A 55,403-nucleotide genomic window follows, 5' to 3' on the forward strand; every position below is an offset into this window, starting at 1 on the left:
GGGCAATCTCAAGTGGTCGTTGCAACACAGCTCCTGACCTGAGGAGATGTCGAGCAGATGCCACGACGTGTTGTCCCGAATCGCGCAGAAGTAGTCGCTAAGTTCCATGCCATGCGAGATTCGGGTGCTTCAGTGATCCACGCGTCGGCCGCTGCCGGCGTCAGCCGCACCACCGGCAAGCGGTGGATAGATCAGAAGGCAGGAATCGTCCGCGGGGCCAAACGGGTCCGGCCCGAACCCAGCGGACGATTCCTCTCGCAAGCCGAACGAGAGGAAATCGCGATCGGCACCGCGATGGGACTAACCCAGACCGATATCGCCGACCTGATCGGACGTCACAAGTCCGTCGTCTCCCGCGAACTCAAACGCAACACCAACCTTGGCGGCACCTACCGATCAGTGTCCGCACACCAGCGAGCGGACACACGCGCCCGCCGACCCAAGGCCGCGAAACTCGCCGACCGCAACAGTGAGCTCCGCACAGAAGTCGTCCGCAGACTCCGCAAAAAGTGGTCACCACAACAGATCTCGGCGACACTGAAGATCGACTACCCCGATCGACCGGAGATGCACGTGTCGCACGAAACGATCTACAACGCCATCTACGTCCAAGCCAAAGGCGAACTCAAAGCCGAAGTCGCCGATGCACTACGGACCGGGCGGGCGCATCGCCGCAAACACGGCCGGGTACCCAGCAACGCTCATCACATCCCCGACAAAACGCTGATCTCCGAACGACCCGACGACGTCGAAGACCGCACAGTACCCGGGCACTGGGAAGGCGACCTGATCCTCGGTGCCGGCAACAAATCGGCGATCGGCACCCTCGTCGAGCGCACGTCACGGTTCACCATGCTGCTCCACCTGCCGCACTCGCACAATCTCGACGCCGTCCGAGACGCGATGATCGAGGCAATCCGGTCGATGCCTGCGGTACTCAAACAGTCGGTGACCTGGGATCAAGGTCTCGAAATGCGTCGGCATGCAGAAATCACTATGGCCACCGACATGGCAATCTACTTCTGCGACCCCCACAGTCCCTGGCAGCGCGGAACGAACGAAAACACCAACGGACTCCTGCGGCAATACTTCAAAAAAGGCACCGACCTGTCCGTGCACACCGCCGAACGACTCCAAGCGGTCGCCGCTGAACTCAACGACCGCCCCCGGAAAACACTAGGCTGGAAATCACCAGCAAAAGTGATCAACGAGTTAGTCGTTGCAACAACCACTTGAAACCGCCCTGATCGTATGAATGGTTCATTCAAGCGATGGGTGCGGCACCGTCAGACCTCGCCACCCAACTGGGCGAGCGCCTTTCTCTGGCGATCGGAAGACTCCGGCACCTCGACGGCGGACCCCCTCGTCGGGGATCGAATGTCGGAATGCGTAGGAGACGGAGAACGCGGACCTGCACCGATATGAAGAAAGCCCCTGCAACCAACCGGTTGCAGGGGCTTCTCTGCGGAGGATAGGGGATTTGAACCCCTGAGGGCGTTAACCCAACCCGCGTTCCAGGCGAGCGCCATAGGCCACTAGGCGAATCCTCCGTGTGGAAGCGTACCGGATAACCCCCTCCAGATCCCAAACGGGCCCCGATGAGGGCCACCGAACCGGCGTGGCCGCCAGTGTGGTTACACTCTTCAATGGATCCCGCGCGGCGCGCATCCTGTGAACTCCCCCAGGGCCGGAAGGCAGCAAGGGTCAATGGGCTCTGCCGGGTGCGCGGGGTCCCCTTTACTTTCAAGGGACCAGATTTCGAGCCCCGACACCGAGAGGGAAGCTCCACATGCCAGCGCAAACCCAAATGGGGTTGATGAGCCATGAGGAGCTCGTCTCCGAGAACGAGCGTCAGTCTGCCAAGTACCAGCAGCTCGCAGATGAGAACCTCGCACTCGACCTCACCAGAGGGAAGCCGTCGCCCGAGCAGCTCGATCTTGCTGCCGGTCTGCTGACGCTTCCCGGTGAGGATTACCGCGATGGCAACGGAACCGACTGCCGCAACTACGGCGGACTCGCAGGTCTTCCCGAGTTGCGAGCAATCTTCGGTGAAATCCTCGGCATTCCGGTGAAGAATCTTCTGGCCGGCAACAATGCGAGCCTCGAAATCATGCACGACCTGGTTGTGTGGGCCCTGCTGCACGGTCTTCCCGATTCGCCGCGGCCTTGGTCGGCCGAGCCCAATATTCGCTTCTTGTGCCCGGCACCCGGGTACGACCGGCACTTCGCAATCGCCGAGAGCTTCGGCATCGACATGATCGCAGTCTCGATGCTTCCCGATGGTCCCGACATCAACGAGATCACCCGTCTCGTCTCGTCGGATCCGCAGATCAAGGGCATGTGGGCGGTTCCGAATTACTCGAACCCCACGGGGGCGGTGTACTCCGAGGAAGTAGTGCGAGCGTTGGCATCCATGCCGACTGCCGCCCCAGACTTCCGACTGTTCTGGGACAACGCTTACGCCGTGCATCCGCTGGTGGAAGAATTCGCCCCGTCCCACGACATTCTCGGGTGGGCGGCCGAAGCCGGACATCCGAACCGTCCGTTCGTATTGGCGTCGACGTCGAAGATCACGTTCGCCGGTGCGGGCGTCAGTTTTTTCGGCAGCTCGGACGAGAATCTCGCTTGGTACCAAAAGCATTTGGGTAAGAAGAGCATCGGTCCGGACAAACTGAATCAGCTTCGGCACCTGCGGTTCTTCGGCGACGCCGACGGTGTCCGTGTCCACATGGCAAAGCACCGGGACATCCTTGCACCGAAGTTCGCGCTTGTCGGTCAGATCCTCGAAGATCGGCTCGGGGCGTCGAAGATCGCGTCCTGGACGGAGCCGAAGGGTGGATACTTCATCTCCCTCGACGTGCTCGAAGGTACCGCGGCCCGCTCGATCGCCTTGGCGAAGAACGCCGGTATCGCGTTGACGGGAGCGGGTTCGGCATTCCCGTACGGAAACGATCCCGAGGACCGAAACATCCGGCTCGCTCCGAGCTTCCCGTCTTTGGATGATCTCGAGAAGTCGATGGATGGGGTCGCGACCTGCGTTTTGCTTGCAGCGACCGAAAAGCTCCTCGACAGGTAAATGGAATACGCCCTGGTGGACGTATTCCATTTACCTGCGACGAAGTCTCTCAGTGGCCGATCACTACCGCGCCTTCGGGCGCTTCGGCGAGTAGGCCCGGTCGCAACAGGAACCCCGTGATGACCGCGCCCAGCGCGAAGATTCCACTCGCCCACCAGAACGTCGTTGTGTAGCTGGCGAGTTCGGCGTTGGCCTGTAGTGCTGCCGCACTCGATGCCGTGGCCGCGTTGTCTGTCACATACGTGGCTGCGGCGCTCGCTGCGATGGTACTGAGTAGTGCCGTACCAATCGAGCCGCCGATCTGCTGCATGGTGTTGACCGTGGCAGAGGCGACACCGGAGTCGTCGAGGTCTACCCCGGAGATCGCACTCTGAAAGGCCGGAGCCATGGAGGCGCCGAGCCCAAGGCCCATGATGATCAGGCCGGGCAGAATATGAGTCGTGTAGGTGCTGTCCAACGAAATCTGAGTCAGTAGACCCATTCCGACCGAGGCAACCAGCAGGCCAGTTGTCATCAGGACCCGGGGGCCGAACCGCGGCAGGATCACTCCCGTCGACACGGTTGCAGTCAGGATCAACGCTCCGATCATCGGCATGAATGCGAATCCGGTGGTGATCGGTGTGTAGCCGAGTGTGCTCTGCATGTAATACGTGAGGAAGAGGAATACCGCGAACATGCCTGCACCGGTGACGAAAACTGCGAGGAACGACCCGGCGCGTGTCCGGTCGAGGATGATGCGCAGTGGCAGCAGCGGATGCTCGACGCGTTGCTGCAGAACGACGAACACTCCGAGCAGTGCTGTGCCGATGATGAGGAACGCGAGGGTGACCGTGTTGCCCCAACCGTCGGATTCTGCGTGTGCAAAACCGTAGACGATTGCGAACAGCGCGGCCGAGACGGTGACAGTTCCCGGAATGTCGAGCTTGGGCCTTGTGGTGACCGCATGCTTGGCCAAAAGGATGAATCCGGCGACGAACGCCACCCCGGCGAAGATCAGGTTGACGTAGAGGCTCCAACGCCAGGTCGCCCACTCGGTCAATATGCCTCCGAGCAGCAGGCCTAGCGCGCCACCGCCACCGGCGATGGCACCGAAGATGCCGAATGCCTTTGCGCGTTCCTTCGGGTTCGTGAACGTGGTTGCCAGCAGCGACAGTGCCGCCGGTGCGAGTAGTGCACCGAATACGCCCTGGCCTGCGCGAGCTGCGACGAGCATTCCGAAGTTCACCGATGCGCCCCCGACCGCGGACATCAGTGCGAACCCGACGAGTCCGATGAGAAAGGTGTTGCGACGACCGAACAAATCGCTGAGTCGTCCGCCGAGGAGCAGGAGGCTTCCGAAGGCCAGCGCGTATGCGGTGATGATCCAGGAGCGGTTGCTGTTGTCGAAGCCGAGGTCGAGCTGGGCCGCGGGTAGCGCGATGTTCACGATGGTTGCGTCCAGAACGACCATGAGCTGAGCTAGGCCGAGGGTGGCGAGAACCAGCCAGCGAACGCGATGCGATTTGGCTTCAGCGGTTTCTGCCGAGGGCGGTGACGTCGATGCCTCGACGCTGTCCGAAGACAATGCGGTCATGATCGTCCTTCTGTCGATTATGCGGAGGTGTACTCTCCGGTTATCGACCAAAGGTAGCAGCTAAGCGGAGGGTAGTCCTCCGCTTATCGGGTGAAACGGACATTCAATGAGTGTGAAAGCCGACACAGGGGCAAAGAAGCCGCTTCGGGCTGACGCGGAACGAAACCGTAAGCGCATCGTCGAGGCAGCTCGGGAGCTGTTCGCATTGCGTGGCATCGACATCACTCTCGACGATGTAGCCGATCATGCGAAGGTGGGCGTCGGTACCGTCTATCGGCGCTTCTCGTGCAAAGAAGAGCTCATCGATGGTGTCTTCGAGCAACGGCTCGAGGAAATGGTCGTGCTTGCCGAGGAGGCCTTGACCGCATCCGACCCGTGGGAGGGCCTTGTCGCGTTCCTCGATCAATTGTGTGAAGGGATGACCGCGGACCGGGGTCTCGGTGAGGTCGTACTCGGCACAGACGAGGGCTGTGAGGGGATCGCGCAGGTGCGCGAACGGCTCGAGCCCTTCGTCGAAAAGATCGTCCTCCGTGCGAAGGCGTCGGGTCAGCTCCGCGCCGACGTCGAGGTCAACGATATTTTTCCACTGATCGGCATGGTCTCCACAGGTGCCGAATTCACCTCGGCGGTGGACGCCGGAAATTGGCGCCGCTATTTCACCGTGGTTCTCGACGGGCTCCGATCCAAACCCGGTGCGGCGACCGCTCTACCTGGCCGTGCACTCACCGGAGTCGAGCTCGACTCGGCCAAAGCTGCAATGCATCGCCGTCGCCGCTGATTCGTCGTTGTGAATGTTCACAGGATTCTCGCAAGAGGACGGTGGGCTCAACCACCAGTCTTCCACCTGTGCTGTGCATCACGTATGGTCCGTCACAAGTGTTGCTACTGCCTAGTAATGAACGGCGGCAACAGTGGACCTATGGGGGTAATGCATGCAAGCGTCACGGGTAGTCGGGCCGGCCGTCGGAGCCGTTCTGTTGGCAGCAACAGCGATGACGCCCTTGGCGTCGGCTCAGCCGCCATCGGGTTCATCGACCGGATCGACAGTGGAGTCCGACTTCTACACGCCTCCGAGCCCGCTGCCCGACGGTGATGCAGGGGAAGTACTTCGCTCCGAGCCCTCGCATTTGGCGATTTCGGTGCCCACGATCGGTGGGGCGCTCCCCGGCGAGGCGACTCGAATCATGTACCGCAGCAAGGACTCCAACGATAATCCGATTGCAGTGACGGGTACCTACATCGATCCGTCGGCAGACTGGACCGGCCCAGGTCCGCGACCGCTCGTGAGTCTCGCACCCGGTACGCAGGGGCAGGGCGACCAGTGTGCGCCATCGAAGATGTTGAACAACCTCATCACTTACACGCCACCGTTCGACGCCATGGTGGAGTACGAGGTGCTCGCCGCGTACGTGTTGCTCTCTCAGGGGTATGGCGTCGTCATCACCGACTACGAGGGACTCGGCACCCCGGGTGCGCATACTTACGTCAACCGCGCTGCCGAAGGGCATGCGGTTCTCGATGCGGCTCGGGCAGCGCAAAGTCTCTCCGGCACAAAGATTTCCACAGATGGACCCGTCGGGCTGTACGGCTACTCGCAGGGTGGAGGCGCGGCGGCGTCCGGCGCAGAACTGGCATCCGAGTACGCGCCGGAACTGAACATCGTCGGAGCGTATGCGGGTGCTCCGCCTGCTGATCTGAAGTCGACACTCGAACAGGTGGACGGCACCATTCTCACCGGCGTTATCGGGTACACGCTCAACGGTTTGCTCGAATCCGACCCCGATCTGCGTCAGATCCTCGACGAGAACATCAACGGGGCGGGCCAGGCGATGTTGACTGAGGTCGCGGATCAGTGTGTCGGCGATACGATTCTGACGGTCGGGCTCCATCGCACAGAGGAGTACACCAACACCGGCGAACCGATGTCGGTTGTTCTCGACAGGCTACCCAGGGCCCAGGAGATATTGGCGGCCAACAAGATCGGCGAACGCACGCTCGACGCACCCGTGCTCATCCAATCCGGCACTTCCGACGACATCGTCCCGCACGGCCAGGCTGTACAGCTGGCCGCCGACTGGTGCAGTCAGGGTGCAACCGTTCAGCTCAGCAGTGCGCAGGTTCCGGCCATCGTGCCGGGATCGGGTGCAGGACACTTGATCCCGGATCTACTCGGACTCGGCGAAGCGCAGACTTGGATGAAAGATCGTTTCCATGGGGTCTCAGCGCCGTCGAATTGCTGAGGTGATCTCGTACGGTCCGTGCGCTGTCAGCGCGGACCGTACATGATCACGGCGACGCCGAGAAGGCAGAGTGCTGCTCCCGTCACGTCCCACTTGTCCGGCTCGAAGCCGTCGGCAATCATTCCCCAGGCGAGCGATCCCGCGACGAAGACACCGCCCTATGCGGCGAGGATGCGGCCGAAGTTGGCTTCAAGCTGCAGCGTCGCGACAAATCCGTACGCACCGAGCGCAATGACGCCTGCGCCGATCCAGATCCATCCGCGGTGCTCTCTGACTCCCTGCCACACCAGCCATGCCCCGCCGATCTCCAGCACCGCGGCGACGCCGAACAACAGGATGGATTTGAAGTGCAATATGTTTGCCGAAGTGCAATATGTTTTCCGAAGTGTAGGAGTATCCACGCTCGGGTAAAGGGGTGAAGGATATGTTCACAGCGAGGGGCGGCGGCAAATGATCATGACCGATCGAGGTCAATCGAGTAAGCCCAACGGAGGTAAGTGACCCATGCGTGAGCAGTACAACGTCACCCTGGGTACCCTCGCAGCCGATCTTGCATCGATGTGCGGACTTGCCGATGCTGCGATGGAGTCGGCCACCAGGGCCTTGCTGACCGCGGATCTCGCCGTCGCGGAACACACCATCTCCGGCAGGGAAGCAATCGACAGAGCTGCAGCAGACTGGGAGCACCAAGCCTTCGGTGTCCTCGCGTTGCAGTCGCCTGTCGCACTGGACCTGCGAATCATGGTCAGTGGACTTCACATCGTCGCCGATCTCCAGCGCATGGGGGAACTGGCCATCCATATCGCCGAGCTCGCTCGACGCAGGCACCCTGCACACGTACTGCCGGTCGAGGTGGAGAGTGTGTTCGCCGAGATGGGGCGCGTCGCCGTCGAACAGGCAGATTCGACGCGCAAAGTTCTGCTTTCCCGTGACGCCGAACTGGCTACCGAGCTGCAGACCAAGGACGAAGCGATGGACGAACTCCACCGGAGCTTGTTCACGTTGACGTCGGCACCGGGTTGGCCGCACGGGATCCCCGCTGCCGTCGACATCACGTTGCTCGGCCGATTCTACGAACGGTTCTCCGACCACACTGTCGAGGTTGCCAAGCGGGTGATCTTCCTCGTCACCGGTGAATTTCGATCCGACGAGACCTAGCCGACCACTGCCGGTGGACGCCGACACCGCACTGGACTCGATAACGTGATTTCTTCCCGCGTGGCAGGATCGGAGTCATGTCTCCTACTCTGAACCTGGTCGGCGACCCAGAAGCCGATGCGCTGCTCGCCGAGGACCCTTTCGCGTTGTTGATCGGAATGCTTCTCGATCAGCAGGTTCCGATGGAGTCGGCGTTCGCCGGTCCCAAGAAACTCGTCGACCGGCTGGGGGATCTGAAGGTCGAGACGATCGCGACGGCCGACCCGGAGGAGTTTGCGGCCGTGTGCGCTACAACGCCTGCGGTACATCGCTTTCCGGCTTCGATGGCCAAACGTATTCAAGGACTCGCGGAATACCTCGTCGAGAACTACGACGGTACGCCGGATCAGATCTGGCGCCGTGACAGTCCTGACGGCCCCGAAGTACTGAAGCGGCTGAAGGCTTTGCCGGGGTACGGAGATCAGAAGGCCCGTATCTTTCTCGCGTTGCTGGGCAAGCAGATGGGAGTGACGCCCGACGGGTGGCGCAAGGCTGCAGGCGCGTATGGGGACGAGGGATCGCGGCGGTCGATCGCCGATGTCGTCGATGAGAAGTCGCTCCTCGAAGTCCGCGAATTCAAGAGGGCAGCCAAGGCAGCAGCAAAGAACAAGTGACGTACGAGCACTGGCTCGAGAGTATCGACGAGGCGTCGCTGGCCCGTCTTCTCGAGATGCGTCCCGACGTGGCGCTCGATCCGCCACCGCGCACGTATGCCGCACTTGCCCACCTTCTGCGGCGTGATCGATCGTTGGATGCTGCCATGCGTGAACTCGACGTGGGTGCCCTGTCACTGCTCGTGATTCTCGCTGGAAGCGAATCGATCTCGCGTTCGGACCTCGGCATCGCGGTCGCGGAGGGGATCGATTGCACGACGGCCGATGTAGATCGCGCGGTGGGATCGCTGATCGATCTCGGGCTTTGCTCGCCGGTCGGTGAGGGTTACGCGTGCATTGTCGACGACGTCGAGCGCCTGAATCTGCATGCGCTCCTCGACGCATCGCGGCCCGTCATGGTCGAGCGAGGTGCCGCGAATGTGCGATCACAGGAACTTGCGGTGGCAGGTTTCTGCGACCTCGTCGAAGCAGTGCTCGTGGAAGTCGATGCAGGCGCTGTGAAAGCGGCCAGAGCGGGGGGAGTGGGGAGCCGCGAGGTTCGGGCACTTGCCAAAGGCGTCGGCGCTGATGTCGACGACGTCGAACTGGTTCTCGGTCTCGTAGGCGAATTGCGTCTCGTCGAAGCTCGCACCTCTCTACTGCGATGCACGACCGAGTACGGCGAATGGCAATCGATGGACCGGGCAACGAAATACACGAAAATCGTGGAAGCGTGGTGGTGGTCGGAGGGTGCCGCGACGAATTCCTTCCAAGCGAACGGTACGCGTGCCCAGATACTCGGTCGGATTGCCCCGAATCCGTCGACGGCCGTGCTTCGTCGACGCATGATCGACTCGATCCCGGACGGTGGTTTTCTCGACGTCGACTCGGCTGTGAACTACACAGTGTGGAACCTGCCCCGGTTCGCGGCCGAGGCGAACCCCGGTGATGCTGCGGCGGTGTGGCGCGAGGCATCCGCACTCGGGATCATCGTCGACGGTGCTCCGACGGACTTGTCACGACTGCTCGGAAGCATGGGAGCTACCGTCGATGGGACGGTAGTTGCACCCGCCGTGCACCAGCTCGTCCACCGAGCAGAATCAGTAGTGCGGTTGTTGCCCGATCTCACTGCCGTGGTGTCCGGACCTGTGAGCGAACGTGTTTCACTGCTCCTCACGGGATCGGCCACCCGCGAATCGCGCGGCGCTGCGTCGGCCTGGCGGTTCAGCGACCGGTCCATCCGCGGTTGGCTCGATCGAGGTGGTTCCGGCGAAGAACTGCTCGTATCCCTGGCTGCAACCGCATCGACCGAAGTGCCACAGTCGCTCGAATACCTGATCCGTGACGTCGTGCGCAGGCACGGGGCAATCACCGTCGACGGGGTGTCCGGGCGTATCGAGTCTCGAGATACCGCGCTCATCGCCGAGATTCACGCGCGTGCACTTTTCGAGGCCGAAAGGTGCACGGACACTATCCTGGCCCCGTCGATACCGACGAACGGTGTGCTCGACGCGTTGCGGTCTGCGGGCTACGCCCCAGTGCTCACCGGCGACTTCGCACCGACCGAGGTGGCCCGGGTGGCACCTCGACCACTACAGCCCCGCATCATTCCGATTTCGCCGCAGCGCACCGATGTCGGTGTGTTGGCGCGCGCTCTGGTGACAGGTGATCCGGTCGAGGTCGATGTAGCCCGATTGGCCGCGCGTGTGAAGACCGTTCATCACCTCCCGACCAGAGATGCCGACGCCCTCGCCGGAGCTATCGCGCTCGGCACCGAGGTGACGGTCGATGTACTTACTGCGGGCATGGGCATCGTCAAGGACACGATCGGTGACATCCTCCTCGATTCCGGTACGTTGCATGCCTGGTCGGAACGGTTGCAGACCAGGCGGAGTATCGAGATCTCGAATGTCCGGATGGTCGTCGCGCCGCTGTTGTGAACTCGAGACTGGGCCATCGACGCCGATGTCGGCGTTCGCCGGTACCCTTTCGGCGTGGCTCTCTACCGGAAGTACCGTCCTGCGACGTTCGCTGAGGTTGTCGGGCAGGAGCACGTCACCGAGCCCTTGAGTGTGGCGCTCAACTCCAACCGAATCAACCACGCCTACCTCTTCTCCGGCCCACGTGGCTGCGGCAAGACGTCGTCGGCGCGCATCCTCGCGCGTTCGCTGAACTGCGCCGAGGGCCCTACCTCCACACCGTGTGGGGTGTGTAATTCCTGTGTCGCGCTCGCGCCGGGTGGACCAGGCAACTTCGACGTCGTAGAGATGGACGCAGCGAGTCACGGCGGCGTCGACGATGCCCGTGATCTTCGGGACAAAGCGGTGTATGCACCCGCCGAGTCTCGTTACGTCATCTTCATCATCGATGAGGCTCACATGGTGACCACGGCGGGCTTCAACGCGCTCCTCAAGGTGGTCGAGGAGCCGCCGGAGCATCTGGTCTTCATCTTCGCCACCACCGAGCCGGAGAAGGTGCTGCCGACCATTCGCTCACGCACGCACCATTACCCGTTCCGGTTGCTGCCCCCGTCGACCATGCGCGGACTGCTCGAAAAGATCTGTGCGCAGGAGAACGCGATCGTCGCGGATCCGGTGTTTCCGCTCGTCATCCGTGCAGGAGGTGGATCGCCGCGTGATTCGCTGAGCGTGTTGGATCAGCTCCTCGCGGGCGCAGGTCCGGAGGGTGTGACGTACCCCCGGGCGCTGTCCTTGCTCGGAGTCACCGATGTCGCGCTGATCGACGAAGCGGTCGATGCTCTCGCTGCAGGCGACGGTGGGTCCCTGTTCGGCACCATCGACAAGGTCGTCGATGCCGGTCACGATCCACGCAGGTTCGCCACCGACCTCCTCGAGCGGCTGCGCGACCTCATCCTGATGCGCGCCGTGCCCGACGCCGGAGAACGCGGTCTGATCGACGTCCCGGGCGACGTGCTCGAACGACTCCGCGAAGAGTCCACGCGCATCGGATCGGCAACCTTGGCGCGATACGCGGAAATCGTGCACTCCGGATTGGGGGAGATGCGTGGGGCCACTGCACCGCGACTTCTCCTGGAGGTGATGTGTGCACGCATGCTTCTGCCCTCCGCTTCCGATGCCGAATCTGCTGTACTGCAACGTCTCGAGCGACTGGAACGACGTCTCGACGTGACCCTTCCTGCTGGTGAACAAGCCGCGGTCGATCGGGCTGCGGGCGTCGAAGATGCAGCTCCGAGGCGGGTCGAGACGTCGGCACCAGCGGTGCCGGTGGAGGACACTCCGTCGAAGTTCGTTCGCCCATCACAACGGCCTGTGGCAGAGGCACCTACGCCAGCCGTGCCTGCGGACGCTGCTGCACCTACCCCGTCCCCGCCTTCGGTGACCGTGCCTGCGCCGAAGCCCATCGTGACGCCGGATCCGGAACCACAGCCGGAGCCGGAATCACAGTCGGAGCCCGAACCGGTCCACGTGCTGGACCCAGCGCCCGAGCCGAGTGCGGAGCCTGTGCTCGCCACCAGCCACGAGTCGCCTTCACCGCCCGAGCCGGTTCTGGTACCGCAGCCGGAGCAAGAGCACAAGGCTGAATCGAAGCTCGAGCCGTCAGCTGTCAGCGAGCCCGTTGTCAGTGAGCCCGAGCCCGAGTCGGAGCCCGAGCCGACTCCCGCCGCGTCGAACAAGCCCGACGCGGCGGCGGTACGTGCCGTGTGGTCCGAGGTCAGGACCAAGGTTCGTGAGCGCAGCCGTACGGTCGAGGTCATGCTGTCCGGAGCGTCGGTGCGCGCCGTCGACATGGATTCGATCACTCTCGGCCACGACTCGGCCCCGCTGGCCAAGCGGCTGGGGGAACCGCGAAACGCCGACGTCATACGAGACGCACTGCGTGATGTGTTCGGTGTCGACTGGACGGTTACCTGCGTGGTGGGTGCGACCGCACCCGTCGAAGAGTCCGCGGTATCGAAGGACGGTCCCGACACGCCGAAAGCCCCGTCGATGAAATTTTCACGACCGAGCCAGAGCAACAAGGTGCCGCGAACGACCGATGATGCCTTCGGATCGGCGGGAGACGGCTCGGTGTACGACGATATTCCGCCACCTGAAGCGCCGGACTACCCTGACGACCCCGAGCCGGCCGGTCCGCCACCACCGGAAACCGCTGAGGACGAGGAAGAGCTAATGAAGGCGGCCGCAGAGCCCGCGGACCCATCGATCAGGCGTGATCCGGATACGGTCGCGCTGGAGTTGATTCAAACGCAGCTGGGCGGGACTCCTCTGAAGGAGTGAGTTGCTCGGTGTGGATGTTGTCGAGTGCATTCCTAGCCACTCGACAACAAGGGGCTAGGCCGGTTCGATATCTTCCGGATCCACGAACACCAATCGCCCGTCGTCGAGTGCGACAGCATACCGACGAGCGAGGGCCCATTCACGGTCGGAGACCGACGCTTGCTGGTCGCCGAAGTCTTCTTTGACCACACCGGACTCTTTTGGCCAATGCTCACGCGATAGCTCGGCATCGGAGCTGTAGCGAACCTTCACATGTGCGCCGACAGCAACGGGCTGCTGGGTGTCCATGGACATCAACTCCTGATCTTCCACAAATATCCCCCCGCTATGTCGATTGTAGGTCTACCCAGCACCTTCGAAACCCAAACTGCCCATTCGGTCACAGACAATGCTCGTTTAGGTCCTGTCGCCTCAGTGGTAACACGTTCTAGTCTGTACACAGCCGAGGTGTATGCCTCGTGTCCTGCAGTGCCCTGACCGGCGCTGCCACCGAAATCAGTACGTGGAAGGAACTGCACGCTGTGACTACAGAGGCGTTCATTTACGAAGCCATCAGAACCCCGCGCGGTAAAGGGAAGAACGGCTCGCTGCACTCCGTCAAGCCAATCTCGCTGGTTACCGGGCTGATCGACGAACTTCGTCGTCGATTTCCGGATCTGGACGAGAGCCGCATCTCGGACCTGATCCTGGGTGTCGTGTCGCCGGTAGGCGATCAGGGCGCGGACATCGCACGTACCGCCGTTCTCGCCGCGAAGATGCCGGACACCGTGGGCGGATTCCAGCTCAATCGGTTCTGCGCTTCCGGTCTGGAAGCAATCAACATTGCCGCCCAGAAAGTGCGCTCCGGATGGGACGAGCTCGTCATCGCCGGTGGCGTCGAGTCGATGTCTCGCGTCCCGATGGGTAGCGATGGTGGACCTTGGGCAATGGACCCGGCCACCAACTACGACACCTACTTCGCACCCCAGGGCATCGGCGCTGACCTCATCGCGACGATCGAGGGATTCACCCGCGAGGACGTCGACGCGTACGCAGTCCAGAGCCAGGAACGCTCGGCAGCGTCATGGTCGGGCGGATACTTCGCCAAGTCGGTCGTACCGGTCACTGATCAGAACGGCCTGCTGATCCTCGATCAGGACGAGCACATGCGTCCGGGCAGCACCGTCGAATCGCTCGGCAAGCTCAATCCCGCGTTCACCGGTATCGCCGCAATGGGCGGGTTCGACGACGTCGCGCTCCAGAAGTACCACTGGATCGAGAAGATCAATCACGTCCACACCGGCGGCAACAGCTCCGGAATCGTCGACGGTGCAGCCCTCGTTCTCGTCGGCAGTGAGCAGGCAGGCAAGGACCTCAACATGGTTCCCCGTGCCCGCATCGTCGCTACCGCAACCAGCGGCGCCGACACCACCATCATGCTCACCGGTCCCACCCCGGCAGCGAAGAAGGTACTCGCGACGGCAGGACTGACGGTCGATGACATCGATCTCTTCGAGCTGAACGAGGCATTCGCTTCTGTTGTCCTGCGCTTCCAGAAGGATCTTCAGATCCCGAACGAGAAGCTCAACGTCAACGGCGGCGCCATCGCGATGGGCCACCCGCTGGGCGCCACTGGTGCCATGATCACCGGCACCGTGCTCGACGAGCTCGAGCGTCGCGGCGGTCGGTACGCACTCATCACCCTGTGCATCGGCGGCGGCATGGGCGTAGCCACCATCATCGAGCGAGTCTGAGGAACATAATGTCTGACAACATGATCAAGTGGGACCAGGACGCCGACGGCATCGTGGTGCTCACCATGGACGACCCCAACCAGGGCGCCAACACGATGAACCAGCTGTACAAGGACTCGATGGGAGCCACCATCGACCGGCTCGAATCCGAGAAGGACTCGATCACGGGCGTCGTCATCACGTCCGCGAAGAAGACCTTCTTCGCCGGCGGCGACCTGAAGAACATGATGAAGATCGGCCCCGACGACGCACAGCAGGTCTTCGACGAGGTCCAGATCGTCAAAGCGCAGCTTCGCCGCATAGAGAAGCTCGGCAAGCCCGTCGTAGCAGCCATCAACGGTGCGGCACTCGGCGGTGGATTCGAAATCGCACTCGCAACTCATCACCGTATTGCGGCGAACGTGTCCGGAGTTCAGCTCGGCCTCCCCGAGGTTTCCCTCGGCCTGCTCCCCGGTGGCGGTGGCGTCACGCGCATCACCCGCCTCCTCGGCATCCAGACCGGCTTCATGACGGTGCTCGCCCAGGGCACCCGATTCCGTCCCGACAAGGCGCTCGAGATCGGTCTCGTCCACGAACTCGTCGACAGCATCGACGCGCTCGTACCGGCCGCCAAGGCCTGGATCAAGGCCAACCCAGAGGGCGGCGTCGCTCCCTGGGACGTCAAGGGCTACAAGATTCCCGGTGGGACACCGTCGAGTCCGGCTATGGCCGCTGTTCTGCCTGCTTTCCCCTCGAACCTGCGTAAGCAGCTCAAGGGTGCACCGATGCCCGCGCCGCGTGCAATCCTCGCCGCTGCAGTAGAAGGGGCCCAGGTCGACTTCGACAACGCGTCGACGATCGAGTCGCGGTACTTCACCGAGTTGGTCACCGGGCAGATCTCGAAGAACATGATTCAGGCGTTCTTCTTCGACATTCAGGCGATCAACGCAGGCAAGTCGCGTCCGGACGGCATCGAGAAGACGAAGTTCAACAAGGTCGCAGTCCTCGGTGCAGGCATGATGGGTGCCGGAATCGCCTACGTGTGCGCCAAGGCCGGCATCGACGTCGTGCTCAAGGATGTGGCTATCGAGTCCGCACAGAAGGGCAAGGCGTACTCCGAGGCCATCGAAGCCAAGGCACTCTCGCGTGGGAAGACCACCCAGGAGAAGTCCGACGCACTGCTTGCTCGGATTCACCCGACCGCCGATGCCAAGGACGTCGAAGGCGCGGATCTCGTCATCGAGGCAGTCTTCGAGTCCGAGGAGCTCAAGCAGAAGGTGTTCCAGGAGATAGAGGACCTCGTCGATCCGACGGCGTTGCTCGGCTCGAACACCTCGACGCTGCCGATCACGAGCCTGGCGAAGGGAATCAAGCGCCAGGAAGACTTCATCGGGATCCACTTCTTCAGCCCCGTGGACAAGATGCCGCTCGTGGAGATCATTCGCGGCGAGAAGACGTCGGACGCTGCTCTGGCAAAGGCATTCGACCTGGTCCAGCTCATCAAGAAGACCCCGATCGTCGTCAACGACAGCCGTGGGTTCTTCACCTCCCGCGTCATCGGCACGTTCATCAACGAGGCGATCGCGATGCTCGGCGAGGGTGTCGAACCGGCATCCATCGAGCAGGCAGGTCTGCAAGCGGGCTACCCCGCAGCGCCGCTGCAGCTCTCGGACGAGCTGACGCTGACGCTGATGCAGAAGATCCGCAAGGAAACCGCCGACTCGGTGATCGCCGCCGGCGGCACTCCTGTCGAGGATCTGGCCGGTGCGGTCATCAACAAGATGGTCGACGAGTTCGAGCGTCCCAGCAAGCTCAAGGGCGCAGGCTTCTACGAGTACACCGACGGCAAGCGCACCGGCCTATGGCCCGGACTGCGTGATGCGTTCAAGTCGGGTACCTCGGAAGCTCCGTTCGAAGATCTCATCGAGCGCATGCTCTTCATCGAGGCTCTCGAGACTCAGAAGTGCTTCGACGAAGGGGTGTTGACCTCGACGGCCGACGCCAACATCGGATCGATCTTCGGCATCGGCTACCCAGCGTGGACCGGCGGCGTGCACCAGTACATCGTCGGCTACAAGGGTGGTCAGGCGGGCTTCGTCGCACGCGCCGACGAGCTGGCAGCGAAGTACGGCGAGCGGTTCACTGCGCCGGACTCGCTCCGCTCCTAGCAGCCATGTGAGTGGGGATAAGTCCCACGGGACGTATCCCCACTCACATGTCGCGGTACGCGACCAAACGCTCGGCGCCGTCGGTGAACTGCTTGCGCATCAAAGTGCAGGCTGCATCGACGTCGCCGACGTCCAGGGCTTTGATCAACTGCTCGTGATTGCTCACCGCCGCGCGGCCCCATTCAGGGTCCGACGCATACAGGCGGGTGGGGGTGTAGCGGGTCGCGTTGTTGAGAAACCACGCCAACTTGCTCGCCTCGGCCAGTCGGTTGATCAATCGGTGGAACTCGAACTCGCTGACTTCCACTTCCTCGGCCCGGCCGTTCGCCACGGCAGCGGCCAAAGATGCATTGAACTTTCTCAGCTCGGCGATCTCCGGTTCGCCGATTTTCGGTGCTGCACGCCGAACCAACTCGACGGCAATCCGACCCTGCAGCCAAAAGATGTCCACGATATCGGCCGGAGTGGTGCCGAGACCACGTATCCCCGATGCGGGACGAGTTCGACCATTCCCTCGCCCCGAAGTGTCAGTAGAGCTTCGCGGACCGGCGTGACACTGACACCGAGCTCGGCTGCGGTCTCGTCCAATCGGATGTAGCTACCGGGGCGAACTTCTCCGGACATGACGAGGTGTCGCACATGGTTGGCGACGTCCTCGGACAGCTGGGGACGTCGAGTAAGCGCTGTCGTTGCGGAAAGTCGTGCGCGCTCTGCCTGCCATGACGATCAGCCAATCACAGTGTGCAGGTCCGCACTCAACTCCGGGGCCGGATCAAAGACTTCGTAAGGGGCTCGACCACGCGTGCAGCGACCGGTCCGAGTACCGCCATCAGCAGCACGTACGCGGTCGCAAGAGCAGCCAGCTCGCCGTCGACAGCGCCCGCGGCGACAGCGAGTCCCGCGATGACAATCGAGAACTCTCCGCGCGCGACCAAAGCTGCACCCGCGCGCAGCTGGCCAGGCCTACCGATGCCTTGCCGACCCGCGGCCCAGGCGCCCGTCATGACTTTGGTGATTGTGGTTGCCACGGCCAGGACGACGGCCCAACCGAGGACAGGCGGGATGGTCGAGGGGTCCGTATTCAGGCCGAACACGACGAAGAACATGGCGGCGAAGAGATCACGTAGTGGTTCGAGGATGCGGGTTGCGTTGTCTGCGGTCGAACCGGAGATGGCGATGCCGAGAAGAAAGGCGCCGACTGCTGCCGATACTTGCAACTCGGAGGCGATGCCGGCCACCACCAACGCTGATCCGAGAACCGTGAGCAGAACTACCTCGCGGTCGGGGCTGTCTACTACGGCAGAGACGAATCGTCCGTATCTGAGCGCGACCACCAGCACCACGGTGATGACGAGCAGCGAGATTCCGACCGCGACGAAGCCACCCAGAATGCCCACTCCGGCCAGGATTGTTGTCAGTATCGGCAGGTAGATCGCCATCGCGAGATCCTCGAATACGAGGATCGAAAGCACGACAGGGGTTTCCCGGTTGCCGAGACGACCCAGATCGGTGAGAACTTTGGCAATGATGCCCGAGGAGGAGATGTAGGTGACGCCGCCGAGAACGAAGGCGCCGACGCCACCCCAGCCGAGCATGAGCGCGACGACGGCTCCCGGCGCGAAGTTGAGGACGATATCGACGACACCGGCCATCCACGACCTGCGTAGGCCGGTGACGAGCTCGGTGGCGGTGTACTCCAGCCCGAGCAGCAAGAGTAGAAGTATGACGCCGATCTCGCTGGCCAGTTCGCTGAACTCGTCGATGCCGTCGAGCGTGATGAAGCCGCCGTTGCCAAAGCACAGCCCGCCGAGGAGATAGAAGGGGATAGGGGAGACGCCGATGCGTCCGGCGAGCCTGGCGAGGAGGCCGAGTGCAAAGAACACTGCCCCGAGTTCGGTCAGCGCGAGGGCGCTTTCGGCCATGGAAAGTCAGCCCTGTTTCTTCTTAGACCAGCCCTGTTTCTTCTTAAACATTGCCGAGCAGCTTTGTCGCTGCATCCAATCCCTCTGCCGTGCCGACCGCAACGAGCAGATCGCCGGAGACGATCAGGAAGTCAGGGTTCGGTGACGGTTGGACCTGCCCGGCGCGCATGACCGCAACGATGGACACACCGGTCTTGGTGCGCATAGTGGTGTCGCCGAGAGTTCGGCCGTCGAATCGCGAGCCCTCTTTGATGCGGAGCTGTCGCGTGTGGATACCGGGGAGTTCACGGTGCTCTTCCCCTAGCTGAGCAATGAGTTGCGGCGTGCCGAGCAAATTGCCCAGCGCCGCCGCTTCCTCATTGCTCAGTGTGATAGACGCCTGTGTCGCGTCGGGATCATCCATGCGCGAAACGATCAGTTCGTTCACGCCGTCCTTGCGGGTGATGACACCGATGCGGCGCCCAGACGCGAGGGCGAAATCCTTCCGCACCCCGATCCCGGGCAGCAGGGTCACTTCGACATTCATAGGGGAATGCTAACCCCAGTCGGTATGACCCGTACCGCCTAGAGCCCCTCGGTCAGGACGCGACAGCGGCCAGCAGTGCTTCACGCTGGTTGGCGCCGAGTCCACCGATACGGCGGGTGTCTGCGATGGAAAGCTGCTCGAGCAGCTGTGCGGCGCGCACCGAACCGACACCCGGAAGTGCCTTGATCAGTGCGGAGACCTTGGTCTTCTTGACGATCTCGTCGCCCTCGGCCTTTGCGAGAACGTCAGCAACGCTCAGCTCGCCGGACTTGACGGCGGCCAGCAGCTTCGACCTGGCGGTACGTGCCTCGGCCGCCTTGGCCAACGCCGCGGTGCGCTGTTCCGGAGTCAATACTGGTAAAGCCATGGCCTTATCTCCTCGATAGTGGTGACCCGTCGCTCAATGACATGGTCGGGACCCTCTTGCATCGTGCCCGGTGGCTCGGACAATCTTTTCGAACGACACGCATGTCATTCGGAGTGAGCCACCGATCCTTCACCGCCAGGCTACGTGCTTTCGCTTTCGGGGTATGCCCCGACCAGCAGTTCGGCGGATCCGGATCTCGGCAACTGTGTCACTTCGGTCCAGCTGGCGCCAGTAGCGAGGGGTCTCGATAGCGCGTGAAGCCGATGGGGCTCGTCATCCGGTCAGCCCGCATCGGCAGGTGAATACGTGCTTCGGAGAGCGACTTTGACAACCTTGCCACTGGCGTTGCGGGGGAGGGCGTCGACGACCACGAGCTCTTTCGGGTGTTTGTACCGTGCGAGGTGCTCGCCCAGCCACTCCGCAAGTTCCTCCAGGGTCAGATCCGGGGCCCCGGACGCGTCGGTCAGGGCAACTACGGCTACGAGTACCTCGCCCCAGGTCTCGTCGGCTCGCCCGATGACTGCAGCTTCGCGGATCCGTGGATGTGAGAAGAGGACGTTCTCCACTTCGGCGCAGTAGATGTTCTCGCCACCGGAGATGATCATGTCCTTCTTGTGGTCGACTACGAAGACGAACCCTTCGTCGTCCTGACGGACCAGGTCCCCGGAGTGGAACCAACCACCGCCGAACGCGTCGGCCGTGGCATCGGGGTTCTGCCAGTACTCACGCATGAGAGTAGGGCCCCAGTAGACGATCTCACCGATCTCCCCGCGAGCGACGTCGTGCATGTCGTCGTCGACCACACGGGCCGAAACGGTGGCGATGACGCGTCCGACGGAGCCGAGCTTGCGCAGCGCATCGGCTCCGTCGAGAACACAGGTGATGGGTGACATCTCGGTTTGGCCGAAGACCGCGACGTTGAGTGCTTCGGGGAACGTTGCCGACATGGCCTCCAAGATGGTGTCCGAGGCCGGGGCGGCGCCCCAGTACCCCCAGCAGCAGACTCGGAGCCAGGCAGCCGAGGGCCGCGATGTGAAACATCGGTGACGCGCAGAAGCCGATTTCGTCCACGCCGTGCATCTGCAGTGCGCGAATGCACGTCAGCGCTTTCGCCTGCATGTTGGCGTGGGTCAGCACAGCACCTTTCGGTCGGCCGGTGGTGCCGGAGGCATACACGATCAGTGCAGGTGCATCATCGGGGACGTCGACGGGTGCGGCGTGTTCGGCGGCGACGAGCAATCCCTCGTACTCCGCACCGACCGTCGCACCGCTGTTACCGGCCAGGAACGCGACGTCAGGGGCGGTCATCCTGAAGTTCACGGGTACTGCCAGCGCGCCGAGCGCATTGATCGCCAGGACCGATTCGAGGTATTCGGGGCGGTTGAGCATGAGGATCAGGACGCGATCTCCGGCGCCGACACCTCATCGGCTCAGGACATCGGCGAACCTCGCGACCCGATCGGAAAGCTCGCGCCAGGTGGTCGATTCACCGAGAAACCGCAGCGCGAGCCCATCCGGATTCATCAGGGCGTGCCGCCGAACCTGGTTGTTCCAATTGTTGCGAACCGAACGTTGCGGCTCTTGAACGTGATCGGATGGGTCCATTGCTGGTTCCTCTTTTCGCGCGAACCGCACACGGCGGCTACTGGGGCTCTTTACCGGTCAGAGTGTCGCCGGGTCTTGAACTCGTGGACCGACGCTGCGTTCGGGTGTGTACGGACACGTCGATGGATCGGCGAGCACACCGAGCTGGCTCGGACGGTAGCCGCGCGGGTAGCCGGGGTACGTCTTGTTCTTCGAATCGTCGGTAGTTCTCGAATTCCGACGCTTGGGCAAAAATCGTTCCCCGCGTGCTTTGGCGCGCAAACTCGCTACCGCGATGCGACGCAGAGTCGGTGAGCCGGCCGGGAAGCCGAACGCATGCGCCATCTTGTCGTCCATCAGCGCATAGACACCTTGCCGTACCGCCGGATGCAGTGCCGTCGGAAACCATGAGCAGAACAAGTCGAGGGTGTACTTCCCGACGCGGTGGTTGTCCTCGGTGTACCGGAACGTGCGTTCTTCGTAGTCGAGTTTGAATCGCGCGAATTCGGTGTAGGACTCGGGAATGTTCTTGATACCCATCCGAATTCCGACTTCGCGGTAGAAATAGAACGTGGCCAGGCGTTCCTTCGGGTGCAGCCGACGCCAGCCGTATCGGTCGATCCAATCGATCGGCTCGTAGATGAATGTGGTCAGGACATAGAGCAAGTCGTCGTTGTCGATGTCGTACTTGCCGTGCATTCGATTGATCGTCCGCAGTGACTCGCGTCCCCTCTCGGAGTCGTAGCCGTGCTCGAGCATCTCCGCCATCAGGAGCGATGTGTCGTCGTAGCGCTTCTGCGGTCGATTCTCGAATTCGCCTGTTTTCTCCAACAGTTCGGAGATGGTCGGGACGCAGTACGTCCGGAACAGGGCGAATTCCAGAGCGCGTTGGTAGTCCCACGGAAACTCGCAGCCTGCGGTGATGAGATGAATCTCGTGGTTGTCCACTCTCGGATCGAGTTCCTCTATTCGGCGCAACCACCCGTACCGGCCGCGCTTGGGAGTGAAATCCATGTCAGCCTCTCCCGTGTCGCAGTTTGAGCATCAGTTTCGAAATCTTCATGTCACGTGCTTTGCGGTTCATCGTGAGCAGCTTCAGTGGTATCGCGAATTGCTGTACGGCAAGTGATTTGACGGTGCTGAACTCGCGGAGTCCGTCGGCGCCATGGATACGACCGAAGCCGGAGTCGCCCGTACCACCGAACGGTAGGGCGGGAATGCCGGCGAACCCGAGAACGGAATTGACCGTCACGACGCCGCAGTCGAGTCTTTCCGCTGCTCGTCGTCCGGCCTCGGTGTCCTTGGTGAATACCGAGGCGCCGAGTCCGTACACCGATGCGTTGGCGCGTTCGATACCTTCGTCGAGATCACGAACCTTGTTCACTACCACCGTCGGACCGAAAGTCTCTTCCGTTATCGCAGTGGAATTCTCGGGAACGTCGGTGAGAATGACGGGGTCGATGTACGGGCTGTGCAGCGATTCGAGGCCACCGACGACAGCACGCGCGCCTTTGGCCAGGGCGTCCTCGATCTGGCCTCGGACGATGTCGCTCTGCTTACCGAGGGTCATCGGACCGTACGAGGAGGATCCGGAACCGCCGGGCTTCAACGCTGATACTGCCGCAGCAAGTTTGTCGACGAAGTCCTCGTACACCGGAGCCGCGACATAGATCCGCTCGACACCCGCGCACGTCTGACCCGCATTGCCCATCGCGCCGAAGGCTGCAAACTCGACGGCTGCGTCGAGATCGGCGTCCGCGTCGACGAGCATGGCATCTTTGCCACCACATTCGGCAACGAGCGGGGTCAGCGACTGGGCGCACGTTGCCATGACCTTCTTGGCAGTGGCAGTGGACCCGGTGAAGGCGATTTTGTCGACTCCCGCAGTGCACAACGCAGCGCCGGTCGATCCGTCACCGGTGACGGTCTGCAGCACCAGCTGTGTCGGCGCGAGGGACTCCCACTTCTTCGCCAGCCACACACCGACACCCGGGGTGAGCTCGCTCGGTTTGAACACCACCGCGTTGCCGGCCGCAAGTGAATACGCGATGGAACCCATCGGGGTGTACAGCGGGTAGTTCCACGGCCCGATGACGCCGACCACGCCGAACGGCCGATAGCCCACATATGCCTTCTGATTGGCGCTGATCAGCCCCGAGGACACCTTGCGCTGCTTCAGCGTCTTCTCGGCGTTCCGTGCAGCCCAATCGATGTGTTCGGCGGCCATCATGACCTCGAGAATCGCATCCTCATCGGGCTTGCCGCTCTCGGCGGCAATGACCGCAGCAAGGCTCTGCGCATCCTTGGCGATTGCGTTCTTGAACTCGAGCAACCAATTCTTGCGTCCGGTGAAACCTTGAAGATCCCACCACCGAGAAGCTGCCCGAGCGCGGTCGACGGCGGCCCGGACTGCCTCGTCGTCGGAGATCGGATAGCTGGCCAGAACGTCGCCTGTCCTCGGATCGAGACTGTCGAAAGTCCGAACTTCCATCTGCGTGACCTGGTCCGTCATGGGCCGAAATCCTCCCGGTCTCTGCAATCACATCACATATATGTGATGTGATTAACTGTTGTCGGGCTCACACTATGCGGCGTGTGCGGTGCCGACAACCAACCGAGTCGCCAGTGATTCGAAGCCCGCGCGAGACGCCATGCGTCGCCGGCTTCGTGGACGCCGAACGGGTGACAGCGCCTCTCGATGGCGGGGCCTAACTCAGATGATGCGGCTGCGGATGCGACTTGTGGGCCTCGTCGGACCCCATGTCGTCCTGGCGACCGTGGCCTTCGGTGCCGGCAGTCCCGGCAGGAACTAGCTTGATGACGACCGATTTCGATGTCGGACAGTTGCTTCCCACCGCCGTCGAGTCCAGCGGAACCAACGGATTGGTCTCCGGGTAGTACGCCGCGGCGCACCCTCTAGGGGTGTCGTATTCGACGATGCGGAAATCCGTGGCACACCGCTCGATATCGTCGTCATCCCATTTGGTGACGAGGTCGACGTACTCGCCGTCCCGATAGCCGAGTGCGGCAATGTCCTCGCGGTGGACGAACACGACGCGTCGGCCGCCTTCGATTCCTCGGTAGCGATCGCTCAGGCCGTAGATCGTCGTGTTGAACTGATCGTGACTCCGGAGCGTCTGGAGTAGTAGGTGGCCGTCCGGGACCTGTAGAACGTCGATCGGCAGGGCAGTGAATTCGCCGCGCCCGGAGTCGGTTTCGAAGGTCCGCGAGTCCCGCGGTGGATGTGGGAGAACGAACCCGCCTGGCCTGCGTACGTTGACCTCGTAGCCTTCGCAGCCCGGTACGACGCGAGAGATGTGCGTGCGGATGTTTCGATAGTCCTCGCGCATGACCTTCCAGCCGATGCCATGGCGGTCACCCAAGGTGGCCTCGGCGATGCCGGTGAGGATGGCCACCTCGGACCGGAGGTGCACACTGGCAGGCTTCAACGGGCCGCGCGAAGAATGCACCGAGCAGGTGGAGTCCTCGACGGAAACCCACTGTGGGCCCGAGGCTTGCACGTCCTGCTCGGTGCGGCCGAGTGTCGGGAGGATGAGGGCAGTCTCGCCACAGACGAGGTGTGAGCGGTTGATCTTCGTCGAAATGTGCACGGTCATGCGCATGCCGCGCATAGCCTCGAAGGTGACGTCGCTGTCCGGCGTCGCCTGAACGAAGTTGCCGCCGAGTCCGAGGAAGAAATGGGCTCTACCGTCACGCATCGCGCGGATCGAGTCGACTGTGTCGAGACCGTTCTCGCGCGGTGGATCGAAACCGAACTCGGCCTCGATGGAGTCGAGGAAGTGCTGCGGGACTCGCTCCCAGATCCCCATGGTGCGATCGCCCTGCACGTTGGAATGTCCGCGGACGGGCAGCAGGCCGGCGCCGGCCTTGCCGATATTGCCCTGTGCCAGAGCCAGATTGGTGAGTTCTTTGATGGTGGCGACGGCGTTGCGGTGTTGGGTCAAACCCATGGCCCAGCAGAAGACGGTGGCCTTCGAATCGCGAAGCAGACACGCCGCTTCGGTGATGACTTCCTTTGTCAATCCGGTGGATTCGGTGACAACATCCCAGTCGAGGGCGCGCACGTTCTCGCGCCACGCGTCGAACCCTGCGGTGTGGGCCTCGACGAACTCGTGGTCGAGTGCATCCCATTCGACGAGCAACGACCCGAACGCCTGGAACAGCGCCAGATCTCCGTTGACTCTGATCGGCAAGTGCATGTCGGAGAGGTCTGTACCGGGACCTACCATTCCGCGGACGGTCTGGGGGTTCTTGAAGTTCACCAGACCGGCCTCACGCAGTGGGTTGATCGAGAGGATCTTCGCGCCGTTCTGCTTCGCCTTCTCGAGCGCCGACAACATGCGGGGATGGTTGGTGCCTGGATTCTGGCCGGCGAGGATGATCAGTTCGGCGTCGTATACGTCGTCGAGCGTCACGCTGGCCTTACCGATGCCGATGGTCTCCTGCAATGCGATCGAGGTGGACTCGTGGCACATGTTGGAACAGTCGGGCAGATTGTTGGTACCGAATGCCCGAGCGAAGAGTTGGTAGGTGAAAGCCGACTCGTTCGATGCTCGACCCGAGGTGTAGAAAATTGCCTCATTGGGATCGGGGAGCGATCGAAGTTCCTCGCCGATGAGCGCGAACGCATCGTCCCACTCGATCGATTCGTAATGCCGGCTACCCGGCCGCTTCACCATCGGATGGGTAATTCGCCCCTGCTGCCCGAGCCAGTGCTCGGAGTGACCGTCCAGGTCGGCGATGGTGTGAGAGGCGAAGAACTCGGGGGTCGCACGCGTCGTCGTCGCTTCCTCGGCCACCGCCTTGGCACCGTTTTCGCAGAACTCGGCGACGTGACGATGGCCGGGGTCGGGATCCGGCCAGGCGCAACTCATGCAGTCGAAGCCCTCGGCCTGGTTGAGATCGAGAAGAGTCTTCGCGGTCCGAACCGGACCCATGTGGCCGAGCGCGCGTTTCATCGACACCGCTACGGCGGTCAGACCGGCAGCATGAGTCTTCGGTGTGCCGATGTCGAGGTCGGTTTCGTGACGCTCCATGCTGGGTCCTTTCGGGTCGGGCGAAGCTGCTACTTGCCGAGCATCCTGGCAACCAAGTCAACGTAGGACTGTTTCGCCGAATCCTGGCTCGTTCCTTCGAGCTTCGCCCAGGCGTCGAACTTGGCGCGATTGACCATGTCCAGTCTTCCGGGGCGCTTACCCTCGGCATCGCCTTTCGAACCTTGCTTGAACAACGAATACAAGGCGAGAAGATCGTCGTTGCTGGGCTTGGAGGTCAGCGTCTTCACCTCGATCTGGGCCTGCTGAAACGACTGCTCGAGATCGGACACTTTTCGGCTCCCTTGTTTTGCGACGCAGTTTTGCGACACATGCTTCTGTAGAACGATCATGGCACGCGGGCGGAGTGCTGGCGGGCCGTTCGTCCGGCATCGGTGACGAGGTGGACGCAATGAGCGGGAAACCCCTCGTGTGTTGCGGTGTCAGTCCCGTCGAGGTACCCGACGAACAACGAGGTGAGCGCTCCGACGACACCGATGGCGACCAAGTGGTGGTCTACGGCGTCGAGGCCGGCCGAGTCGGCGGGGGATATCGCGGCCCCGACGAAGTATCGCCTCAGCGAGGGTGGGTCGAAGCGAGGCGGTGGTTTTCTGCAGTGCGTGCAACTCTGGCCCGGTTTCCGCAGACATTGCTGCACCAGTGCTGCCGCGAGTCGAACTGGGTGAAGTACAGGACACAACGGGGAGCGTGACATTTTCGAAGCAGCCGCGACCGTGGCCCGGTCACGGTATCGATCGCTGCCATCGATATGGAGGCAACTACATTCGACTCGTCGGTGCCATCGCCGTTGCGTAACGCAAGGATGGCAGCGTCGCCGATCCTCCTGACTTGGAGTTGGGGGACAAGCGGCAGCATGTTCAGTGTCTCGTTCAGTGCGGTGACGTCGGATTCGGTCAGCGTGCCTGTCACCAGCGTCTTGTACAGGGCATCGATCTGCGCTCGATTGGTCCGCAACTCGGTCAGCTGCGTCACGGTCGGTGTGAAAGGTGCAGGCCCGTTGAGATCTGTGTGAACTGCATCCATCCATCGGTGTGCGGACCCCTGGTCCTCCAGTAAGTCGACAACGTGTCGGCCGTTGTAGTACCTGCTGCTGAGGAAGTTGGTTGCCAGGGACTCGAACGGCCGCAGAAGCACCCCGTCTTTGATCTCTCGAATCCGGGTCATCGCTTGACATTCTTTCCCACAGTGGAAGGTTCCAATTGGATTGCCATTAGTCTACTCTCACTATCAACTAATGGATATACCGTTAGTTTACTGAGGGGGATCGATGAGTACTGACATTGCCGGCAAAAATTCGGCATTCGCTGCGCGAGTACAAGCTCGAGCGAGGAGTGCGGCTCCACCCCGGCCTGATGCACGATCGATTGCGGTCGCCACCGCAACGAGTGCGCTGGCGCTGCTGGCGCTGGCCGGCCTCACTGAGCTGACTGCGGAGCCATTCCTGATCCCGCCACTCGCGGCGAGTGTGGCGCTTGTGGCGGGTGCACCGAAACTTCCGCTGGCGCAGCCGAGAAACGTGATCGGCGGCCAGGGCCTCTCCGCTCTCGTAGGCGTCCTTGTCGGCTATGTCTTCGGGAACGCACTGTGGGCTGCTGCTCTGGCCGGGGCGTTGGCGCTTTGCGCGATGCTTGTAGCGCGGATGGCGCACTCGCCGGCTGCGGCGACCGCAGCCATCGGGACGACAGGAACGGCAGTGGCGGGGTGGCAGTTCGTTGTCCTCGCAGCTGTGTCGGCGGTAGTTTTGGTCATCGTGGGTGTGGTCGGTCACCGCCTGAACCGAACTGCCTACCCTGCCTACCTTTGGTGATGTTGGGGCTGCAATGACGCCCAATTGTGCCGCTGCCACAACCGATCGTTATCTTTTTTCGGTCAGTTCAAATTTGCCCTAGCTGTGGGTTTGCCCCTTGGACAATGGTTTCGATGCCAGGTCGACGCCGCATATCGTCGCTGGTTTCTTCGTCGCAATGAACCAGTCTTCGGGGGTCTGCCGATTGTCTGGTCGACCCTGAAGCCCAACGATTCAGGAGGCTTGCCGCGGTTGTCGACGAGCCACCCTGCTCAGGTGGGCGCGCAGGGCGCTGGCAACGATCCCGGGATCTCGAGCATCGGAATGTGGCCGACGCCTTGCAGGGCGACCTCCTCGACATGATCGGGCAGTTCGTCGATCAGTCGCTGCACGCACTTTTCCCTGGTGAGGAAGGTGTCGAACTCGGACTGGATCAGCGAGAGCACTACAGTCCTCGGGTCCAGAGGTTCCACTCACCTGTCTACGGAAGCCGCCTAGGCATCCCACCAGGGTCGCAGTGGGAGACCGGCTTCACCCTTGGGTCCGAGCTTGACGCCCAGAACCTGGTGCAGCTGAACGACATTGCGTTCGAATCCCAGACGTGAACCGGCCATGTAGAGGCCCCAGATGCGGGCGGTTCCTTCGCCGGCTTCGGCGACGCACGCGTCCCAGTTGTCGACGAGATTGCGGCACCACGCGGCCAGCGTGAGGGCATAGTGCTCGCGGAGGTTCTCCTCGTGCCGCACCTCGAGGCCGACATCCTGCATCTCGCTGATGATGCGCCCCGAGCCGGTCAGCTCACCGTCCGGGAAGACGTACCTGTCGATGAAGGATCCAGCTTTGGCGTGGCTTCGATTGTCGGGGCGGGTGATGCTGTGGTTGAGCACCAGGCCACCGTCGCGCAACTTCGACTGGATGAAGCCGAAATACGCTGGATAGTTGCTCACCCCGATGTGCTCGGTGAGGCCGATCGACGACACCGCATCGAAACCGGTTTCGGCGATGTCACGGTAGTCGGAGAAGCGAACCTCGGCGAGTTCGGAGAGCCCTTCGTCGGCAATGGCCTTCTGCGCCCATTCTGCCTGTTCGCGTGAAAGAGTCGCGCCGATGACCTTGACACCACGTCGTGCGGCATAGCGGACCATCGATCCCCAACCGCAACCGATATCGAGCAGTCGGTCGCCTTCTTTCAATCCGAGTTTTTCGAACACCAGGCGGTACTTGTTCTCCTGTGCCTCCTCGAGGGACTGCTCCGGTGAGGTGTATGCGGCACAGGTGTAAGTCATCGATTCCCCGAGTACGTACTCGTAGAACGTATTCGACACGTCGTAGTGGTGCGAGATCGACTCGGCGTCACGAGTCTTGGAGTGGCGCAAGCCCTCCGCGATTCGACGCCACCGCGGAATCGCCTCCTGTGGCGGCGGAGCAATGGGACGCAACAGGTCCCAGCCGAGAGAGCGGGTGATCGTGGCGAGAGTGAGGGCGGACGGCCTGCGGAAGTGCAGCTCGTCTCCCATCACGCGCAACAAATCGTAGGGGTCGCCCGGATGGACACCCTCCGGCTCGAGGTCGCCGGATACGTAGGCGCGTGCCATGCCGAGGTCGCCCGGGGCGGTCGCCAAGTAGGTGGTGCCACGCGGACTCTTGAGCTTGAGTCCGAGCTTGGCATCTTCCGGGCCGGCGGCGCTGCCGTCGTAAGCGCTGAAACGGAGGGGGATGTTTCCGTCGGAAAGCAGCTCGAGAATCTCCGAGATGGTGAGCTTGTGGGTGCGGCTCGTGGCACTACTGGTGGATTCTTTCAACGTTGTCATTTTCCTTGCACCGCTTTCGAGTACATGTCCAACAGACGTGACTTCGGATCGTACTTTTTCTTCAGTTCTTCGAATTTTTCGCCGCCGTACAACGCGGCAAACTCTTCCTCGGTGTAGTAAGCATCCGAGTAGAGCGATTTATGCCCATCGAAGTCGGTGACCTTGTGTTCGATGGCACGATTGGTGGCACCTTCCGGTTGGCCGGGAACGATGGGGACCGACGACCAGAAGCCGATGTTGACGTAGGTCTTGTCGGGCTCGAGGGGATACAACGGCCATGGTCGGACAGGGTCGGCGCCGTCAGGTGACGGATCGCGAAGGCGCAATGGGCACAACCACAATGGCTCGATGGGGATTTCGTCGAGGAACCAGCGCAGAAATGGGGCCGTGTTCTCGATGGGAACCTCGATGTCCTGAACAACGCGCTCTCGCAGTGGATTTCCTTTGCGGGCCTCGAGACGATCGGCGATGTCGTATTTGCGGTCGAGGCCGATGAGCTTCCAGTAGAAGCTGGAGCGTCGATACTTCTTCGGCCATAGGCGTCGAATTTTCGGGTTCTGGGTGCCGAAAGCGCGTGAGCACCAGAACCAGTCGGTATCCCACCGCCACAGGTAATCGTGAATCGTCAGTCGATCGGTCTTCGGCTTGCGGCCGTCGTGCTGGATCGAGCGGTAGAAGATGTCGGGTCCGGCGTGGTACTCGCTGACCGGGCCGGGCTCGGCTGTTTGGACACCTAGTGTCAGGTAGCTTTCGTCGGCGGAGAACACGACGCCGTCGAGGTAGTGGACTTCGATCCCGTCGTACGTACGCTCGGAAACGATGGTGTCCATCGTCGACTGCATCGTGTCGAGGTCGTGAAAGCGCACGTGGCGGAGAGCGACGAACGGCTTTACCGGTTCGAGTTGAATTTTCAGCCGGGTCGAGTATCCGAGTGTGCCGTACGAGTTGGGAAAGCCGCGGAACAGTTCGGCGTTCTCGCCGTCCGGCGTCGCGGTGACGATCTCGCCGTTGCCGGTGAGGACGTCGATCTCGAGTACGGATTCGTGTGGAAGTCCGTTGCGGAACGAGGTGCTCTCGATTCCGAGGCCCGTGACGGCACCGCCGAGCGTGATGGTTTTCAGCTGGGGGACGACGAGCGGGGCCAAGCCGTACGGCAGCGTCGCGTCGACCAGATCTTCGTAGGTGCACATTCCGGCCACATCGGCTGTCCGATCGGCGGAGTTCACCGTGATGACACTGGTAAGCCCCGATACATCGAGTCCGGGGGCGGTCGAGCCCGCTCGTGCTCGAAAGAGATTCGAGGTTTTCTTCGCCAGACGCACCGTCGCGCCGCCGGGGATTGCTCGGTAGCTTGCAAGTAGTGCGTCGACGCCGGTGCGATACGCGGCGAATCCGATCTCTCGAGGTTCGGGTCGTCGTCTCGTCAGCACGTTCACGGAAGCCACAGTGTGACGCTATCTCGACTGCACGTCGAGGGCCACCGAGAATTCGCCTTCATGCGCAGAACTTCACGTAAATGTTGCTCGAAAGCGCCGTCCGAACCGGACGAATCGGTCAAATGATCGCGTCTTGCATGTCTTTTGCACGGCTAAATAAAAGTTGGTGAACCCTGTCACATCGCTGCACACCGCTGGGTCGGCCCTGCGCCGAGGGTGGGGAGGATGGTGCTTTGTCGAGCGGGGCGCGGCTAGGCTGAGATGTGTAACCGAACCGAGAGGACTCCACAGTGCAACCCGGTGAGCAGCCCGACATCGCGTCGATCATGCAGCAGGCGCAGCAAATGCAGCAGCAACTGATGGCCGCACAAGCCCAGATCGCGGAGATCGAGGTGAACGGGCAGGCGGGCGGAGGATTGGTCACGGCAACGGTGAAGGGCACAGGCGAACTCGTCGGCCTGACGATCGACCCGAAGGTCGTGGACCCGGACGACGTCGAAACACTGCAGGATCTGATCATCGGTGCGATCGCCGACGCTTCGAAATCCGCCCAGACCGTAGCGGCGGACAAGCTCGGTCCGCTCACCGGTGGCCTCGGCGGCGGTTCGCTCGGCCTGCCCGGCTTCTGAGGACCGACACGTGTACGAAGGTCCTGTTCAGGATCTGATCGACGAACTCGGAAAACTTCCAGGTGTCGGACCCAAGAGCGCTCAGCGCATCGCGTTTCATCTGCTGGGCGTGGAACCGCCCGACATCGACCGGCTCTTGAAGGCACTCCAACGGGTCCGTGACGGCGTCCAGTTCTGCACGGTGTGTGGCACTGTCTCCGACAAAGAACTATGTCGAATCTGTGCCGATCCACGACGTGATCGCAGCATCATCTGCGTCGTCGAAGAGCCCAAAGATGTTCAGGCGGTGGAAAGAACGCGGGAGTTCAAAGGCCGTTACCACGTCCTGGGGGGCGCCCTCGATCCTTTGAACGGCATCGGACCTGACCAACTGCGCATTCGAGAGTTGTTGGTGCGCATAGGAAATCAGGACGACGGCGTGGATGTGTCCGAGGTGATCATCGCCACGGATCCGAATACCGAGGGTGAGGCAACCTCGACGTATCTGGCCAGGACGATGCGCGACTTCCCAGGGCTGTCGATCACCCGATTGGCCTCGGGGCTGCCGATGGGTGGGGATCTCGAGTTTGCGGACGAACTCACCCTGGGTCGGGCACTGACGGGGCGTCGGGTGCTCTGACCTGATCAGCGCGTTCGCTTCCATCGGCCTCGGCAAGTTGCGTGCGAGACCCTAGCGGCTGAGCCGCTCCTTCCTCAGTTGGGTGACCTCGTGGAGGTCGAGCGGCGCCAGCGGCGATCCGAGCGCACGTTCGAGGAGGTAGTCCGCCAACTCGGGATTGCGCGCGAGTACCGGTCCGTGCATGTACGTCCCGATCACCGAACCCTGTACGACGCCTTCTCGTCCGTCACCGACACCGTTGCCGACGCCGTGCGTGACCTTCCCCAGTGGGGAGGCGTCGGCGCCGAGTGCCGTTCCACCACGGTGGTTTTCGAAACCGGTCAAATGCGCGCTGAGTCCGGAGAGCAAAGGCTCGGTGACAACCTCTCCGATCGACCGCGTCGCCTGTGGCTTGGTGGTGACGTCGAACAGTGACACGCCGTCGACGCGCTCGCCGGAGGAAGTTTCGTACCAGTGTCCGAGGACCTGAATGGCCGCGCAGATCGCGAGGACGGGAACGCCGCGTGCGGCCGCGTTCTGTAGTCCGGGGTATCGCCCGAGGTGACGCGTCGCCAATCGTTGCGCCGAGTCCTCGGCCCCGCCCAAGGTGTAGACGTCGAGCGAGGAGGGGACAGGGTCCTGCAGGGTGATGTGGACGACTTCGGCATCGATACCGCGCATGCGAAGACGCTGCCGGAGAATCAGCGCATTGCCGTTGTCTCCGTAGGTTCCCATGACGTCGGGCAGGACGAGCCCGATCCGAACGGTGGACTCAGACATCATGCACCTCGCGTGCGAGCGCGCGGCCGAGGTCGCGGAACGCGGTGTAATTGGCCAGCACTTCCACGCGTCCGGGCGGACAGGATGCGATGGCTTTCAGTGGATCGGTCACGGTCGTATGTGGGGAACCGGCGTAGAGCAGGCGCACACCGAGATCGGTGGCGCGTTCTCCGGAAGCGACGACGGTGACGTTCTCGAAGTGCTCGAAGCGTACGTCCCACAGCCAGGAGAGGTCTTCACCGTCGGGAACCTGACCGTTGACGGCGATGACCAGCCCCTCCACGGTGGGGTCGATCATCGACATGGCTTCCTGCCATCCCGCAGGGTTCTTGGCGAGAAGCAGACGCACGGAATGAGATCCGTACTGGACTGTCGAATAACGGCCGGCTACCTCGTCCACTCCCGATGCTGCGGCAACGGCGTCGACCGCGTTCGCCCCGAGAGTCACGGCAGCGGCGACGGCTTGAGCTGCGTTACCGCGGTTGGCTCTACCGGGCAGTGCCAGGGTCATCGGAATCTTCAGACTGTTGGGCCCGTACAGATTTTCGTCGTCGAGCCACCAGTCGGGTGTCGGGCGCTCGAAGGCCGCGCCGTTTCCGACGTCGCCGCCGGTGCTGTACCAGTGGTCGCCGTCCCAGACGATCGGTTCGCCGGTCCGCGGGCAGCTGACGGAGTCTCCCGCCCAGCCGCCTCCAGCGGCCACCCATACGACGTTGGGGGCATCGAACGCGGCGGACGTGACGAGGACGTCATCACAGTTGGCAATGACGACGGTCTCGGGGTGCCGTGCAAGGCCGGCGCGCAGCTTGCGCTCGATCATGTTGATCTCGCCGACGCGATCGAGCTGATCGCGGCTGAGGTTCAGCAGTACGACAGCTTCGGGGGACACTGCGTCGCACACGTGGGGGACGTGGAGTTCGTCTACTTCCAGCGCGGCGATCGGTGCATCGAGATGCGCGAACAGGGCCGCCACGATTCCGGCATCCATGTTGGCGCCGTCGGCCTGGGTGGCTACTTCTCCGAGGGGAGCTAGTGCCGCCGCGGTCATCCGCGTCGTCGTCGACTTTCCATTGGTACCCGTCACCACGACCGTGCGACGGCCGGAGCCGAGACCGGTCAGGATGTCGGGATCGATCTTGAGGGCGACGAGGCCGCCGATCATCGATCCCTTGCCCCGGCCCGCCTTGCGTGACGCCCATGTCGCAGCCTCGGCTGCTCGTAGTGCCAGCCTTCCGCGTGCACCTATCGCCGCTCTGCGCTCACCCGCTCGAACCATGCGCCGAGTCTGGCACAGACTGTCCGATGAACTCTCCTCGGAAGTTGCCTCGGACCGTTATCTTGATTTTGGAACATGTTCTAAAAACGACGAAGGGACTACTTTTCATGGCTCCAACTGCCGAGGTCATCCGTAAGACGGTCGACGCATACGTCCAGGCCGTCGCGCACGGCACTGTCGACGACGTCTTGGCCTTGTACGCCGAGGGCGCCACGGTGGAAGATCCGGTCGGCACCGAGGTCAAGACCACCGAGGCCTCGATCAGGGAGTTCTATGCCGTGGTCGAACCGATGGAGCAGACCGGAGAGGTGCTGACGGTGCGGATCGCGGCGAGCACCGCTGCGTTCCACTTCAAGCTGACAACCAAGTTCGGGGACAAGCTGCTCGAGATCTCGCCGATCGACGTGATGGAGTTCGACGACGAGGGCAAGATCACTTCGATGCGTGCAATCTGGGGTCAGGAAGACATGGTTCAGCTTCCCTGAACCGAGGTCGATCACGCCCCGGGCTCATAGCTTCAGTCGTTCCCCGAGTTCCGGTCATTCCGCCGAGACAGCCACAGATGACGACAGCTGCTCCGATCAGAGACAAGGCACTCGGGGACTCGCCGAGGAAGATCCACGCTCCGGCGATGCCGACGACGGGGACGAGCAGGGAGAACGGTGCGATGACACCCGCGGGGTGGCGACTGATCAGTACCGTCCAAAGACCCGATCCGGCGATCGTGCCCAGCAGCACGATGTAGGTGAGACCGGCGAGCGCCGGCCAACCCGACGAGCTGAACGACTCGCCGAGGGCATGCCACCCCGTGTATGGCCCTTCTATGGCAGCCGAGAGTGCAAGCATCGGAAGCGGCGGGACAACGCACATCCACAGCATCAGCCTCATCGGTTCGGTCGACCTGGCAAGCCTGTTGCCGAGGTTGCCGAATGCCCATCCGAGCCCGGCGAGCAACGTCAGTACGACGGGCAGCAACGACGCGGCCTGTGCTCGGTCCCAACCGATGAGGACCATACCCGCGACGGCGACGGTGATGCCCACTGTTCGGCGGCGACCGACGTGCTCATGAAGTAGCAGCGCGCCGAGGACGATGGTGAACGGTGCCGAGGATTGCAGCACGAGGGAGGCGAGCCCCGTGGGCATCCCGGCGTTCATCGCTGCGAAAAGAAACGCGAACTGAAGAAATCCGAAGCCGAAACCGTAGAGCAGAAGCCAGGCGATCGGCACCTTCGGCGGACGAACGAACAGCAGGACCGGGATCGCGATGACAAAAAACCGAAGACCGGCGAAGAAGAACGGTGGGAAGTGATCGAGCCCGACCCGAATGGCAAGAAAGTTGAGCCCCCACAGCACCGCGACGGTGAGCCCGAGGAGCCGATCGCGGTTGTTCACGGTCACTATCCTGATCGGTAGAAAACATCAGCACAATCTAATATTTCCGCATAGATGATTAAGCTTTGCTTCATGAATGTCGAGCGTTTGCGGATTCTTCGGGAGCTCGCCGACCGCGGGACGGTCGTGGCAGCGGCCTCAGCGCTGTCCTTGACGCCGTCCGCGGTGTCACAGCAGCTCAAACTGCTGGGCAAAGAAGCCGGCGTGACGCTTTTGGAACCCGACGGTCGCAGGTTGCGACTGACCGATGCCGGGCATGCGCTCGTGCTGCGCGCCGACGAGGTCGTATCAGCGCTGGATAGGGCCGCAGCGGAGATGGCTTCGTACAGCAACTCCCCACGCGGGCGCGTGCGCGTCGCACTGTTTCCGTCGGGCGCAGCGCTACTGCTTCCCGGTGTGCTGGGGAGATTGAGCGAGAGCGGAACTCGCCTCGACGCGAGCGACGAGGACCTCCCCGCATCTTCCGCATCGGCGCTTCTTGCGGACTATGACGTCGTCTTGACTGATCGTGATGACGTTGCCCCGGCGACCGCGGCCATGCGCATCGAAGTCGTGCCGCTGATGCGCGAACCGATCGATCTGGTGTTGCCACCCGAACATATACTGGCAGAGCACGATTCGGTAGATGTGCGCCAGCTGGCGGATGAGCGCTGGATCAGCGTGCGTGGCGGCTTCCCGGTTGACGACGTACTGCTCTCGGTCGCTGCAGCTACCGGAGTGCAACCTCGAGTTGTGCAGCGAATCAATGATTTTCGAGTGACCGAGGAACTCGTGGCCCGCGGCCACGGCGTCGCGCTGATGCCGCGTTTTGCGGTGGTGCATCCGCGGCTGGTTCGACTGCCGTTGAAGGGAGTGAAAGCCGGACGGATCTACGAACTCGCGACGCGGCCGGGAGCACACAGGCTCCCGGCCGTGGCCGCGGTCATCGAGGCTTTTCGTGCGGAGGCTTCGCAGGTGAGCGGAAACACATGACGTGCCATAGGTTTCCGCTCAGATGCGGAGAAGTCTTTCTACTGTAGTGCCTTCGCCTTCAGCTGCGAGAATTCGTCATCGGTGATGGTTCCGCTGTCGAGAAGTGCCTTGGCGTGTGTAATCTCCTCGGCGGAGGTGCGTCCTGCGACCTGCTTGATGTACTGCTCTTGTTCGTCCCTTGCGTGCTGCATGGCCGAAACCTGACGCTTGGTCATATCGCCACCCTTGGCGATCAGGTAGATCAGCGCAGTGATGAACGGTGCCACGATGAGGAAGAAGACCCAGACGGCCTTTACCCATCCAGAGCTTTTGTGGTCCCTGAACAAGTCCCCGATGATCGAGAACAGCACCATGAGATAGGCGATGAATGCGAAACTGACGATGATCAGCCAGAGGAAATCCCAGAACGAATCCACGATTCGATGCTCCATTTCGAGTGAGACCAATTTCCGGTGACAGAAATTGGTGAAAGGCCTTGCACTTCAGTGTCACACTCGGCCTGAGCAAGATCATCATCCGAAAAAGGTGAATTCACCCACGCCGGATGATGCCGCCGGTGGTGAACAACGGGAAGTATCACTGCGATGAGTGAGTCTGCGTTCGACGTAGGGCCTGTTGGCCTGTTGGTCATGACATTTCCCGGCGATCGGGCAAACCCCAAGGTGGTCGAGGCGCTGCAAAGCGTGATCGCACAGGGCTCGGTATCGCTTCTCGATCTGGTGTTCATCGGGCGAAGACCGGACGGAACGTATCGTCAGGTCGACGTCGACGAGAAACTCGAAGACGTGGGGCTCGAGATCCTCTCGCTCGAAGCCAAGGCACTGATCAGTGACGAGGACCTCGACGTCGTGCGTGAGTCCCTCGAACCGGGGACCTCTGCCGCAGTTCTCGTATACGAGCAGACCTGGGCCCGAACCTTCGCGAACGCAGCACGAACGGCAGGTGGCGAAGTTGCGCTGCACGTTCAAATTCCACGCGAAACAGTCGAAATCGCGCTCGCCGCAGCGCTGGTATAGGAGAAACACATGGTATTCGGACGAGGACGCGTCGGTAGGCCGGGACTACTCGGAACTGTAGCCCGCACCGCTGTCGTCGCAGGGACGGCAAACGCAACGTCCAACGCGATGAACCGCCGCAGACAATCGCGCGAGCAACAAGACCAGGACGCACAGTCCTATCGGTACGAACAACAGGCACCACCACCACCAGTAGCCGCGCCTCCAGCCGAGGACGACCTCGTCGGCAAGATCCAGAAACTGGCTGCGTTGCGTGATGCGGGGGTGCTCGACGCGAACGAGTTCGCGGCAGCGAAAGCAAAGCTCCTCGCCTGATCCCCGGGGGCGGTGGAATCACTCGGGCCCTTCTCCGCCGGCGGAGAAGGGCCCGAGTGATCTTCCAGCGAGTTACTTCAGAGCGCGGTTGACCGCGGAAACGAGCGCTCGCAACGAGGCGGTGGTAATCGACGTCGCGATACCAGCACCCCACACCGTTACGGCAGTACCGGAGGGGCCGGTGACCGAAGCCTCGACGTAGGCAGCCGCCTGGGCGTCATCGCCCGCAGACATCGCGTGCTCGGAGTAGTCCAGGACGCTGATGTCGTAACCGATCGTCGACAGCGCGTCGACGAAGGCGGCAAGGGGGCCGTTGCCGGATCCGGTGATGTCCTGCTCGACGCCGTCGAGCAGAACCGTCGCGACGATGCTGTCGGTTCCGCCGTCCGTTTCGGCTGCGATGACGCGCTGCTTGATGCGCTCGAGCGGACGCACCGGACTCAGGTACTCCTCGGCGAAGACATCCCACATTTCCTTCGGGGACACCTCGCCGCCCTCACCGTCGGTGATGCGCTGAACAGCCTGCGAGAACTCGATCTGCAGCCGTCTCGGCAATGCGAGGCCGTGATCGGACTTCATGATGTAGGCGACGCCGCCCTTGCCGGACTGCGAGTTGACGCGAATGACGGCTTCGTAGGTGCGGCCCACGTCTTTGGGATCGATCGGCAGGTACGGGACCTGCCAGGTGATCTCGCCGATATCCGAGTTCTGTTCGTCGGCGGACACTTTCATCGCGTCCAAGCCCTTGTTGATGGCGTCCTGGTGGCTTCCTGAAAATGCCGTGTACACCAGGTCTCCGCCGTAGGGGTGACGCTCGTGGACGGGGAGTTGGTTGCAGTACTCCACTGTCCGACGCACCTCGTCGATGTTCGAGAAGTCGATCTGCGGATCGACACCGCGGGTGAACAGGTTCAGACCCAAGGTGACCAGGCATACGTTGCCGGTGCGCTCGCCGTTGCCGAAGAGACATCCCTCGATACGGTCCGCGCCCGCCTGGTAGCCGAGCTCGGCAGCGGCGACACCGGTTCCGCGATCGTTGTGCGGGTGCAGTGACAGAATCACGCTGTCGCGACGATCGAGATTTCGGCTCATCCACTCGATCGAGTCCGCATACACGTTCGGTGTGGCCATCTCGACCGTTGCAGGCAGATTCAGAATGATGGGCTTGGCTGGTGAAGGATCGATGACGTCGACCACGGCGTCGCACACCTCTTTGGCGTAGGCGAGCTCGGTGCCGGTGTAGGACTCCGGGGAGTACTCGAATCGCCAGTCGGTGTCCGGGTACTTCTTGGACTCCTCGAGGCATTTACGTGCGCCGTCGGTAGCGATCTTCTTGATCGTGTCGCGCTCGGCACGAAACACCACACGACGTTGCAGAATCGACGTCGAGTTGTAGAAATGCACGATGACGTTCTGTGCACCCTCGCACGCGAGAAATGTGCGCTCGATGAGCTCGGGTCGGCACTGCGTCAGAACTTGAATCGTCACGTCGTCGGGAATGGCGCCGTCTTCGATTATCTCGCGGACGAAGTCGAAATCGGTTTGGCTCGCCGAGGGGAATCCGACCTCGATCTGCTTGTAGCCCATACGGACCAGCAGGTCGAACATACGTCGCTTACGTGCCGGACTCATCGGGTCGATGAGCGCTTGGTTACCGTCCCGCAGGTCGACCGCGCACCACTGCGGAGTCCGGTCCGTCACCTTGTCCGGCCAGGTGCGGTCGGGGAGGGTGATCGGCTCGACCTCCTCGGCGAACGGCAGATACCGGTACGTCGGCATCGAGGAGTTCTTCTGGGTGTTCCACGCCGGCTGGTCGCTGGGAGCGGGCCGCGAAGGAGGAGTAATCGTTTTCGAGGTGAATGCGTCGGCTGGTGACATTGGCTCAATCTCCGAAGTTACTGGCTGAAATGGTTATCGACCGGCGCGAAAAACCCCGCGACGGGAAGCCAGTCTGGTTCAGACCCCGTCGCGGCGATCGAGGAGGAGCGCACGCTGCATGAATAGAAGTGTACTACCGCGAGCGCTAACCTCGTGCCGGGGTCGGTGAGGAAAGTTCAATCGGGAAGTCTTCGCAACTCCACGACGGTCAATCCCAACGCGTCGAAACGCGCCAGCATCCCGCGCAGGGCGGACTCGTCGTCCACCGGGCCGAACAGCCGGGTGAACGGCACCGGGACTTCGGTGGTGGCGAGATCGGGGAAGGCAGCCTGCGCACGTTCGGACAGCTCACCCTCGACGAGAAATTCATATCGAACTCTGCGGGTGTTGGTATCGGCGGGCTGAGCCATGGCGCTGCTCCTTCGCGGTCCGCTGCTGGCGTTACTGCCAGGTTGCGCGCCCCCGGCCGTCGCGGCATCACCCGCAGATGGTGAACCCGCGTGCAGTCTCGAGCCGGCGCATCACAACAGGCCGAGCTCGTGCGCGGCGGCAATCGCGTCGCGACGCGATCTGACCTCGAGCTTGCGGTAGATGCCACGTAGATGCGTCTTGACGGTGTTGACCGACACGAAATGGTCGGACGCGATTTGCTCGGCAGTACGCCAGGACGGCAGCTCTCGGAGTAATTCCAATTCGCGGCGGGTCAGTGCGTCCGACATCCTCGAATCGGCCGTAGCAGGATGCCTCGGTACTGCTTCGCGGGCCCGATCTGCGAATGGCTCGAGCAGACCGAAGCGTCCACGATTGTGCGTGAGAATGTCCCGCAAAGCGGTGCCGCCCTCGGCGAACGGAAGTAGTACCGCCTCGGGTTCGGCCTCGGCAAGAGCGCGGCATACGAGCTCGAACGCGCGTGCTGGATTCCGTCGGGCCAGTGCGACATTGACGGCCGTGATCGTAGCGCGAATGGTGGTCGTGAAGCTGGCGCATCGAAGCTGACCGTCGAGAATCGGCGCAAGCTCGGTGTCTGCGGCGTCGAAGCGTCCGTGCACGCGGTGGATCTCGGCGGCCAGCAGGGCAACCTCGCCGACCATGCCGAGCCGCCGCCTCGTGACTGCTACCAGTTCGCTGGCCCAGAGCGTCTCGCCTGCCGTCAGGTATCGACGCTGGACCATCGGTGCCAGCAATGCCTCGTATGCGGGAATCACCGGATGAACCGACTCTAGCCACTCACGGCCTGCGGCGCTCACTTCCTCGATCGAGCCGTTCAACACGAGAGCCGCGCGTTTGCCGTACTGCGCTACGGCGGAATCCGCGGATCGTCCGATGCTCGACCACAGATTCTCCGGTGCCACCGACGTCGGGGTCATCCGAATGTGGGCAACGAGAGGTTCGAGCGATTCGGCGACCGCGAAAAGCGGAGTCTCGGTCAGTGAGTGCATACGTGCATAAGTGACGGCGCGCTGGCCACGAGCGGCGGCCTCGGTCAATCGGCCGGTGAGAAAGCAGATCCCGGCCGAGGCCACCAGACAGGTCGTGACAACCGATGGAAGATTCCCGGCCCGACCGTTCGCTACTGCGTCCTCGAGGTAGCGCTGCGCCTCGAGGGTTCGACCGAGATGCAGCTCGGCGAGTCCGGCGATCAGCAGCGCGTAGGAATCGAGTTCGGGCGAGCCGGATTTGCCGAACTCCACCTCGCGCAAGCGCCCCAAGGCGCCCTCGATGTCGTTGCCGACGTGCAGTGTCGTGTGAATCTCGAGGGTTCGACGCATAATCTCGAGATGGAAGCCCGCTAGCTCGTCGACTGGCCTGCGCCGTAGCGCCATCAGCGTCGAGACTGCCGGCGCGACACTTCCGCTGGCCAATAGTGCTGCCGCGCTGATCAACTGAACGATCTCGCTTCGACGTACCGAAGCCGGACTGTTGTCGATAGCGGTCAGAACCTCCGAGGCGTTGCCGCGCAGTACGAGTCCGAGACCGAACTCGCCGATGATGTCGAGAATCGATCTCGAATCACCAGCCTGCACGCTGTGCTGCAGAGCCTGCAGTGGCTGCCGGTAGTCGCTGAACCAGGTCGACGCGACGCGCTCGAGGCTTCTGATCTGCTCGGCCCCGAGGCGGCAGATCTCGGCTCGAAGATAACCGCGCATCAGCGGGTGATATCGATAGGTGGGTTCCGATCCGGGGATCTGATCGATGAGGAAGTTCTGCGCGAGCAGGTGATCGATGGTGGCCTGCGCACCCCCGACGCCGGTCAACTTCTCGGCGAGATCGGTTGTGAACCAGTCGGGCACGGAGGTCTCGATGAGGAACGTACGAGCAGCGTCGGGGAGTCCGGCCAGGATCTCGTTCACGAGGTAGTCGGCGACCGTGTGATGGGTTCCGGTGAAACCTTCGATGAGTTCGGGAGAACTCGCGCCACCGCTCAGCGTCATCGCAGCCAGCCTCAGGCCCGCTGCCCAGCCCTCGGTTCGGTTCATGACCTTCGCCAGATCGCCTCGGGCAAGGGCGATTCCGGATCGCTGGAACATCTCCTGCGCCTCTTCGGTGGTGAATGCCAGGTCGGCTGCGGAGATGTCGAGGACGAGTCCGTCGAGCCGCGGTTTCTGCAGCGCGAGTGGAGGTTCGAATCGTCCAGCGACGATGATCCGGAGATTACAAGGGGGCCAACGCAGAAACGTACCCAGAAGGGCCAGTACTTCACGGTTGTGCAAGAGATGCGCGTCGTCGAATATCAGGCAGATCAGTGCGTCGACGCTCTCGATGGCCTCGACCAACAGTGCGCTGAACTCCGAGTAGAACGGATCACCTACGGATGGAAGGGACCCGACAGCAGAAGCGAGGTGGGGCGATCCACATTGGGCGAGCGCTGAGACGATGCAGGCTCTGAGCACGGCCACGTCGTTGTCGGATTCATCGATGGTGATCCATGCGAGAAGGGTGTCGTCTTCGGCGTCGATCGTATGGACCCAATCGACGAGCAGGGTCGTTTTGCCTGAACCGGCGGGCGCCGTGATGACGGCGATGGGGCTGCGGTCACCTGTGGGTTCGAGCAGAGTCAGGAGGCGCCGTCTCCGAATCGTGGCACCGGATCTCCGTGGTTTGCGGCTTCGCACTCTCGGTGCGGCACAGTACAGCGTATTCATATACGACCGTCTCCCGACAAAATGCCACACGGAGGTTGCTGGACGCGTCGATAATAATTCACTCGAGGTGATCTTGGGCGATTAAAGTCCATTCAAAACTCATCGGTATGTTTAGCAACAATATGCATACCTAGTGACTTTTTATAGGGCATTTGCCGGATGCATCGAATGCTCGAGGTGAAACATCCTGCTGCGTGGTCTCCTAGGCCGAGCTGTGTGGCGTCCGATTTGTCGCGAATGTCAAGACCGATTCGGTTGCCAGCCCACCACCGTGTCGCTGCAGGTCAAGGGCTCCAAGGGGGCCTCCCCGGAACACCCAAGGCTGCTGGCGACGGCATACCTCGGTAAGGTAGCAGGGCCAGATGCACCACAAACACACACGAAATTGCACCGGAGGTACACACGCGTGGCTCTCATCGTCCAGAAGTACGGCGGATCGTCGGTGGGATCCGCCGAACGTATCCGACGCGTCGCTGAACGAATCGTCGAGACCAAGAAGGCCGGCAACGACGTCGTCGTCGTGGTCTCCGCCATGGGCGACACCACCGACGAACTGCTCGACCTCGCCAAGCAGGTGTGCCCGGCCCCACCCGCCCGTGAAATGGACATGCTGCTCACCTCGGGTGAGCGGATTTCCAACGCACTGGTCGCGATGGCTATCCACTCCCTCGGCGCCGAGGCTCGTTCCTTCACCGGATCGCAGGCGGGCGTCGTGACTACCAGCGTGCACGGCAACGCCAAGATCATCGACGTGACGCCAGGTCGTGTCCGCGACGCACTCGACGAAGGTGCGATCGTGCTCGTCGCCGGATTCCAAGGCGTAAGCCAGGACAGTAAGGACGTCACGACACTCGGCCGCGGTGGTTCCGACACCACGGCCGTCGCACTCGCCGCTGCGCTGAACGCCGACGTCTGCGAGATCTACACCGACGTCGACGGCATCTTCACCGCCGATCCGCGCATCGTTCCCAACGCCCGCCACCTGAGCGCAGTCTCGTTCGAAGAGATGCTCGAAATGGCGGCATGCGGCGCCAAGGTGCTCATGCTGCGATGCGTCGAATATGCCCGTCGATACAACGTTCCCGTACATGTTCGGTCGTCGTACACCACGAAACCCGGAACAATCGTCTCCGGATCTATGGAGGACATCCCAGTGGAAGAAGCCATTCTCACCGGCGTCGCACACGATCGCAGTGAAGCGAAGGTCACCGTCGTCGGCCTGTCCGATGCACCTGGCTACGCAGCCAAGGTCTTTCGCGCCGTCGCCGATGCCGAGATCAATATCGACATGGTATTGCAGAACGTATCCAAGATCGACACCGGCAAGACCGACATCACCTTCACCTGCCCGAAGTCCGACGGCCCACGGGCGGTGGAGATGCTGACCAAGCTGCAAGGTGAGATCGGCTTCGCTCAGGTGCTCTACGACGATCTCATCGGCAAGGTCTCGCTCGTCGGCGCTGGAATGAAGACCCACCCCGGTGTCACTGCAACGTTCTGTGAAGCACTCGCCGACGCCGGCATCAACATCGACTTGATCAGCACCTCGGAGATCCGCATCTCGGTACTGGTCAGTGACACCCAACTCGACGAGGCAGTACGCGTACTGCACGCGGCGTTCGAGCTCGGCGGCGACGAAGAAGCTGTCGTGCACGGCGGAACAGGACGGTAAGGAAGATGACAACAGTCGCAGTAGTAGGCGCGACCGGTCAGGTCGGTGCTGTCATTCGAACCTTGTTGGAGGAACGCAACTTTCCCGCCGACACGGTGCGGTTCTTTGCCTCGGCGCGGTCAGCGGGTAAGAAGCTGCCGTTCCGCGGGGAGGAGATCGTCGTAGAGGACGCGTCGACCGCCGATCTCGCAGGCATCGACATCGCACTGTTCTCCGCGGGCGCAACGCTCTCACGTGCGCAGGCACCACGGTTCGCCGCAGCAGGCGCAGTCGTCATCGACAACTCTTCGGCATTCCGTAAAGACCCCGAGGTGCCGCTCGTCGTCAGCGAAGTCAATCCAGAAGAAGCGAAGAAGCCTCCGAAGGGCATCATCGCCAACCCGAACTGCACCACCATGGCAGCGATGCCGGTCCTGAAGGTGCTGCACGACGAAGCAGGGCTGCGGCGCCTCATCGTCAGCAGTTACCAGGCAGTGTCGGGCAGTGGGCTTGCGGGCGTCGAAGAACTCGCGACGCAGGCACGCGCCGTCATCGGTGACGTCGAGAAGTTGGTGCACGACGGATCTTCGGTGGACTTTCCGGCTCCGAACAACTACGTCGCACCGATCGCGTTCAACGTTCTTCCGCTGGCAGGAGCGCTGGTGGACGACGGATCAGGCGAGACCGACGAGGACCAGAAGCTGCGCAACGAATCGCGGAAGATCCTGGGACTCCCGGACCTCCTGGTCAGTGGTACCTGCGTGCGCGTCCCGGTGTTCACCGGGCACTCGCTGTCGATCAACGCAGAGTTCGCGAACCCGCTCTCGGTGGAACGTGCTCGTGAGCTTCTCGCCGCGGCACCGGGTGTGACGTTGGTGGATGTGCCGACACCGCTGCAGGCTGCAGGCAAGGACGATTCTCTCGTCGGGCGCATCCGGCAGGACCCGGGCGCTCCCGAAGGCCGCGGCCTCGCACTGTTCGTGTCGAGCGACAACCTTCGTAAGGGTGCTGCGCTCAACACCATTCAGATTGCCGAACTGCTGGTCTAGATCTACCCGATCTGCTCCCCGGTTGCGCGCTCAGCACAACCGGGGAGTGAATTGCAGTGAGCGTCAGCCCAACCGGTGTCCGTCGCCCGATCCGTCGAACAGATGCGCATGGGCCTCGTCGAACCGGACGTGCACGACCTGGCCCTTCTGCGGTGGATCACGCCAGTCGGCGCGCGCGACGATCGTCTGCGTCCGGCCGTTGATATCAGCGCGACCGAACACGAAAGCTTCCGAGCCGAGTTCCTCGACGATGTCGATCTCGAGCTTCAGTCCCGAGTCTGCGATCTGCACGTGTTCGGGCCGGATCCCGAACACGACCTCCGCCCCGGATGACGCCGCAAGGGCCTCGCGCTGAACCGGAATGACCTGATCTCCGATCTGCACCCCGCCGTAGGTAATCGGCAGCGTGAACAAATTCATCGACGGTGAACCCATGAATCCCGCGACGAACACGTTGACCGGGGTTCGGTACAGCTCGCGCGGTGAAGCGCACTGCTGCAGCACTCCACCCTTCAAAACTGCGACGCGGTCTCCCATGGTCATCGCTTCGACCTGATCGTGCGTCACGTAGACGGTGGTGGTGGCCAATCTCCGTTGCAGTTGGGCGATCTGGGTACGCGTCTGCACCCGCAACTTCGCGTCGAGGTTGGACAGTGGTTCGTCCATGAGAAACACTTGCGGCTGACGCACGATGGCGCGCCCCATGGCAACTCGCTGCCGTTGGCCACCGGAGAGTGCCTTCGGCTTCCGGTCGAGGTAGTCCTCCAGGTCCAGAAGCTTTGCGGCCTCGAGGACTCGCGTCTTGATCTCTTCCTTGCTCGCCTTCGCAAGCTTGAGCGCGAAGCCCATGTTCTCGGCGACGCTCATGTGCGGATAGAGCGCGTAGTTCTGGAACACCATCGCGATGTCGCGATCCTTCGGCTCGGCGTCGGTGACGTCCTTGCCTCCGATGAGGATCCGTCCGCTGTTCACTTCTTCGAGACCGGCAAGCATGCGGAGCGAGGTGGACTTGCCGCAACCGGATGGGCCGACGAGAACGAGAAACTCGCCGTCCTCTATCTCGAGGTCCAGTGCGTCCACCGCAGGCGCATCCGAGCCGGGAAAAAGTCTGCTCGCGCGGTCGAATGTAATCGATGCCATGTTCTGTGAAATCCCTCCACCGGCAGGAACGTGCCGGACGATCCGAGTGTGGGGTATCGACGGGTGCCGACAAAGATACATAGTATGGGCGTCGTCACACTGGTGGGCGGGAGGGTAGCCCGCGGAACGACCCAGATGCACGGGAGGGTGAAGGTATGGGTGCGGAAGGGATATCGCGTAGGTCGGTCTTTCGGAGTCTCGCTTTGGTTGCCGCTGTTGCCGGGGGTGCAGCGCTACCGTCGAGTTCGGTAGCTCGGCGGGCTTTTGCCGACGATATCTTCGGCGGCCGTAGCCCGTTGCTGTTCCATTCGCCGACGCTTGCACCGTTTCGTGATGAGTTGCCGAGGCTGCCGGTTGTCGGGGGTTCGCAGGTGTCGCTCGATGCGCGCAGCGCAATGCATTCTTTCCATGCCGATCTCCCGGCCGGTCCGACGTTCGGATACGGCGAGCTCGACTATCTGGGCCCGACCATCGAGTCCGTGCAGGGTCAGCCGTGGACGTTGAACTACACCAATCGCACCGAAGGCAATCCGCTTGCAGCCGATGTGGATACTTCGCTGCACGGGATGATCGAGCAGGACCGGCACATGACCCCGACGTCGCTGCATCTGCATGGGAGTATCACTCCGCCCGACAGTGACGGTAACTCCGAGATGCTCGTCCGCCCGGGTGAGTCTCTCACCCATAGGTTTCCGGGGCTCAACGAAGCAGCCGGGCTCTGGTACCACGATCATGCGATGTCGATGACGCGCATCAACGTCTACGCAGGTTTGGTCGGAATGAATTTGGTTCGGGATCAATTCGATTCGGGTCTTGCCGACAATTCTTTGGGGTTACCGTCCGGTGAGTTCGAAGTACCGTTGGTGTTGCAGGAAAAGATCATGAATCCTGACGGCAGTATGAGAATCAGGTCCAATATTACTGTCCCCCAGGGTAAATGGGAAGGCGGAGGGACCGGCGACGTCGGCGTCGTCAATGGGAAGATCTGGCCGACGATGGAAGTCGCGCGTGGGCTGTACCGTTTCCGCATCGTCAACGCCGGCTCCTACAGTGTGTGGAATCTGTTCTTCGGCAACAGGATGCGGTTCTGGGTGATCGGGAACGACGGCGGGCTTCTCGAGGCGCCGGTGCAGACCGACAGTATTCGACTGGCACCGGCCGAGCGGGTGGATGTGCTGGTCGATCTCGGCTCGCTGGCACCCGGCGAACTCGTAGAGCTCCGCAACGACGAGCCGCCACCAGCCCAGGCTGCATCGTTGGGAGCGGTGCCGATGCCATTGTTCTGTCAGTTCAGGGTGGCGTCAGGCCGAGGATATGTCGGTGACGTCATGACGATGTACCGCGGCGGCAAGGGGCAGCCACCACTGCTCCCGACGGTTCCTGCTGCTCAGGTTCAGCGGACGGTGACCGTCAATCAGCCTTCGGCAGGGTTGTCGTCGGCGCCGCCGATGATGACGCTCAACAACCTTCGATACAGCGACCCGGATATCGAGATGCCGACGCAGGGCGTCGTCGAACAGTGGAACATCGTCAACACCACCCTCGAACCGCACCCGATTCACCTGCATCTGGTGCACTTTCGCACGCTCGGCCGAGCGGCGGTGGATCTGACGGCGTATATGCGGGACAGTCCGCGCCCGGACGTCGGCGTCAAGTGGGCACCCGACGTCGAGCGATATGTGACCGGACCGCTCTCTCCGCCGGCCGCATGGGAGTCGGGCGCGAAAGACACCGTCAACACGTATCCGGGGACCGTCACCCGAATTCTCGTGCGATTCCCCACCGCCGATGAACTCGGATTCGATCCTGATGCAACGTTTGCCGGTCCTGCGCCTATGCACGATGGCGGCCATGCAGGTCACGAGGCTGGTGGCCAGGGTGGTTCGACCGAGCTGCAGGGATACATGTGGCACTGTCACATGCTCGATCACGAGGATCACGAGATGATGCTGCGTTACCGACTACGTGCCTAGGGCGTGTCGCCTAGAACTGGGAGTGGTTGTGCCCGAGAATGTTTGGTATGTCGAGAACGAAGATGTTCGCCGATGCTCAGTGGGAAATGATCGAACCGTTGCTCCCGTCATCCGACGGTTGTCGTCTGCTATGAGCATGGGACCAGTTTGACCTGATTCTGCCAGGGTGATGGGACCACCTGGATTGCCAGTTATGGGACCACCGGCGCGCCTTGCCGGTGGTTTCGTCGTTTGTTCGTTCGATCGTCTGTGACAACTCAACAAGGTCACGGAGGTCGACGGCATGGCTTTACGGGAGATCAGTGTGAACGAGATCAGAGAAGTACTGAGATTGTGGCTCGGGACGGCCGCGATGCCGGCCCCCCGGGTTACGCAAGATCGCCGAGCATTCCGGGGTGGATCGCAAGACCGTCCGACGATACGTCGAGGCAGCCCAATCTGCGGGACTGCAGAAATCCGATACCTCCGCAGCAGTGAACGACGAGTTGATCGCAGCCGTCGTCGACACTGTTCGCCCCGACCGCCCACACGGTCACGGGGCAGCATGGGAGAAGTTGCTCTCTCATGAGGAGCAGATCACCAAGTGGGTGGCAGGAGGCGGTGAACAGAAACCACTCACGATCGCCAAGAGCGAAGTCCTCCCTACCCGCAAAGGGTGCGTGGTGCCGTATCGGATGTTGCATTGATTCGCCACGGAGCGTTGCGGTTTCCGCCGCAAGGACCTCACCGTCCGCGTCGTCGACGGCGACCGGCGGAGTATTCGCAGTCCTCATACCGGACAACCTCAAACCTGTCGTCACCACTGCTGACCCGATCGCCCCGCGACTGAGTGATGGTTGGCTCGGCTAAAGTAGCCACGAAGGGTTCGTGACCGACCCAGCACGGGTGCGCTCGCCGAAGGACAAACCCCGCGTCGAACGCACAGCGGAAATACGTCCGCGGAAACTTCTGGGCCGGTGAACGATTCACCAGTCTCGCCGAAGCCCAAGAGGCAGTGGTTCGTTGGTGCTCCAACATGGCAGGGATGCGCATTCACGGGACCACCTGCGCACGGCCGCGCGAAGTGTTCGAGGACTCCGAACTGCCAGCACTACTGCCGGTTCCGGCGGTGTACGACGTGCCGATCTTCAAGGACGTGCAAAATGCACCGCGACTTCCACGCCGAAGTCGCCAAAGCTCTCTATTCGTTGCCGCAGCAATGGATCGGATCGACCCTGTCGGTGCGCGCGGATACCGAACTGGTGAAGTTCTACCACCGCGGCACCCTGGTGAAGATCCATCCCCGTCAGCGCCCCGGCGGCCGCAGTACCGACCGCGCCGACCTCCCCGAGCCCAAGTTCCACTACGCACTGCGCGATGTCACCTCATTGATCGGTAAGTGCACCGCGCACGGGGCGAATATCGGCATCTACGCCGAACGCATCCTCGATGACCCAATGCCGTGGACGAGGATCCGCAGCGTCTACCGACTCCAAGGACTGGTGCGACGGTACGGTGCCCAGCGCGTCGAACAAGCCTGCTCACTTTCGCTCGATCTCGATGTCGTTTCGGTCACCAAGATTGCATCCATGTTGGAACGGGCCACCGAATCCACCACCCCGGAACTACCGAAAGCAGTCGGGCAGACATCGATACGTTTCTCTCGTGATCCTGCCGAATTCCGTTCCACACCAACCTCATCGATGTCCGTCGTCGACGGAATCGGTACCAGTCCGGAAGGCCAGTCATGACCACCACGCGCACCACCGCTACTACCGAACCGGTCGGCACTGACCTCGTTCGATTACTCAAAGCCCTCAAACTCGGCGCGCTTGCCGAAACCCTGCCCGAACGCGCAGCCCTGGCCCGACAACACAAACTCAGCCACATCGGATTCCTCGAAGTGCTCCTCGCCGACGAAGTGAACCGCCGTGACTCACGCTCGGCGACCCTGCGAGCTACCAAAGCAGGACTCGACCCGGCGATGGCGTTCGATTCCTGGAACAGCCTCGATGATCTGCGCTACGACCGGACATTGCTCGGCAATCTCGCCTCCCTGCGGTTTCTCGATGCACATCAGTCTGCGATCGTCCTGGGCTCGGTTGGGGTCGGAAAGACTCATCTGACAATAGCATTGGGGCACATGGTAATTCATCGACGACACGGTGTTCTGTTCGCACGGTCGGACAAACTGTTCACCCGCTTGCGCGCGGCCCGCCTCGACAACACCGTCGAAGCCAAAATACGCCGGCTCACAGCGACCGACATGCTGATCATCGACGACTTCGCGTTGCGGCCACTCGATGCCACCGAGACCAACGACTTCTACGAGCTGATAGTGGAACGACATCGCAAGAAAGCCACGATAGTGACCTCGAATAGGGAGCCGTCGGAGTGGCTGACGATGACCGCCGACACCCTCCTCGCGCAATCAGCAATCGATCGACTGCCCTCCGCGGCGCACACCCTCATCATCGAGGGGCCGTCCTACCGCGAACGAACCCGGTCTGGAACAGTTGACGAGAACACCGACAGCGAGCGTCCTCAATAGTGCGCCACGGTGGTCCCTACCCTCTGGCAATCAGGTGGTTTCATCACCCTGGCAAGCGACACCCGATGACAAACAGACCTCACTGGATCACGTTCGAATGACGCAGTCACTGGCGAGGGCAACACTGGCCGACGACGCTACGGCAACGAGTTGCTGTGTGAAGACATCCAATACGGCGTACGCTGCATCTCGGTCACGATCTGTGAGCCAGTTCAATCCGAGTCCATCGATTACGGTGACAAGTAGTCGCGCCAAAATACTCACCGAAACAGTCCATTCGGTTCGAGTTCGCTGCGCGGCCACCTCGAGGAACCGCGCTGCAGCAATGAAGTACCCCTCATACTGCTTCGCCGACAAGTCTCGAAGGCCCGAATTGCGCAGTGCGTAGACCGTAAGTTCATAGAGTGCCAGTTGCTTCTCGGGTGGATCGATAATGTTGTCCCACAATCCCCGCAGCGCACCTCGGAGGGTCTCCTCGAGACTGTCCCGTATCTCGATCGCAGCGATGGATGCTTCGATCAAGTGGGTGGCGGTTGAAGTTATCAGACCTGCGAGCAATTCGTCTTTGGAGCGGAAGCAGTAGTGAAACGCCCCCTGCGACATACCCGCTTCTGCCGCGATCGCTCGCGTGGTCAGATCAACCATTCCGTCACGAGCGATTACCCGTGCCGCAGCGGTAAGCAGAAGTTCGCGACGATCAGCCGCTGCCAGTCGACTCATGAGAATGCCTTCTCTTTCTGCGTCAGATTTCGTGTAACGCACATTTTACGTCCCACTCATCTTGAACCATTGACTCAGTCGCTTGACCCAGTGCAGACTCATATCTAACAGATTTCCCTAGCGATCGTTGCGCTGAAAGCGAGAGATGCATGTCGGATTCGAGCCCCTACGAAAAGGGGGCACTGAGCTCTGTGAGCGGCGATCTCACTGTCGCCAAAATTGTTTTTCTTGTCATCGCCGCTGCATCCCCGCTGGCGGCCGTAGTCGCCACTTTGCCTCTGGCGTTTTCGTTGGGCGCTGGTTCGGCGACCCCAGCTATGTATCTGATAGCAGGGATCATTCTTCTTTGCTTCGCAGTTGGCTATGCGGCGATGAGCCGTAAAGTAGTCGGTGCAGGGGGTCTGTACGCGTACATTGCGGCTGGCCTAGGTCCCGTACCAGCCATCGCCGCAGGATTCGTAGCTCTTCTTGCCTACAATGCACTGGCCGTGATGTTGGTTGCTACCTTTAGTTACTTCTCGCAGATGGTATTCGTCTCTTTGGGAATTACGTTGCCTTGGCCGGCCTATGCAGCGTTCGCGATAGCATGCACAGCAATTCTGGGGTACCGTCGAATCGATCTGAGCGCCAGAATAATCGGTGTCCTGATCGTTGCTGAACTGGCCATATTAGGGATCGTCGACCTGGTTTTGATTCGAAGCTTCGGTGTGGACGCCTTTCCTGCCAGTGCGTTCGACCTCACAGGTCTGGGACAGTCCGCATTAGGGTTGGGCTTGATGTTCGCGTTCACCTCATTTCTGGGTTTCGAAGCCGCAGCACTCTACGGCGAGGAGTCATGCAATCCGAAACGAACGGTGCCTCTTGCGACCTACGTCTCTGTTGCAGTGGTGTCGATTTTCTATGGGGTAACCAGTTGGGTCACGGTCGGGGCCATCGGACCGGACAACGTGCGCAGCGAGGCCACCGAGAAGCTCGGCGACCTTATTCTCGATCTCGCCGCTGTACATCTTGGTCAGCATGTGGCGGATATCATGACTTTGCTGCTGTTGACTAGTCTGTTTGCGACGCTTCTCGCTTGCCACAATTCGACGAACAGGTTGACCTACGCGCTAGGACGCGATGGAGTGCTACCGCGGGCTCTCGGTCGAGTCCATCCGAAATACATGTCACCGGCGCGGGCCAGCGTGACCCAAAGCGCGATCAACTGTGTCGTCATCAGCGCCTTCGCTGCGGCTGGACTCGATCCCTATCTCAATTTGTCAGTGAGTATGTCCGGACTCGGCACTCTTGGGCTGGTCTTGCTCCAAGCCACTACCGCGTTCGCGGTGATCGGGTTCTTCCGTAAACGTGCGGATCGCCACTGGTGGCGAACCACGACAGCGCCGCTCCTCGGCGGACTCGGATTGAGCGTCGCGGCCGTACTGATCGTCGTGCACTATCGCAGCCTGACAGGTGTCGACAACATGGTCGTTAACGCTCTCCCCACGATGCTTGCAATAGTCGCCCTCATCGGGGCGCTCTATGCACTGTGGTTGCAGCGATACAGGCCAGCGGTCTATGCGGAGATTGGGAACATTACCGACCCGTCATCTCTCGAAAGTCACCCCACCCACACAGGAGGAAAAACAAGATGAGCACCACCGACCCATTTACCGTCGTCGTTGTCGGAGGAGCCGGAGGTATGGGCCGCCACGCAGTTCGGGCAATCGCACGACTAGGAAGTGCAGACCACATCGTCGTTGCCGACCTCGACGTCGGTCGAGCACAGCGCCTCGCTGACGAAATCGGCCCCGCGGCCACCGCGACTCGGCTCGACGCCACCGACCCCACGGCCATGCACGAACTATTCACCGGTTGCGACATAGTACTCAATACGATGGGTCCCTTTGCGCGTTTCGGTACACCAATACTGCGCGCAGCCCTCGATGCCGGTTGCGACTACGCCGATATCGACGACGACTGGCAATCCACTGTAGAAGCCCTCGAGTTCGATGATCGTGCGCGGGCATCGGGACGACGGGTGATCATCGGACTCGGCGCCAGCCCTGGCACTACCAATGTTTGCGCACGCATTGCCGCCGAACGACTCGACGAAGTCGACGACCTTTTTACAGGGTGGAGTTTGGCAGCGGCCGTGGTCGAACCCGATACTCGCTTTCCCGTTCAAGGGGCTGCGGCAGCAGGAACACACTGGCTGTTGCAATGCACAGGGACAATCCGGGCCTGGACAGAGGGAGCCGCCGCAGACATTGCACCACTGGAACGTATCGACTTCGACTTTCCTGGAGTCGGCCCTACCTACGCGTACACGATGGGACACCCGGAAGCTGTCACCCTCCCTCGCGCCATCGCAGGACTACGCCGTTCGGTCAACCTCCAGTGCGGGCCCACAGAGCTCTTCGACGAACTTCGTCTCGTTGCAAAACGATTCGAGAACGGAACAATCACCGCAGACGACGCGGCGAAACTCATCGACTCACGTCCCGCACAAGAGTCCATGTCGGATCAGCCAGCGTTGCCGAACATTTGGGCACTTGCACGAGGGAGACGAGATGGCCGCCAAACAAGTGTCGCTGTTTACCCTAGGCTCGACTTGCCCGGGCTGATGGGCGGACACACCGGAATACCATTGGCAATAGGTGTCGATCTGCTGCGTCACAACAAGATCACCGGGCCCGGGGTCCATGCACCCGAAACCGCTTTCGCACCAAACGACTATTTCGACATCTACAGCAAATTGACCATCCAAACGCCCACGCCCTCCAATCCCTTGCTTGCAATCGAAGAAACAAGCGATCCAGACTTCTAACCGAAGGAGAGCGGTCACCGTCGGACATCTACGCCTAGCTGTATGAGGCACGGACCTTAGCTTTAATACTGTTCAGTTAGTGCTGAATGGCAGTGCATTGGGGTGACGTTGTGGGTTGTGGATGGTGTTGGTGCCGGGAGCGTGTGGCTGCCCATTTGATGATTTTGCGTTTGACGACCCGCGGGTTCGCTCGGAGGCGACGTGCGG

At 61.9% G+C, this 55,403-nt stretch carries 47 protein-coding genes, 1 tRNA gene, 1 other RNA gene and 3 pseudogenes; 26 read left to right on the forward strand and 26 right to left on the reverse strand.

Going from position 1 to position 55,403, the window contains the following annotated elements; genetic code table 11:
- Positions 1–57: 57 nt before the first annotated feature.
- Positions 58–1,236, forward strand: coding sequence for an IS30 family transposase (locus tag BJI47_RS06325; protein WP_217808487.1), 1,179 nt, complete (start codon positions 58–60; stop codon positions 1,234–1,236).
- Positions 1,237–1,465: 229 nt separating this feature from the next.
- Here the strand turns inward: BJI47_RS06325 and BJI47_RS06330 are convergent.
- Positions 1,466–1,550, reverse strand: a tRNA-Ser gene (locus BJI47_RS06330).
- Positions 1,551–1,645: 95 nt separating this feature from the next.
- On the opposite strand from BJI47_RS06330, the gene ffs reads away from it, so the two are divergent.
- Together ffs and BJI47_RS06340 are read left to right on the forward strand one after the other, a co-directional pair.
- An RNA gene (ffs, locus tag BJI47_RS06335) (signal recognition particle sRNA small type) lies at positions 1,646–1,740 on the forward strand.
- A gap of 49 nt (positions 1,741–1,789) precedes the next feature.
- Positions 1,790–3,076 (forward strand): aminotransferase class I/II-fold pyridoxal phosphate-dependent enzyme, encoded by a 1,287-nt coding sequence (locus BJI47_RS06340; protein ID WP_088942947.1) that lies wholly within the window; start codon positions 1,790–1,792, stop codon positions 3,074–3,076.
- A 49-nt stretch (positions 3,077–3,125) separates the two neighbouring features.
- Here the strand turns inward: BJI47_RS06340 and BJI47_RS06345 are convergent, their stop codons facing one another.
- Entirely contained in the window at positions 3,126–4,649 is a 1,524-nt protein-coding gene (locus BJI47_RS06345; RefSeq protein WP_088942948.1) for an MFS transporter, read from the reverse strand.
- 106 nt (positions 4,650–4,755) lie between these two features.
- Here BJI47_RS06345 and BJI47_RS06350 point away from each other — a divergent pair, with 106 nt between their 5' ends.
- Both BJI47_RS06350 and BJI47_RS06355 read left to right on the forward strand, forming a co-directional pair.
- Positions 4,756–5,427, forward strand: coding sequence for a TetR/AcrR family transcriptional regulator (locus tag BJI47_RS06350; protein ID WP_088942949.1), 672 nt, complete (start codon positions 4,756–4,758; stop codon positions 5,425–5,427).
- Between the two features lie 154 nt (positions 5,428–5,581).
- A complete protein-coding gene (locus BJI47_RS06355) occupies positions 5,582–6,889 on the forward strand; it encodes a lipase family protein (protein WP_088942950.1) in 1,308 nt (435 codons plus the stop codon).
- A gap of 26 nt (positions 6,890–6,915) precedes the next feature.
- Here the strand turns inward: BJI47_RS06355 and BJI47_RS06360 are convergent.
- Positions 6,916–7,242, reverse strand: a pseudogene (locus tag BJI47_RS06360) (YnfA family protein).
- Between the two features lie 151 nt (positions 7,243–7,393).
- On the opposite strand from BJI47_RS06360, the gene phoU reads away from it, so the two are divergent.
- From phoU to BJI47_RS06380, 4 genes are all read left to right on the forward strand, one after another.
- Positions 7,394–8,047 carry a phosphate signaling complex protein PhoU gene (phoU, locus tag BJI47_RS06365; protein ID WP_088942951.1) on the forward strand — a complete coding sequence of 218 codons (654 nt, stop codon included), beginning with the start codon at positions 7,394–7,396 and terminating at the stop codon, positions 8,045–8,047.
- A 77-nt stretch (positions 8,048–8,124) separates the two neighbouring features.
- A complete protein-coding gene (locus tag BJI47_RS06370; protein WP_088942952.1) occupies positions 8,125–8,700 on the forward strand; it encodes an HhH-GPD-type base excision DNA repair protein in 576 nt (191 codons plus the stop codon).
- Positions 8,697–10,619, forward strand: coding sequence for a helicase-associated domain-containing protein (locus BJI47_RS06375; protein ID WP_088942953.1), 1,923 nt, complete (start codon positions 8,697–8,699; stop codon positions 10,617–10,619). Before BJI47_RS06370 ends, BJI47_RS06375 begins: the two co-directional genes overlap by 4 nt.
- A 54-nt stretch (positions 10,620–10,673) precedes the next feature.
- The gene (locus BJI47_RS06380; protein WP_088942954.1) at positions 10,674–12,938 is read left to right on the forward strand and encodes a DNA polymerase III subunit gamma and tau; all 2,265 of its coding nucleotides are present in this window, start codon (positions 10,674–10,676) and stop codon (positions 12,936–12,938) included.
- A gap of 54 nt (positions 12,939–12,992) precedes the next feature.
- On the opposite strand, the gene BJI47_RS06385 is transcribed toward BJI47_RS06380, so the two are convergent.
- Complete coding sequence (locus BJI47_RS06385) at positions 12,993–13,226, reverse strand: hypothetical protein (protein ID WP_254900422.1); 234 nt, start codon at positions 13,224–13,226, stop codon at positions 12,993–12,995.
- A gap of 233 nt (positions 13,227–13,459) precedes the next feature.
- Here BJI47_RS06385 and BJI47_RS06390 point away from each other — a divergent pair, with 233 nt between their 5' ends.
- Positions 13,460–14,671, forward strand: coding sequence for an acetyl-CoA C-acetyltransferase (locus BJI47_RS06390; protein WP_088942986.1), 1,212 nt, complete (start codon positions 13,460–13,462; stop codon positions 14,669–14,671).
- An 8-nt stretch (positions 14,672–14,679) separates the two neighbouring features.
- Complete coding sequence (locus BJI47_RS06395; RefSeq protein ID WP_088942955.1) at positions 14,680–16,818, forward strand: 3-hydroxyacyl-CoA dehydrogenase NAD-binding domain-containing protein; 2,139 nt, start codon at positions 14,680–14,682, stop codon at positions 16,816–16,818.
- Between the two features lie 43 nt (positions 16,819–16,861).
- Here the strand turns inward: BJI47_RS06395 and BJI47_RS06400 are convergent.
- The 10 genes and pseudogenes from BJI47_RS06400 to BJI47_RS06450 form a co-directional block, all read right to left on the reverse strand.
- Positions 16,862–17,442, reverse strand: a pseudogene (locus BJI47_RS06400) (GntR family transcriptional regulator).
- 131 nt (positions 17,443–17,573) lie between these two features.
- Entirely contained in the window at positions 17,574–18,740 is a 1,167-nt protein-coding gene (locus BJI47_RS06405; protein ID WP_088942956.1) for a cation:proton antiporter, read from the reverse strand.
- Between the two features lie 43 nt (positions 18,741–18,783).
- Positions 18,784–19,266 carry a cation:proton antiporter regulatory subunit gene (locus tag BJI47_RS06410; protein WP_088942957.1) on the reverse strand — a complete coding sequence of 161 codons (483 nt, stop codon included), beginning with the start codon at positions 19,264–19,266 and terminating at the stop codon, positions 18,784–18,786.
- 52 nt (positions 19,267–19,318) lie between these two features.
- Positions 19,319–19,633: an integration host factor, actinobacterial type gene (gene mihF / locus BJI47_RS06415; RefSeq protein WP_084345684.1), complete on the reverse strand. Its 315-nt coding sequence runs from the start codon at positions 19,631–19,633 to the stop codon at positions 19,319–19,321.
- A gap of 281 nt (positions 19,634–19,914) precedes the next feature.
- A pseudogene (locus tag BJI47_RS06420) lies at positions 19,915–21,238 on the reverse strand (AMP-binding protein).
- Positions 21,239–21,295: 57 nt separating this feature from the next.
- The gene (locus tag BJI47_RS06425) at positions 21,296–22,231 is read right to left on the reverse strand and encodes an oxygenase MpaB family protein (RefSeq protein WP_088942958.1); all 936 of its coding nucleotides are present in this window, start codon (positions 22,229–22,231) and stop codon (positions 21,296–21,298) included.
- Between the two features lies 1 nt (position 22,232).
- Complete coding sequence (locus BJI47_RS06430) at positions 22,233–23,729, reverse strand: aldehyde dehydrogenase family protein (RefSeq protein WP_088942959.1); 1,497 nt, start codon at positions 23,727–23,729, stop codon at positions 22,233–22,235.
- A gap of 196 nt (positions 23,730–23,925) precedes the next feature.
- Complete coding sequence (locus BJI47_RS06435; RefSeq protein ID WP_088942960.1) at positions 23,926–26,274, reverse strand: FdhF/YdeP family oxidoreductase; 2,349 nt, start codon at positions 26,272–26,274, stop codon at positions 23,926–23,928.
- A 29-nt stretch (positions 26,275–26,303) separates the two neighbouring features.
- On the reverse strand, positions 26,304–26,564 hold the full coding sequence (locus BJI47_RS06440; RefSeq protein WP_303393525.1) for an acyl-CoA-binding protein: 261 nt from the start codon (positions 26,562–26,564) through the stop codon (positions 26,304–26,306).
- 283 nt (positions 26,565–26,847) lie between these two features.
- Positions 26,848–27,456: an ABATE domain-containing protein gene (locus BJI47_RS06450; RefSeq protein ID WP_088942963.1), complete on the reverse strand. Its 609-nt coding sequence runs from the start codon at positions 27,454–27,456 to the stop codon at positions 26,848–26,850.
- A gap of 103 nt (positions 27,457–27,559) precedes the next feature.
- Between BJI47_RS06450 and BJI47_RS06455 the strand changes: the two genes are divergently transcribed.
- Positions 27,560–28,099 carry an HPP family protein gene (locus tag BJI47_RS06455; RefSeq protein ID WP_088942964.1) on the forward strand — a complete coding sequence of 180 codons (540 nt, stop codon included), beginning with the start codon at positions 27,560–27,562 and terminating at the stop codon, positions 28,097–28,099.
- A 251-nt stretch (positions 28,100–28,350) separates the two neighbouring features.
- Here the strand turns inward: BJI47_RS06455 and BJI47_RS24030 are convergent, their stop codons facing one another.
- From BJI47_RS24030 to BJI47_RS06465, 3 genes are read right to left on the reverse strand one after another with little or no spacing between them, the layout of a single operon-like run.
- Positions 28,351–28,524, reverse strand: a complete 174-nt coding sequence (locus BJI47_RS24030) for a hypothetical protein (RefSeq protein WP_176224704.1) — start codon at positions 28,522–28,524, stop codon at positions 28,351–28,353.
- A 48-nt stretch (positions 28,525–28,572) separates the two neighbouring features.
- The gene (locus BJI47_RS06460; RefSeq protein ID WP_088942965.1) at positions 28,573–29,889 is read right to left on the reverse strand and encodes a class I SAM-dependent methyltransferase; all 1,317 of its coding nucleotides are present in this window, start codon (positions 29,887–29,889) and stop codon (positions 28,573–28,575) included.
- On the reverse strand, positions 29,886–31,286 hold the full coding sequence (locus tag BJI47_RS06465; protein WP_088942987.1) for an FAD-binding oxidoreductase: 1,401 nt from the start codon (positions 31,284–31,286) through the stop codon (positions 29,886–29,888). Before BJI47_RS06465 ends, BJI47_RS06460 begins: the two co-directional genes overlap by 4 nt.
- 329 nt (positions 31,287–31,615) lie before the next feature.
- Here BJI47_RS06465 and BJI47_RS06470 point away from each other — a divergent pair, with 329 nt between their 5' ends.
- Positions 31,616–31,954, forward strand: a complete 339-nt coding sequence (locus BJI47_RS06470; RefSeq protein ID WP_088942966.1) for a YbaB/EbfC family nucleoid-associated protein — start codon at positions 31,616–31,618, stop codon at positions 31,952–31,954.
- A 10-nt stretch (positions 31,955–31,964) separates the two neighbouring features.
- A complete protein-coding gene (gene recR / locus BJI47_RS06475; protein ID WP_088942967.1) occupies positions 31,965–32,573 on the forward strand; it encodes a recombination mediator RecR in 609 nt (202 codons plus the stop codon).
- Positions 32,574–32,624: 51 nt separating this feature from the next.
- Here recR and BJI47_RS06480 read toward each other — a convergent pair whose 3' ends face one another.
- Positions 32,625–33,332 carry a type 1 glutamine amidotransferase gene (locus BJI47_RS06480; protein ID WP_088942988.1) on the reverse strand — a complete coding sequence of 236 codons (708 nt, stop codon included), beginning with the start codon at positions 33,330–33,332 and terminating at the stop codon, positions 32,625–32,627.
- A complete protein-coding gene (locus tag BJI47_RS06485; protein WP_088942968.1) occupies positions 33,325–34,608 on the reverse strand; it encodes a MurT ligase domain-containing protein in 1,284 nt (427 codons plus the stop codon). Before BJI47_RS06485 ends, BJI47_RS06480 begins: the two co-directional genes overlap by 8 nt.
- A gap of 107 nt (positions 34,609–34,715) precedes the next feature.
- Here BJI47_RS06485 and BJI47_RS06490 point away from each other — a divergent pair, with 107 nt between their 5' ends.
- Entirely contained in the window at positions 34,716–35,093 is a 378-nt protein-coding gene (locus tag BJI47_RS06490) for a nuclear transport factor 2 family protein (RefSeq protein WP_088942969.1), read from the forward strand.
- Here the strand turns inward: BJI47_RS06490 and BJI47_RS06495 are convergent.
- Positions 35,041–36,000 carry an EamA family transporter gene (locus tag BJI47_RS06495; protein ID WP_088942989.1) on the reverse strand — a complete coding sequence of 320 codons (960 nt, stop codon included), beginning with the start codon at positions 35,998–36,000 and terminating at the stop codon, positions 35,041–35,043. The two genes, BJI47_RS06490 and BJI47_RS06495, sit on opposite strands and share 53 nt — an antisense overlap.
- Before the next feature lie 72 nt (positions 36,001–36,072).
- On the opposite strand from BJI47_RS06495, the gene BJI47_RS06500 reads away from it, so the two are divergent.
- Positions 36,073–36,972 (forward strand): LysR family transcriptional regulator, encoded by a 900-nt coding sequence (locus tag BJI47_RS06500; RefSeq protein WP_088942970.1) that lies wholly within the window; start codon positions 36,073–36,075, stop codon positions 36,970–36,972.
- Between the two features lie 38 nt (positions 36,973–37,010).
- Here the strand turns inward: BJI47_RS06500 and BJI47_RS06505 are convergent, their stop codons facing one another.
- Complete coding sequence (locus BJI47_RS06505; RefSeq protein ID WP_088942971.1) at positions 37,011–37,403, reverse strand: SHOCT domain-containing protein; 393 nt, start codon at positions 37,401–37,403, stop codon at positions 37,011–37,013.
- A 153-nt stretch (positions 37,404–37,556) separates the two neighbouring features.
- On the opposite strand from BJI47_RS06505, the gene BJI47_RS06510 reads away from it, so the two are divergent.
- Both BJI47_RS06510 and BJI47_RS06515 read left to right on the forward strand, forming a co-directional pair.
- A complete protein-coding gene (locus BJI47_RS06510; protein ID WP_088942972.1) occupies positions 37,557–37,988 on the forward strand; it encodes a DUF6325 family protein in 432 nt (143 codons plus the stop codon).
- A 9-nt stretch (positions 37,989–37,997) separates the two neighbouring features.
- Complete coding sequence (locus BJI47_RS06515; protein ID WP_088942973.1) at positions 37,998–38,303, forward strand: SHOCT domain-containing protein; 306 nt, start codon at positions 37,998–38,000, stop codon at positions 38,301–38,303.
- A 72-nt stretch (positions 38,304–38,375) separates the two neighbouring features.
- On the opposite strand, the gene leuA is transcribed toward BJI47_RS06515, so the two are convergent.
- From leuA to BJI47_RS06530, 3 genes are all read right to left on the reverse strand, one after another.
- Positions 38,376–40,181 (reverse strand): 2-isopropylmalate synthase, encoded by a 1,806-nt coding sequence (gene leuA, locus BJI47_RS06520; protein ID WP_088942974.1) that lies wholly within the window; start codon positions 40,179–40,181, stop codon positions 38,376–38,378.
- Positions 40,182–40,357: 176 nt separating this feature from the next.
- The gene (locus tag BJI47_RS06525; RefSeq protein ID WP_088942975.1) at positions 40,358–40,591 is read right to left on the reverse strand and encodes a hypothetical protein; all 234 of its coding nucleotides are present in this window, start codon (positions 40,589–40,591) and stop codon (positions 40,358–40,360) included.
- Positions 40,592–40,702: 111 nt separating this feature from the next.
- Positions 40,703–43,324, reverse strand: a complete 2,622-nt coding sequence (locus BJI47_RS06530; RefSeq protein ID WP_088942976.1) for a LuxR C-terminal-related transcriptional regulator — start codon at positions 43,322–43,324, stop codon at positions 40,703–40,705.
- A 406-nt stretch (positions 43,325–43,730) separates the two neighbouring features.
- On the opposite strand from BJI47_RS06530, the gene BJI47_RS06535 reads away from it, so the two are divergent.
- Positions 43,731–44,996 (forward strand): aspartate kinase, encoded by a 1,266-nt coding sequence (locus tag BJI47_RS06535; RefSeq protein WP_088942977.1) that lies wholly within the window; start codon positions 43,731–43,733, stop codon positions 44,994–44,996.
- 5 nt (positions 44,997–45,001) lie between these two features.
- On the forward strand, positions 45,002–46,024 hold the full coding sequence (locus tag BJI47_RS06540; RefSeq protein WP_088942978.1) for an aspartate-semialdehyde dehydrogenase: 1,023 nt from the start codon (positions 45,002–45,004) through the stop codon (positions 46,022–46,024).
- 63 nt (positions 46,025–46,087) lie between these two features.
- On the opposite strand, the gene BJI47_RS06545 is transcribed toward BJI47_RS06540, so the two are convergent.
- Positions 46,088–47,164 carry an ABC transporter ATP-binding protein gene (locus BJI47_RS06545; protein WP_088942979.1) on the reverse strand — a complete coding sequence of 359 codons (1,077 nt, stop codon included), beginning with the start codon at positions 47,162–47,164 and terminating at the stop codon, positions 46,088–46,090.
- 155 nt (positions 47,165–47,319) lie between these two features.
- Here BJI47_RS06545 and BJI47_RS06550 point away from each other — a divergent pair, with 155 nt between their 5' ends.
- From BJI47_RS06550 to BJI47_RS06560, 4 genes are all read left to right on the forward strand, one after another.
- Positions 47,320–49,137 (forward strand): multicopper oxidase family protein, encoded by a 1,818-nt coding sequence (locus BJI47_RS06550; protein ID WP_088942980.1) that lies wholly within the window; start codon positions 47,320–47,322, stop codon positions 49,135–49,137.
- Between the two features lie 395 nt (positions 49,138–49,532).
- A complete protein-coding gene (locus BJI47_RS24465) occupies positions 49,533–49,823 on the forward strand; it encodes a hypothetical protein (RefSeq protein ID WP_254900423.1) in 291 nt (96 codons plus the stop codon).
- A 456-nt stretch (positions 49,824–50,279) separates the two neighbouring features.
- A complete protein-coding gene (locus BJI47_RS24470; protein WP_254900424.1) occupies positions 50,280–50,867 on the forward strand; it encodes a hypothetical protein in 588 nt (195 codons plus the stop codon).
- Entirely contained in the window at positions 50,864–51,667 is an 804-nt protein-coding gene (locus tag BJI47_RS06560) for an ATP-binding protein (RefSeq protein ID WP_088942981.1), read from the forward strand. The genes BJI47_RS24470 and BJI47_RS06560 overlap by 4 nt, the downstream gene beginning before the upstream one ends.
- An 87-nt stretch (positions 51,668–51,754) precedes the next feature.
- Here the strand turns inward: BJI47_RS06560 and BJI47_RS06565 are convergent, their stop codons facing one another.
- Positions 51,755–52,387 carry a TetR/AcrR family transcriptional regulator gene (locus tag BJI47_RS06565; protein WP_088942982.1) on the reverse strand — a complete coding sequence of 211 codons (633 nt, stop codon included), beginning with the start codon at positions 52,385–52,387 and terminating at the stop codon, positions 51,755–51,757.
- A 149-nt stretch (positions 52,388–52,536) separates the two neighbouring features.
- On the opposite strand from BJI47_RS06565, the gene BJI47_RS06570 reads away from it, so the two are divergent.
- Both BJI47_RS06570 and BJI47_RS06575 read left to right on the forward strand, forming a co-directional pair.
- A complete protein-coding gene (locus tag BJI47_RS06570; protein WP_088942983.1) occupies positions 52,537–54,021 on the forward strand; it encodes an APC family permease in 1,485 nt (494 codons plus the stop codon).
- Positions 54,018–55,196, forward strand: a complete 1,179-nt coding sequence (locus BJI47_RS06575; protein WP_088942984.1) for a saccharopine dehydrogenase family protein — start codon at positions 54,018–54,020, stop codon at positions 55,194–55,196. The genes BJI47_RS06570 and BJI47_RS06575 overlap by 4 nt, the downstream gene beginning before the upstream one ends.
- The last annotated feature ends 207 nt before the right edge of the window (positions 55,197–55,403 follow it).

This window comes from Rhodococcus sp. 1168, from assembly GCF_002091955.1.
Taxonomy (GTDB): Bacteria; Actinomycetota; Actinomycetes; order Mycobacteriales; family Mycobacteriaceae; genus Rhodococcoides.

Bases quoted from the DNA above. Each gene is read 5' to 3' on its own strand.
- BJI47_RS06325 (WP_217808487.1), top strand. From the start codon at position 58: ATGCCACGACGTGTTGTCCCGAATCGCGCAGAAGTAGTCGCTAAGTTC.
- BJI47_RS06340 (WP_088942947.1), top strand. From the start codon at position 1,790: ATGCCAGCGCAAACCCAAATGGGGTTGATGAGCCATGAGGAGCTCGTC.
- BJI47_RS06345 (WP_088942948.1), bottom strand. From the start codon at position 4,649: ATGACCGCATTGTCTTCGGACAGCGTCGAGGCATCGACGTCACCGCCC.
- BJI47_RS06350 (WP_088942949.1), top strand. From the start codon at position 4,756: ATGAGTGTGAAAGCCGACACAGGGGCAAAGAAGCCGCTTCGGGCTGAC.
- BJI47_RS06355 (WP_088942950.1), top strand. From the start codon at position 5,582: ATGCAAGCGTCACGGGTAGTCGGGCCGGCCGTCGGAGCCGTTCTGTTG.
- phoU (WP_088942951.1), top strand. From the start codon at position 7,394: ATGCGTGAGCAGTACAACGTCACCCTGGGTACCCTCGCAGCCGATCTT.
- BJI47_RS06370 (WP_088942952.1), top strand. From the start codon at position 8,125: ATGTCTCCTACTCTGAACCTGGTCGGCGACCCAGAAGCCGATGCGCTG.
- BJI47_RS06385 (WP_254900422.1), bottom strand. From the start codon at position 13,226: ATGGACACCCAGCAGCCCGTTGCTGTCGGCGCACATGTGAAGGTTCGC.
- BJI47_RS06395 (WP_088942955.1), top strand. From the start codon at position 14,680: ATGTCTGACAACATGATCAAGTGGGACCAGGACGCCGACGGCATCGTG.
- BJI47_RS06405 (WP_088942956.1), bottom strand. From the start codon at position 18,740: ATGGCCGAAAGCGCCCTCGCGCTGACCGAACTCGGGGCAGTGTTCTTT.
- BJI47_RS06410 (WP_088942957.1), bottom strand. From the start codon at position 19,266: ATGAATGTCGAAGTGACCCTGCTGCCCGGGATCGGGGTGCGGAAGGAT.
- mihF (WP_084345684.1), bottom strand. From the start codon at position 19,633: ATGGCTTTACCAGTATTGACTCCGGAACAGCGCACCGCGGCGTTGGCC.
- BJI47_RS06425 (WP_088942958.1), bottom strand. From the start codon at position 22,231: ATGGATTTCACTCCCAAGCGCGGCCGGTACGGGTGGTTGCGCCGAATA.
- BJI47_RS06430 (WP_088942959.1), bottom strand. From the start codon at position 23,729: ATGACGGACCAGGTCACGCAGATGGAAGTTCGGACTTTCGACAGTCTC.
- BJI47_RS06435 (WP_088942960.1), bottom strand. From the start codon at position 26,274: ATGGAGCGTCACGAAACCGACCTCGACATCGGCACACCGAAGACTCAT.
- BJI47_RS06450 (WP_088942963.1), bottom strand. From the start codon at position 27,456: ATGACCCGGATTCGAGAGATCAAAGACGGGGTGCTTCTGCGGCCGTTC.
- BJI47_RS06455 (WP_088942964.1), top strand. From the start codon at position 27,560: ATGAGTACTGACATTGCCGGCAAAAATTCGGCATTCGCTGCGCGAGTA.
- BJI47_RS06460 (WP_088942965.1), bottom strand. From the start codon at position 29,889: ATGACAACGTTGAAAGAATCCACCAGTAGTGCCACGAGCCGCACCCAC.
- BJI47_RS06480 (WP_088942988.1), bottom strand. From the start codon at position 33,332: ATGTCTGAGTCCACCGTTCGGATCGGGCTCGTCCTGCCCGACGTCATG.
- BJI47_RS06485 (WP_088942968.1), bottom strand. From the start codon at position 34,608: ATGGTTCGAGCGGGTGAGCGCAGAGCGGCGATAGGTGCACGCGGAAGG.
- BJI47_RS06490 (WP_088942969.1), top strand. From the start codon at position 34,716: ATGGCTCCAACTGCCGAGGTCATCCGTAAGACGGTCGACGCATACGTC.
- BJI47_RS06500 (WP_088942970.1), top strand. From the start codon at position 36,073: ATGAATGTCGAGCGTTTGCGGATTCTTCGGGAGCTCGCCGACCGCGGG.
- BJI47_RS06505 (WP_088942971.1), bottom strand. From the start codon at position 37,403: ATGGAGCATCGAATCGTGGATTCGTTCTGGGATTTCCTCTGGCTGATC.
- BJI47_RS06510 (WP_088942972.1), top strand. From the start codon at position 37,557: ATGAGTGAGTCTGCGTTCGACGTAGGGCCTGTTGGCCTGTTGGTCATG.
- BJI47_RS06515 (WP_088942973.1), top strand. From the start codon at position 37,998: ATGGTATTCGGACGAGGACGCGTCGGTAGGCCGGGACTACTCGGAACT.
- leuA (WP_088942974.1), bottom strand. From the start codon at position 40,181: ATGTCACCAGCCGACGCATTCACCTCGAAAACGATTACTCCTCCTTCG.
- BJI47_RS06525 (WP_088942975.1), bottom strand. From the start codon at position 40,591: ATGGCTCAGCCCGCCGATACCAACACCCGCAGAGTTCGATATGAATTT.
- BJI47_RS06530 (WP_088942976.1), bottom strand. From the start codon at position 43,324: ATGAATACGCTGTACTGTGCCGCACCGAGAGTGCGAAGCCGCAAACCA.
- BJI47_RS06540 (WP_088942978.1), top strand. From the start codon at position 45,002: ATGACAACAGTCGCAGTAGTAGGCGCGACCGGTCAGGTCGGTGCTGTC.
- BJI47_RS06545 (WP_088942979.1), bottom strand. From the start codon at position 47,164: ATGGCATCGATTACATTCGACCGCGCGAGCAGACTTTTTCCCGGCTCG.
- BJI47_RS06550 (WP_088942980.1), top strand. From the start codon at position 47,320: ATGGGTGCGGAAGGGATATCGCGTAGGTCGGTCTTTCGGAGTCTCGCT.
- BJI47_RS24470 (WP_254900424.1), top strand. From the start codon at position 50,280: ATGCACCGCGACTTCCACGCCGAAGTCGCCAAAGCTCTCTATTCGTTG.
- BJI47_RS06560 (WP_088942981.1), top strand. From the start codon at position 50,864: ATGACCACCACGCGCACCACCGCTACTACCGAACCGGTCGGCACTGAC.
- BJI47_RS06565 (WP_088942982.1), bottom strand. From the start codon at position 52,387: ATGAGTCGACTGGCAGCGGCTGATCGTCGCGAACTTCTGCTTACCGCT.
- BJI47_RS06570 (WP_088942983.1), top strand. From the start codon at position 52,537: ATGTCGGATTCGAGCCCCTACGAAAAGGGGGCACTGAGCTCTGTGAGC.
- BJI47_RS06575 (WP_088942984.1), top strand. From the start codon at position 54,018: ATGAGCACCACCGACCCATTTACCGTCGTCGTTGTCGGAGGAGCCGGA.